This is a genomic window from Lactobacillus sp. B4026 (genome assembly GCF_026535825.1).
Taxonomy (GTDB): Bacteria; Bacillota; Bacilli; order Lactobacillales; family Lactobacillaceae; genus Lactobacillus; species Lactobacillus panisapium.
Window position 1 is genome coordinate 1 of sequence record NZ_JAFNPD010000007.1, and the last position, 57671, is coordinate 57671.

Here is a 57671-nt window from a genome sequence, read left to right on the forward strand (position 1 = left end):
TTTTTTAATATTCCGGCTTAGCTCAGTTGGTAGAGCGCTTGACTGTTAATCAAGATGTCGTCAGTTCGAGTCTGACAGCCGGAGCAAGTAAGAAAGAGGACTAATGATAGTCCTCTTTTTTTTGTGCGGTTTTTGATTCACTTATGATTAAAAGATTAGTCTTATTATATTAGAAAATTGTTAGGTGGCGTGACTTGAACGCACTTTCAATGTACAATAATGAAGGATACGTTTTATCTAAAGGAGGAAATCTCATGGTAGGAATTGTATTAGCCAGCCATGGTGGTTTTGCCGATGGCATTGCGCAGTCAGCGCAAATGTTATTTGGTGAACAAAGCAATTTTGCTCATGTAATTTTGACACCCGATGAGGGGCCGGATGATATTAAGGGCAAAATGGACAAGGCGATTGCTTCATTTGATGATCAAGCTGAAGTATTGCTACTAGTTGATCTATGGGGCGGTACACCGTTTAATCAGGCAAATGGCTTGCTTGAAAATCATCCCAACTGGGCTGTTGTAGCTGGTATGAATTTACCGATGGTTGTTGAAGCTTTAACGCAAAGAATGACTAATCCTGATGCTACAGCTCATGAAATTGCGACTGCAATTGTTGAACCAGCAAAAGATGGTATTAAAACAAAGCCAGCTGAATTAATGCCGAAGTCAGAGAGTAAGGTAGTTTCTGAAACTCAGGAAACTGGCAAAAAGAAGACTATTCCGGAAGGAACAGTTGTTGGTGACGGACACATTAAGTTTGTTTTAGCTCGAATTGATTCACGTCTATTACATGGTCAGGTTGCGACTGGTTGGATTCCAACGATGCACCCTGATCGGGTAATAGTTGTGTCTGACAGTGTTGCTAAAGACGAGATGCGTAAGAGCATGATTCGTGAAGCCGCACCTGCTGGTGTTAAGGCTCACACTGTACCAATTAAAAAGATGATTGAGATTGCTAAAGACCCACGCTTTGGCAATACTCATGCGCTGCTTTTATTTGAAAACCCTGAAGATGTTTTAACTGTTATTAAAGCAGGGGTTGATATTAAAACGGTTAATGTCGGTTCTATGTCTTATTCAGTTGGTGATGTTAATGCTAACAATGTTTTATCAATGAACCAAGAAGATGTAGACACTTTCCACGAACTTGCTAAATTAGGAGTTAAGTTTGACGTACGGAAAGTGCCAACTGACAAAGAGGGCAATATGGACGCTATTTTAAATAAGGCCCAGAGTTTGCTTGACGAGCAAAAGAAATAAGGAAGTAGGAGCAAAAAATGAATGCTATTCAAATGATTTTAGTTGTTCTAGTTGCCTTTCTTGCAGGTATGGAAGGTATCTTAGATCAATGGGAATTCCACCAACCCCTTGTTGCATGTACGTTGATTGGTTTAGTTACTGGTCACTTGGACTTGGGTGTTATTTTAGGTGGTCAATTACAAATGATTGCCTTAGGTTGGGCTAATATCGGTGCTGCCGTAGCTCCAGATGCTGCTTTAGCATCAGTTGCTTCAGCAATTATCCTGGTTGAGAGTGGACAAGGAACTAAAGGAATCGGTATGGCTACAGGTATTGCGATGCCATTAGCTGTTGCCGGACTATTTTTAACCATGATCGTTCGGACCATTTCAACTGCTATTGTGCACATCATGGATGCCGAAGCTAAAAAGGGCAACTGGCGCAAGATTAATATGTGGCAATGGATCGATGTCTGCTTACAGGGGCTGCGAATTGCTATTCCGGCAGCACTCTTATTAGCAATCCCAGCTTCAACGGTTAAGTATTGGCTAGGACTAATGCCAGCATGGCTGAGTGAAGGAATGTCACTTGGTGGTGCCATGGTCGTAGCCGTTGGTTATGCAATGGTTATTAACATGATGGCTAGTCGTGAAGTATGGCCATTCTTCGCAATTGGTTTTGCCTTGGCAGCAATCAAGGACTTAACTTTAATTGCCTTAGGTGCAATCGGTCTTGCTATGGCTCTGATGTACCTTGCTCTTGAATCAAAGGGTGGCAATGGCAAATCTAGTTCAGATGATGAAGGTACCGGCGATCCGCTCGGCGATATCATTGATGACTATTAAAGTGATATTTAAGAGGAGGATTTTATTATGGCTGATCAAAAAATCAAATTAACTAAAGCCGACCGCTTCAATGTTATGTGGCACTCACAATTCTTGCAGGCTTCATGGAACTACGAAAGAATGCAAAACGGTGGGTTCGCATACTCACTTATTCCGGCACTAAGAAAATTATATCCAAATAAAGATGATATGGCTGCTGCGCTTCAGCGTCACTTAGTATTCTTCAACGTCCACCCATACCTTGTTTCACCTATTTTAGGTGTTACTTTGGCTTTGGAAGAGGACAAGGCAAATGGTGCTAAAGTTGAAGATGAAGCTATTCAAGGTGTTAAGGTCGGAATGATGGGACCACTAGCTGGTGTTGGTGACCCTGTTTTCTGGTATACTGTGCGGCCAATTTTAGGTGCCCTCGGTGCATCAATGGCTATCCAAGGTAACCTCTTAGGGCCAATTCTATTCTTTGTTTTATGGAATGTAATTAGAATTGCCTTTATGTGGTACACCCAAGAATTTGGTTATAAAGCCGGTTCAGCAATTACTAATGATATGTCTGGTGGTCTTTTACAAAAGGTAACCCGTGGTGCGTCCATGATGGGGATGTTTGTTTTAGGATCATTAATTGAGCGTTGGGTAAACATCAAGTTTACGCCGATTGTTTCGAGAACACCGGTCCAAAAGGGTGGTTATATTGATTGGAACTCGCTTCCTGCTGGTGCCAAGGGAATTCAACAAGCTCTGCTAGGACAAGCAAATGGTTTATCCTTGACTAAGTTTAAGGTAACTACCTTGCAAAATAACTTGGATATGTTAATTCCAGGTTTAGCTGGTTTACTGCTAACATTCCTTTGCATGTGGCTTTTGAAGAAGAAAGTTTCACCAATTGTAATTATTATTGCTATCTTTATTGTTGGTGTATTATTACACGTTTTACATGTTATTTAGGATAAAATGGTTGAATCACAAAATACTAAAGTCGATTTAACAGCTGAAGCCACTTGGTTTCGTGCAGTTGCTGTATATGGTAAAACGATGGTGGGCGATAAGGCGTTTGAGTTTTACAATGAACGTAATTTATCTGATTACGTTCAGATACCGTGGAATGAAGTGACTTATGTTGTAGCTGATGTTCATTTTAAAGGACGCTATATACCACGTTTTGAAATCAGAACGCGGACTAGCGGAACATTTATTTTTACAACTAAGAACAATAAAAAAACGCTGCGAGCAATTCGCAAATATGTCCCTGCTGACCATATGCGACAAGCGCTGAGTCTGTGGCAAAATCTCAAAAGAAGATTTTTAAGTAAATAAACAAAAAGAAGTTTTAAGTATGAAATTATTTAAAGCTTCTTTTTTTACTATTTTGTAAATTCTTGAATAGTACCTTTAACACCTAACTTAGTGGCAATTATGTCTTGAAGTGCATTAATGGCAGTATTAGTTCTATCCTTTTGCTCCTCATTTACTGCTTCCATGATTAAGATTGCGTTAGTTGTGTCTTCAGTCAACATGGTTCTTTCACCATCACGCCAATTAAGTGAACGACACACCGCACCAGTTTGATCATAATAAATGATTTCATCAGTCCTAGGCGGTTCATTTTTAGTAGCACCGATAGGATAAAATTCTTCATTACCGCTGGCAAGGCCTAAATGCATGGTTCCAGCAATTTTAGCAAGATCTTCGCCACCGCAAGGAACGCCATATTCCAGTGAAACGCTGTTGTAGAGATCAACCAGTGGATTAATTGGGGTAAATGTTCTGCCCTGGGCTACGCGTTTGAGTAATGCTTCAATAGATGCACGAGCGCCCTTTTTCTTTTTAAATTGACTAAAAGCTTCCCGCCATTGGGCAATTACAGGATTATCTTTAAAGTCAGGTTCAGTTAAATATACTTGTGCTTTTTCTTCGGCTTGATTCAATATTTGTTGGTAGCTAGAGACATCGCTAGGGATGTGATTATCAATACCATTGACAACTAGCGTGAAAATTTTAGCTTCAGGAAAGATTTCCCAAAACTTTTGATCAACGACAAATGTTTCCATAATAGTTCCTCCTAAAAAAAGAGCACCTAGCAAACTCTACTAAGACCTAAAGAGTTCACTAAGTGCTATCGCCCGGTGGTGATTAAATATTTTAATTAACCTAAATTTTATTATAAAAATAATGGTAATTCAAGTTTCCCCTAAGGTTATTTTGCCCAGTTAGGCTGCTTCTTTGCGCCAGAATTTGGCAAGACTAAACAAAATAATGAATGTTAATAGGGCGGCAATCATTGAGATACGGTTGCTTGGGAGAATTAATAACAGAATAATCATGATAATGAAAAATGCTAAGGTTGCATAATCCCAGAATGGAAAGCCCGGCATTTTAAAATCTGTTAATTCAGCAGAATTAGTCTTTTTGCGGTAAGAGATATGGGTTAAAAGCATCAAGCACCAAATAATAAGAAACATACTTGTAGAGGTTGATGAAATAAAATTAAAGGCCTCTTTACCGATAAGAATAATAACAAAGGGGGCAAGTTCCATTAATCCTGCTGATAAAAGCAGCGCATTTTGAGGTAGTTGCCGTCTTAAATGGCCAAATGTCTGATTCCATTTTCCCTTGCCATTAAAAGTGACGGAAAACAGTAAACGTCCTGCGCTATACAAAATACTATTAGTTGAAGAGACGGCTGCGGAAATAACAACGAAGTTAATAATTGAACCAGCGTTGCGAATACCCGTAGCTGCAAGTGTTTGCACAAAAGGACTTGAATTGGTTGATACTTTATTCCATGGGATAACGATTAAAATAGCAATAATGGCCAAAACATAGAATAAAATAATTCGCATTGGTACCTCATTGATTGCCTTTTTAATCGTTACCTTAGGGTTCTGTGCCTCGGCTGCAGTTAAGCCAACAAGTTCAACACCGACAAAGCTGAAGATAACCATCTGAAAACCAGCGAAAAAGCCGTTGCTTCCCTGGGCAAAAAAGCCGCCATTGGTCGTTAAATTAGCTAGGGTGACAGGGCCAAAACTGGTTTTGCCCCCAGTTAACAATAAATAACCGACTAAAATGACGAAAGCAATCACAGTTACGATTTTAATAATGGCAAAACTAAACTCGAGGTTGCCGAAAAGGCGCGCTGACAGCAAATTGATGCAAAGCAAAACCGCGATCGTAACAAGTCCTGGCACCCATGTAGGCAGATGGGGAAACCAGTATTGAAAATAAATTCCAAGTGCCGTCATCTCGGCCATTCCTAAAGTGACCCAGCTAATCCAATAAAGATAGCCTGAGATGAAGCCGATATTTTTGCCAAGATATTTTTTAATAAAGTCAATATAAGTATGTTTGGATAAGTCTGAAACGATTAATTCACCCAAAGCACGCATTAATAAAAATAAGAAAATACCAACAATAATGTAAATCAAAATAACGCTTGGACCAGCTCGGCGGATACTGTTACCAACTCCTAGGAAAAGCCCGGTCCCAATGGTTCCACCCAGCGCAATCAGCTGAATATGGGCATTGGTTAGAGTTCGTTCATAACCCGAGCCTTTTTTTTCATCTTCATCGTTCATCAAATCACTCCAAATTCTATTTCTTTTTTTATATTACAATATTCGATTATAGCATTAGTATGAGAAGTTTGACTGCTAAAAGCTGAAAAAATTCTAAAATTTAATTTGTTTATTGCTAGTAAAAATGGCCGAATGCCTTGTTATTGTAGTATGATAAACTATATTAAATTATAATTAAGGAGGAATGCTGGATGTTTACTTGCTGTGAATTTGAGATTAATAGTTACGAAGTTAAATTGGCATTACCCGAAGTAAAGTATGCGGACAAGCTCTATGACATAATTGCTCATGATCGCGCTGAGCTAGCTCATTTTTTACCTTGGGCGGGAAAAATGTCAGCGGTTGAAGATGAGGTCGATTTTATCAGGGCTATGCGAAATGATTTCGCGCAATACCGTAAGTTACCGCTAGTCATCTTGGTCAATGAACAGCCAGCCGGGATGGTCGATTTACATACTATTAAGTGGAAGAATGAAAGTGCCGAAATTGGTTACTGGTTGTCTCAAGCTTATCAAAAAAAGGGTATCATGACTGAAGCAGTCAGGCGACTAGTTGCTTTTTCTTTTAACGAACTCGGATTACATCAAGTCAAGCTTCTAGCGGACCACAACAACCTTGCCAGTAGAGCAATTGCTGAAAGACTAAATTTTACGCATGTTGCGCTTTTAAAGGATGAAGTTAAGTATCACGGTAAGTTTTGCGATATGGATTTATACACCATGATTAAACAATAAGATGGTAAATAAAAAATTCACGACCAAACTAAGTTTAGTTGATCAGTGAATTTTTTTATTTATCTTCATAACCGTTTGGATGCTTTTGGTGCCATTGCCATGCGCTTGCAATCGTATCTTCAGCTGTTTCATGCTTAGGTTGCCAGTTTAAAATGGTTCTTGCCTTAGTCGAGTCAGCGACTAGGCTATCAGGATCGCCAGAACGCCTTGGTCCCATTGTGTAAGGGATGTCGATACCAGTAACTTGGCGTGCTGCTTGTAAAATCTCTAAATTGGAGTACCCGTGAGCAGTTCCGATATTAAATACATCAGATTGCTTGTTTTTAATTAAGTACTTTAAGGCCAAGATATGCGCATCGATCAGGTCATTAACCTCAACGTAATCACGGATATTAGTGCCATCTTTAGTATCATAGTCATTGCCAAAGATAGTAAACTTCCCGTCACCGGAAATGGCGCTGCGCAGAATATTAGGTACCAGATGGGTTTCAGGGTGATGATCCTCGCCAATTTCGCCTTTATTACCAGCACCAGCAACATTAAAGTAACGTAAAGCAATTGATTTGATGCCATCAGCCTGATCAGCCCAATGAATGATTTTTTCCATCATTACTTTAGTGTCGCCATATGGATTGATTGGGTTTAGGGGTGATTCTTCAGTAATCGGCAACTTTTCCGGAATACCATAAGTGGCTGCACTTGAAGAGAAAATCAGATACTTAACATCGGCATCAGTCATTGCCTCAAGCAGGGCAATCATTCCCGCAACATTATTATCATAGTACTTGAGGGGCTTTTTCACTGATTCAGGGACTAAAGAGTAAGCGGCAAAGTGCATTACTGCGTCAATTTTTTCATTACGTAAAATTTGGCTAACTAAGAACTTATCTTCAATATCGCCTTGATAAAATTTGGCTTGAGGGTCAACTGCTTTTCTGTGTCCGGTATATAAAGCATCAAGAACGACTACTTCATAGCCTTGTTTAACCAATTCACTGACTGCCACAGAGCCAATATAGCCAGCACCACCAATAACTAATATGCGCATAATTACCTCCATTGAATATATGTAGTTAACTTGATTTTAGCATAGAATAGGAGCGAATTTCAGTTTTTTCTAAATGAGTTAATTGACAGCAAAAAAAATTTGCAATAGACTTACTTTTAGTAAGATGAATAGAAAGAAGTAGGCAAATGATTCATAATTCAACAATTAATAAGCAAATTAATCATCGCTCGATCCGAAAATTTAAGGATAAAAGTTTAGATTCTGAGCAATTAACAACTTTATACACAGTTTTTCAACACACAGCAACTAGTATGTTTATGCAAAACGCTAGTTTACTGCATATTACTGATCAAGCTAAGCGGGAAAAGATTAGGGAACTTTGTGGTCAAAAATATGTTGGTGCTGAAGGTGATTTGTTTATTTTTATTGTTGACCTTTACCGAAACCAGCAAATTCGTCAACAGCTTAATAAGGACGATGGCCGCGTTCATACGACGGATATATTTTTCCAGGCAATGGAAGATACGCTGCTGGCTTGGCAAAATGTTGCTAATGCGGTTGAAAGCATGGAATTGGGTTATGTTCCGCTGGGGACAATTAATGATCATCCTCTTGAAATGCTTGCTGAACTTGACTTGCCACCGTTAACTTTTCCAGTCTTAGGGATGCAGGTCGGTATCCCAGATCAAGAACCGCAGTTAAAACCGCGTTTGCCTCTAGAATTTACTACTTTTGAGAACGAATATCCCCGGGACTTTAAAGTGGACAAATTGCGCGACTATGATCAAGTTGTCACCACTTATTATGATTTGCGTGATTCCAATAAGCGAATTGATTCGTTTACCAAGCAAATCACCGGTGCAAAATTAGATAATAAAACGACTGACCGGGACCAACTGCCGGAACTGCTTCATCAACAGGGCTTATGCCTAGATTGGAAGTAGGCAATTAAACCTATTGCTTGTATGCAGCAATAGGTTTTTTCTCTGGCAATATTAAAGAAAGTCTGACATTTAATTGCACGTTTTTTTTAGTTTTGGTATAATTTGAATGTTGCCAAAATTGCTGATTTAGCTCAGTTGGTAGAGCGTTTCCCTCGTAAAGAAAAGGTCGCCAGTTCGATTCTGGCAATCAGCATAAATTTATCGTTTAATATTTCAAATCCTTTCAAATGAATCCTATTAGGACAGCATTTGAAAGGTTTTTGTTTGTTTTGAAAAATCATGAAATAAGTTTGATTTTAAGTAAATAGGCACACCAATAGACGCGCGAAGGGTGAATATGTTTGTAGTGTGTTTAAGTAAGTGAGAGTATTCAAAATAGTATGATTAGCAGGATGCTATGGTCTGCTTTTTTAGTCTGCGGGTTAAACCTGTATTTTACATAGAATCTGAAAAAAGATAAAATTTAATTGAAATTGTATGAGGAGAAAAGGCTTATGCTGGGAGATATAATAACTAATCTTATTTGTGAAGATGAAGATGAGTATCACGATTTTAAAGAAGAATGGTACGTTCAAAATAAAAAAGATGAAATGATAAAAGACATATTTAGCTTCGTTAATACGGCTCACCATCATGATTGCTATTTAATAATGGGCGTTAAAAATGATCGTGACCATACTATAGTGGGCATTGAAAACGATAAAAATAGATATAATACGCAAAAATTAACAGATTATTTAGGGCATTTACCTATTGCTAATCACGAAACTCCTGTTGTAAGGGTGGAATCCTTACCGATAGAACAGCATACTATAGATGTGATTATTATAAAGGATTTTAATCAAGTACCAGTATATTTAACAAAACAATATCGTCCTAAAAAGTGTACAAATATAATTCAACCCGGACAGATTTTCTGTAGATTAAATGATACTAATACGGCAATAAATCAAACTGCCAAAGACTATCAGGTAGGAAAATTATGGAAAAAAAGGTTTAGATTAGATTTACCACCTAAAGAGCAATATAAATATAAACTTTCGGATATAACTAATTGGGAATACTCTGAGGATGGAGAAAAAAGGTTTTTATATGAATTTGATCCTGATTATTGCATTTATTTGGTGGATGATATTGATAAGGACTCGCGTCATAAAATACAGTCATATTCCTTATCACAAAACAGAGCCCGTGTAAACTGGGAAACACTAAATTTGATGTATAAAGACCGTTTGATAAAAAGTTTCACAGTAGTGTATTTAGATCAATATAGATTTCTCACTGTTTATCCACAAGAATCTTGCTTAGAATCAAGCTATACTTCTATGTTGGTTTATAGATTTATTCTGGCTGATTCAATTGATTTCTATGTAGAAAAATTTTTGTTAAACCAGAAGAATGTTTTTTCTCCTTCACCAGACAGTTTCCAAAAAGATAAGCTTCTAGAAAGTATTGTAGTTTTTAAGGATATCGAACAAAAAAATATTATTGATAAAGAGTTGAAAAAGGATATATCCGTAATTAGAAAAGAAGTAAAGCCAAAATCTAGTCAGCTGAATTCAATTCAGAAAAAAGTTAAACTAGAATTTAAATATGAAGATGAAGTGTCTATCAATGAGATAACTGCAGCATGCCAAGAATTTAATCTTGGAGTATATATAAATGATTCCAAATTTCCAAGATAAATGAAGTTAACTCAACTCTATAAATTGCTACATTTTCAGCAATAAAAAATAATATAAGAACGCTTTATGTAACTTCAAAAAAGATCATGAATCTAGAATTGTTCCAATGAAAGATAGAGAAATAGAGCTATAATACCAATTTAACGGATATGAATTTAAACTAACGTCTGGTCCGCATAATATATTGCATAGAGAAGTTTGCAGAAATTTGCAGGTAGCTCTAAATTACTTTGTATAGGTGACAGAGAATAGAAAGACTTAAAATTTGATAGGGCTTTAACACATATCTTGGGCTTTCCTATGAATATGTATGAATCAATACCAGATATTATCTTGTACCAAGAAGAGAAAAATTGGATATTTTTAATTGAGTGTGTTGCATCAACTGGACCTATGTCAGTAGATAGAGTTGAAAAATTAGAAAAGCAAAAGCATATAAAGTAAATTCAGGTTTAGTATTTGTTACAGCATTTCAGGATTGGAGAGAATATAAAAAATTTGTAGAAAGTATTACGTGAGAAATAGAAATATGGATAGCTGATTTTCTAGATCACATGATATATGAATGGGAATAAATTCATATACCGTACTATAGTAAGTAATTTTTATATTTATTTTAGGTATGAAACTATTTGGTAAATTCAACTTATCTGACTAATGTAAATGCCACAGAAAAATAAACATTAAGAATGAGAAGGTATGAGCGAAGAGTAAAGTCTAAATGTGAAGGGGCAAATTAACAGCTGTTTCGGAATGTGCAGCCTTATGAAGAAAAATGGGTTTTGTCGTGTAAGTTAAGCCCGAGGTAATAAATACATTTTAATTGATAATAAGAAATATAGAATAATTGTATTTATTAACAACATGGGAAGTAGAGATAGCATTTCAGAAAGAATAATCATTAATTATATGAAAAAGGCCGGAAGTCTCCGGCTTTTTTGCTATTAATTAAATCAAATTCATAAAATTGCGAATCATTATTGAATTGAGGTCTTTAAAAATAATTTTATTTGGATTTGATAGGTTCTGATATAGCTCAATTTTTAATTTATTTAATGTTTTTTCATTATTCATAGTCAGCATAATTAATTCCTGAGCATGAACCAAAAGCTGATTATGATAGTGATCATAGAGACTAATCAAGTTATTGTTTTTACAACTTCTGTATTTTGCATTGATATCTAAAATAAGTTGACTAATTAGAATTAGAGTTAGTGTCTTCAGTGAAGTTTTCTTATTGTATAGTCCTTGATACAAGTCATACTTAGTTTTTATACAGTGGTTGTTAACATGAGTGAACTTCAAAAAATTTTGCTTTGAATCGTATCTACTAATGATTTTTGGGATGGTAAACAACAAAGTGTCTAAAACACTTTGATTATTAGGAAAAAGCAATTTTTTCCAAGCTGCTGAGCTTCCATACTGTATCTTAGAAATTATTAATAATTCAATTCCTGTTGGCCTATAACCCTTTGCCAAATGCATGATTCTTAATTCATCTTCTTCATTTTTATCAATATTTCGGTATCTTTCCTCCTCTTTCAGTGAATTGATTATTTCAGCAAATTCTCTATACGTGATGTTTAGATGGCTTAGATATTGAATCAAACCATTTTGATTGGTGTGCTCCATGTATGGTTACAATGCGCATTGATATGTCCTCCTTTAATTTAATTGGTACCTATAATAACGATATATCCTTTTTGATTTTTTGGGGCTGTGGCTCTATATTATGAAAAATCCCATTTAATAGCTTTAATCATGCTTTTAATTTATAAAAATAAAAAAATGTCAATACCGATTTTTATTACTTCTATATAGGGATAGAAAAAGGTATTTTTTATTTGTTTCATTATTGATTAAATAAAAAGCAAGGTCATGACCGATTTGTAACCAATAATATTTAGGAGGACAAATTTTGGCAGAAATAAAAAATACTTCAAATAATAAGCTAATAATTGATAACCAGAAAGAGAGTACAAGCAAAATACATGACAAAAATGTTTCTACTCTTTCTGACAGTCATTTAAACAAAAACTCCCTAATTCAATCCTACATGGAAATGGAATTAGAGAGGGTAATGGGTAATTACTTCGTATTTGATAACCTTGAATACCAGGAAACTCCTGACTATAACGATAGTAACAAGATTAATAAGGCAACCATTTATGCAGTTAAGGTAATCAGTAAAAAAGCGGCGCTGCCGTTTGGTTCGATTATTAATGTAAAAGTAAAGGATACTGAACCACTTTTCACAGAACATGAAATTGAAAACATCACCGCAACTGCTTTCTACAAGGCATTAATAGATGTCAAGGAGGCTAGTTAATAATGATCAATAATAAATTAGAATATGATACGCAATATCCATGGGGTATTAGTCCAATGAGTTTTGGAATCGTAGCATTTCCGTGGATATTTTGTGTGATGGTTTTTTGGCTAATATCAAGTATGAATGGTGATAGCAACTTCGTGGTTGCATTATTGATTGCTATGATTCCCATATTCATATTATTAATATACGAATTCAATCGATTGAAGAACTTTGGCTGGCTGGTTACTGCAATTCAAAATGTAGTCAGTTCTGCTAGACTAATCAAGGAAGTAAATCCACCATATCGAACAATCTTTGGCTATAATAAAGTGCAAAAGGGGCCAATTTTTGAAATTGAACAAATTAATGAAAATAGGTATTCAGTAACGTACATCCCTAATGGGTGCCCCAATCAAACCACCGACTTATTGCCATTATTGCAGGCCGAGCTTCCACAATGTATAGTACTGTTGAATGACTGTCTACCAAAAAAGTACATTATTATAACTGGGGGTAGGAATTAACGTGTGAAGGAATGTGCACTTAACTATACTTTATTAGCAAAATTAAAGAGCGACAAAGAAGTTTAGAATATAATGTAAGTGTTTACACAAATCAGGGAAAGTGTTACTGTAACTACATAAAAGTTATTTCGTTAGAGTTAACAAGCTAGATAGGGGGCTTGAATGATGAAATGGCAAATCAAACCAGTTACAGTAGAGCAAAAATTACCTGCACTGTTTAATAAGAGGGGGCATTTTGCTAATTCAACATACTTGATTTCGTTGAAAAACGGTTTAACACTGGATGTAAGTAAATATCCTGAATTAAAAAAGTTGGGATATTGGATCGTACCTGGAGATTGCACCAATTTGCGTGTCTGGTCACCAAAGGCCCAGCCCGAATTAGCGGATAAGTTTTGTGAAATAACTGGACTAAAACAGTCGGATTTTGATATCGGATCAATTGCTGGTTTGTGGTATTTGTATTAAATAATTTGTAGATAATAAAGCCCATAATTAGAATTTCTAATTATGGGCTTTTTTGTTTTAAGAGAAAACTTAGTACAAAAAACACACAGCTTTAATCGCTATGTGTCAGATAACTTCTTAATAGTTTAGATTTTTTAACTTATTTACCAATAATATTGACTAAGGGATAAAAAGTTAAGCGTAATAGTCAATGATTGCTTTTAAAGTTTTGGCGGCGTCTTTTTTACCAGTGCCTTCTTCGTAATATCGCCTGAATCGCGCATCCCCTACATACATATTTGCCAGCCCCTTATGGGCTTTTGATGAGTATTGTCCCGTTGGCCACATGGCTAACAAATATTTTTGATGAAGATTAAAAAGATGTTGAGCAGCTGCTTTCGTAACATCCAGGTTCCCAACTAAAGGCCTTAACTCTATTAGTATTTGCTTCTTGATATCTTCTACATGATTGAAATCTTTTTCTGAAAATGAACAGAATTTTTCTTTACTAGCATCGATTGTTTCATCACCATAATTAGAGCGAATTTCTTTGCCGTACTTCTTTTCATTGTCAACAATTGCTTGAGCCTTAAGCGCTGTGAATTTTTCTACATCGTTCATTTGAGTTTTTCCTTTCATTACTGCAAGTGTTTTGTCTAAGGAAATAATCAGATCGCTCAACCGCTTTTGTTCATTAACAAGCTTTTGCCGCTGACTTTGCAGAGTCACGATTTGCTGTTTTTGTGAGCTTACCATTACTTGTTTAATTTGTGCTAACGGTAAATCAAACAATTTTAAGAACATTATCTTTTGTAGTTGATCAACTTCGGTTTCTTCATAATAACGATAATTGTTTTCTGGATCTCTTCGCGCTTTTAAAAGACCACACTTATCATAGTAACGTAATGTTCTGGTAGAAATACCTGCTAACTTGGCTAAGTCGTTTATTGAATATGACATGATTAAATCCCTCACTTGCAAACAAAGTATAATCTTTGACGTTACGTCAAGGTCAAGAAAAATCAAACTAATTTAATGCACATTAAAATGGCGCTAATAATAGGGTTTTACTGCATTTTCGGTTACTTAAAGTCTATTAGATATTTCCCGCAATAGTAAGGGTAACAGTAAAAAAAGCCATTTTTTTACAAAATAGCTTAACTAAAATAATTGCAAGATTTTTTGCTGAGCCTCACGGCCTTCTTTTATCCAAGTCTTAATCTTATCATTGTCGACGCGATAAACCGGGGCACTAATACTAAATGCTCCAAAAATATGATCGTTTTTTACCAAAGAAAAGCTAATACAATAGACGTTGTCCTGATTTTTAATTAGAGTAGAGAGCCAGCTAATTTTTTCTGTTACCTCAGAAAACATGTAATTCATTATTCATTTCTAACTTCATCTTTCGTTAACTATCCACTTTTTCTTGAATAGTGAATTTGGTTATTTGGGGTTTTAGATTAAGCAAAAAAATCGTGCGAAATTACCAATCAATATGATACAGATTGCATTCTGATATGTCATTGTAAGCGCTGTCAAAGACGCGTATAAATATATTTGTAAGGTTTGAAAGCGTGGTGATAGTAATTGGCAAAGACTTATGTAGCAGTTGACATCGGAGCTTCAAGCGGTCGACTGATGTTGAGTCAACTAACTGATGGCAAAATGTCACTTAAAGAAATGCATCGGTTTAAGAATGGTTTTACCCTAAAAAATGGCCATGATCGGTGGGATATTGATCATATTATTAAAGAGATTTTGTTAGGACTACAAAAAATAAAGAAAGCAGGCTATAACGAAATTTCTCTTGGAATAGATACCTGGGCGGTTGATTATGTTCTTGTCGGAAAAGACGGACGTAAGCTGGAAGATCCTATTAGTTATCGTGATGCGCGCACCACGAATGCAATTAAGGACTTAACCGCTAAAGTTTCAAAAGAACGGATTTATCAAAAAACGGGCATCCAATTTTTAAACTTCAATACACTCTATCAGTTATTCGAAGAAAACAGGGAGTTACTTTCTAAGACCGATAAAATCATGATGATTCCTGATTATATTGGTTTTGTGTTAACAAATAAGGCTGTCCTAGAAGTAACCAATGCATCAACTACTCAAATGTTGAGCTTAAGAGAAGGGTTGTTCGATCAAAATTTACTCAAAGAAGTAAATGTTAAACAGGAACAATTTCCGAAATTAGTTGATGCCGGTACACCGTTAGGTAAGCTAGATCGAAGTAAATTTTCCGATTATGATTTACCGGATACTGATGTGATTACGGTAGCGACTCATGATACGGCTTCGGCTGTAGTTGGTGCCCCCGGAATGGGACATCATTGGGCTTACCTTTCTTCGGGTACTTGGTCATTATTAGGGGCAGAACTTAATGTCCCTGAAAATGGTCCAGAGGCATTTAAAGAAAATTACACCAATGAGTGGGGTGCATATGGTACTTACCGGTTCCTGAAAAATATTATGGGATTGTGGATGGTTCAGTGCGTTAAGCGCGAATTGGATGACCAATATTCTTTTAGTGAACTCGCAGAGATGGCCAGCAAAGTTAAGCCATTTGAACAATTTATCAATATTAATGATGAGCGGTTTGTCAATCCTAAGAATATGATTGCGGAGATTCAAGCATATTGTCGTGAAACTGGTCAAAAAATTCCTAATACCCCTGGCGCAATTGTCATGGCAATCTATTCTAATCTAGCTTTGTTTTATGCTCATGAAATTGAAAAACTAAATCAGATACTTGGTTATCAGATTGATACGCTAAATATTGTTGGTGGTGGTTCAAATGTTAGTTTGCTTAATCAGCTAACGAGTACAGTTGCTGGTATTGCCGTTTATGCTGGTCCAAGTGAAGCCACGGCAATTGGCAATTTAGTTGTTCAAATGATTACTAGAAGTGATATTTTGAATGTTTATTTGGCCCGCAGAATTATTAGCGCTTCGTTTGCCATTAAAAAGTATGAACCCGAAAAGGGGAAATACGAGGGCATACTTGCCGATTATGTGAACTTTTTACATACAGCTAAAAGAGGTGAGGTGATATGACAGTGAGATTAGGACAAATAATGCATGTTAATCCGAATTATTTTTCTGAATATGAAAAGCGGCACCGAAGTCTTCCAACTAAGTTCCCCCAAATGAAGAAGGCCTTGAAGGAAGCAGGTGCTCATAATTACTCAATTTACTTGGATAAAAGAACTGGAACATTATTTGCTTATTTAGAGATAGATGATATTGCCAAGTACCGGGAAATTGCACAGACTCCGGGATGTAAAGAATGGTGGCATTACATGGCAAAATTAATGGATGTCAATCCGGATGAAAGCCCCGTTACGATAGATTTAGATGAAGTTTTCCATATGGATTAATTAAAGGAGAAAATTATGGTTAGCGATAAAGAAGTAGAATCAGCGTATAAAGTTGCTAAGGAACGTTATGCTGAAGTTGGCGTTGATACAGAAAAAGTTTTAAAGAAGCTGCAGAACATCAGAGTTTCTCTTCCTTGCTGGCAAGGCGATGATATTCATGGTTTCTTAACTCCAGATGAAGCACTGTCGGGTGGTATCGGGGTTTCGGGCAATTACCCAGGTATTGCTAAGACACCAGAAGAATTGACGATGGACTTGGAGGAAGCATTTAAATTGATTCCTGCCAAGCAAAGATTGCAATTGCACCAGATTTACGCCGTTACAAGTGGTAAGAAGAAAGATGTTTCCGAAGTTGGTCCTAAAGACTTTAAGTTCTGGGTTGACTGGGCAAAGGAAAATGGCATTTACTTAGACTTTAACCCAACATTTTTCTCAAGTCCTAAAGTTAAAGAAAATATGACTTTGGCTAGTCCAGAAAAAGGCGTTCGTGATTACTGGATTCAGGTTGGTAAAAATGCTCGTGCTATTTCTAATTATTTTGGTGAAGAGCAAGGTGCTCAATCTGTTGATAATTTCTGGATTATGGATGGAATGAAGGATGAGCCAATCAGCAGATTGGATCCTCGTGAACGTCTAATTGAATCTTTGGATGAAATCAACAAAGAAAAATATGATGAAAAGAACACAATAGAATCATATGAAGGTAAGCTGTTTGGTACGGGTGTTGAAAGCTATACTGTTGGTTCACACTTCTTCTATGACAACTACGCTTTGACTAGAAATAAGTTCTGGTGCATGGACATTGGACACTTCCACGAAGCTGAAGATCCATCAGATTACCTATCAGCATTCTTGGCATTTGGCAAAGGCATGTTCTTACACATTACACGTCCAGTTCACTGGGATAGTGACCATGTTCCAACATTGGAAGACAGAACGATTAGAATGATGTCAGCTTTGATAAGAGATAATTTATTGTCAAAGACTGTCATTGGCCTTGATTTCTTTGATGCATCAATTAATCGTGTAGCTGCTTGGGTAATTGGTACTCGTGCAACGCAAAAAGCCCTGCTTCTTGGTTTGTTAGCACCAATTGATAAATTGAAAGAGGTAGAAAACCAATATGACTTTACTCTTCGTTTTGCTGAAACTGAAGAATTGAAATCATTCCCATTTGGTGCAGTCTGGGATGAATTCTGCTTAAGAAATAATGTTCCTGTTGGCATGGATTGGTATAAAGAACTGAAGGATTACGAAAAGAACGTTCAGTTTAAGAGAAATTAATTAAGAAGTTATTCCCCTGGAGATTAAATAATGGCTAAATTTATTGATTCAACTTTTGTTAGAGATATGTGCAACATTACTCGTCAGAGTTATGATAATGGCTGGGATGAGCGTAATGGTGGCAATATGAGCATTCGGATTAAACCTGAAGAGCTCACTGATTATGATGATATTAAAACAGTTAAAAGAACATTTGACCTTGGCTTTGACGCCAGCGCATTGGCTGGACAATACTTTTTAGTTACGGGTACTGGCAGGTATTTTAGAAATGTTTTCAAAAATACTGAGCAAGACTTAGGCTTAGTTAAAATTAGTGCTGATGGTAAAAAGGGTGAAATTGTTTGGGGCTACACTGATGGTGCTATGCCTACAAGTGAATTTCCAACCCACTTGATGAACCATATTGCTCGGTTAAAGCTTGATTCAAACCAACGGGTAGTAATGCACTGTCATGTTACCAACTTAATTGCCATGTCGTTTACTCAACCGCTTAATGAAAAATACTTTAGTAAGATTATCTGGAAAATGCAAGCTGAATCAATGCCTGTTTTACCCGAAGGTCTAGGAATTATCCCCTATGAAACACCTGGGACTACAATTATTGGCGAGCATACTGCTGCTAAAGTTGCAGATGGCTTTAGAGTCGTTATGTGGCCTCATCATGGTATGTTTGCCGTGGGTGATACTCCAGATGAATGCTTTGGCTTAATCGAAACGGTTGAAAAAGCTGCTACTATTTTTACAGCTATTCAAGCACAAGGAGGAAATAGATTAGATGAAATCACCGATAAGCAATTAGTCGAAATTGCAAAGTACTTCCATGTATCCCCGAGAAAAGGATTTTTAGATTAACTAATTTCACATAAAAACCACCTAAATGGTGCTAAACAAAAAGTCGAAGTTGCTGCTTCGGCTTTTTTATTTGTCATTGTTATTTTTAAAACTTTTTTATCTAAAAATTTGCCCTAAAAAACATGATCATAGTCTAGATTTGTATAATAATACAATATGCTTATAGTACAATATATAGTATTGCTAATACACTTGGCTATGCTATATTTATTATAGTAAGAATATTATGAAGGCCGTGATTGCAATGTGCTAATAACTTTTTCAGGTATAACTTGTGTATTGAAAAGTGCTAATTTAACAGTAATATTAGCTGATTAATAATCATAATAAGCTTATTGCGAAAATTGCAATTGATTAGAAAAATATTTTTGTGCAATAAGCAGTAACAGCAATAATGTATTATTATAATATATTATATAGTATTAGCACTACTGCAACAGTATCTGAGCATCATTTAAATTTATATAATGTGCCATAAAACCAGGTAAATCAACTGGAAAGAATTAATAAAAGAGGTTTATACCCAATGAAACTAAGAAAAGTAATAGTTACATTCTTAATCGCAACTGGCCTATTGACGGGCTATGAAGTTACCAATAACAGTGCCACAACAGCAGTTTCAGCTCAAACGGAACAGCTTACGCAGACAAGTGAGTTGCATCTTGCTCCGAGTGCGGCGCAAGCCGAATTTATGAAACCTTGGGCTTACCAAGAAGAGCGGCAATTAAGCTTAATGGACTTAGACAGCTTAGGTCGAGGACAAGGCAGCCACATTCAAGTTAAAAAGTCACAACTGCCAACTGAGCCGCGTGCCCCGCGACTAACAGTTAATCCAAGTGGTTGGCATAACTATAAAATAGAAACGACCAAAAATGGTAAGCCATATACTGCTTGGGCATTTAATCGGGGACACTTGGTTGGTTACCAGTTTTCTGGTTTAAATAATGAATTGCGCAACTTAATAACTGAAACGGCATACCTCAACCAGGGTTCAACAACTGGAATGGATGATGATAATCCTAAGGCAATGCTCTACTACGAGAATCGTTTACGCCAATGGATTAATGACCATCCGCAAAGCAAGTTAGACTATGCCGTAATTCCGCTATATAATCAAAATGAATTAGTAGCGCGGCAAGTTTTACTTAGTTTTGTTGGGGTGACTCCGGCCAATCGGCAAACTAAAATAAAAATGCCAGTAAAAGGCTTGACCATGAAAGGAAAAGTCACTCAGGTAATCTTAAATAATGATTCACCGCTACTTGATATTAATTACTTAACTGGTGAAGCAACAGTTCTTAATAGTAAGAAATATCTCCGTCAAAAAGCAATTCAGGAAGAAGAATTGCGACGCGCTGAAAATTCAACAGACAATTCCGACAATTAAAAATAAAATTGAATTTAACCCTTTCAGGCATTAAAAAGCTTGGAAGGGTTTTATAGTACAAAGTATCATTTTTCTGTTAAAAGTTTTGTTTAATTATTTTTGTTGTTTCAATTAAAATCGTATAGAAAATATGCTATAATGAAATCGGTTACAAATAAGTTACAAAAAGCTATTAGTAAAGATTTTTAAGGTCACTTTGTTTTATAACAACCAGTTTATTTCTAAAATGGCTGTTTAGTTTATTAAATATTACGGTTAAAAGCCAGAAAGGCCGAAAAATGTTATGGATTGTTTTAATTTTGCTTTCGTTGTTAGCCTTAATTGAGTGTCAAGAAAAAGATTGTTTGAAATTAGTTAATAAATATTTATTGCCCGCTGCTTTAGTGATTATTGCTGGTCCCTTAATCGTACTCTATCTTACTAAGGTACCAGCTCTCAGTCTGATATTTTATATTGTTGGCATTATTCAGGCCGGGATGTTAGTTGGACTTTATTTCTTGATTGATAAATATGTTGTGTCACATAAAAAAGATAATGATGCTGTTTAGATTCGGTAATTCTTAATTTACGCATTAAAACTTTAATAAGTGAGATCACTACAGAGCGTCGAAATTTTCGACGCTTTTTCTGTGACCTACGAAATCCTACTGATATGCTAAATGATAATGGAAAACAAAAATGAAATTAAAAAAATATCTTCAATTTCCCCAATGTTCGCTCAATGAATTTTTGGCGTTACCTAAAAAAGAGGCCCTTCTTTTTGATTTCTTAACACAGGGAGAAGAAGCTGACCGTACTAAGCTGACAAATGAAATTTATTGCCAAATTTTCCCGTGGTTTGATAAGCAAACCATGGCTGGAGATACCTTAATTACCTACCGCATTCCAATTAAACAGTTTTATGGGAAATATTATCGGTACTTAGAAAGAGAAAAGCAGCTGGAAATTTTGCAAACTATTGAAAAATTTACTCCACATGGGGAGCAACAAATTTTTGAGTTTGAAATGGTCGATAAAAAGGGCCAGCCCTATATGCAACTCTGTAATAATTATCATTTAGGTAATTTTGGTATTTTACCTAAACACAATGGTATTAACCCAAAAAGGGCAGTAGGGCCATATTTTGACTACTTCGATTGTTTTATTAAGGTTCTAGATGATTTTTATAATCAAAGCATGATAGCAGATGATCAATTAAAAAAAGCGATTTTTCAACAAAAAGACTATTTTGAAGTATTTGGAAGTTTTCGCAATTTTATTAGTGCTAATTACCTACAAGCATTTATTGATGATAGTTATAATCAAAAGTTAGTTGCTAAAAATTTATCTGGTTGTTCCAGTTTTGAAGAATATGTTGCGGTAGCAACAAAGATAATTGGTCAACGCGGAAACCAGCTTTGGACTGCCTTACAAAAGGCAAAATAAACTATTCAAAGCTATTTTTGCATAGTTTTCATTATGAAAAACGGCATATTGGGTTGTTTTTTATGGGGTTAAATGCATAATAGTTAATGGAAAAATGGTCTCTACTCACAACAAATTTTATATTCGGAGGTTTATGGAAAAAAATAAACAGACAGATTTAATTGTATTTTTAGCAGATAAGTCAAAAAGAGATGTCAGCTTTAAAATCAATTATCGAGCAGAGGCGATACTTAATCTAATAATCATTACCGTTTATTCTATAGAGGATTTTTGGACAATCATCAAATTGTGTGTGTGCTGGAACGCTCACTTTCGTTTTTCTAAAATTAATAGAATGGAAAAATTGCACAATCTTGAAATTAGAATTGAAATAAAGGATTATGATTGCGATTTGCTCTCTATGACAGACGATGATGATTTTAAAGAAGGCATAGAATAAAGCAGGTTGGTCTAATAGCCAATTTGCGCTTATAGCCTTAGGTTCTTTATATAGGAGCCGGTTTCAAAACTTTATTTGAAGTCGACTCTTTTTTTGTAGCTAAAATTCAGGTTTTATTCTTCAAAGTAAGGATTAAGCGAAATACCCTCATTTTCATCCAACTGTCGGGGTAATAAAATGCGTTTCCGGTATTCTTGTGGAGAAAGATGAAGATAACTTTTAAAAAGGCGAAATAATGAGGATGGATTATCATAACCGACAAATGCAGTTATTTCATCAAGCGGCATTTTGGTAATCTGGATTAAGTTGCAAGCAATATTTAAGCGGCGCATTTGCAATAATTCTTTAAAGGTATGACCGGACGATTCTTTAATTTTGTTGCCGAGGTAGTTGGAATTATAGCCGAAATGATCTGCTAAGCTATTCAACGTGACAGTCTGATAATGGTTATTTAGGTATTCAATAATTTGCAAGTTTTTATCCTGTTTGACTTCGATAAAATTAATTACCTCCTTAACTATGTCACTATCTTCAACGCAAAGAATTAGCGCGCGCATCATCGCCTGAATTGGCTGAATATTTTTACCTTGTTGGTTAAGGCCCAGGGTAATAATATTTTCGATTAGTTGTTTTGCAACAAGATTATTATTCAAATCAAAGACTAAATAATTGTTGTGATTGAAGTTGTGTTTCGTGCTATTAGCAAGCAGCTTAACCATCGTGTTACATTCAAGGTCAATTTGATCTAGCAACAAACTTACTTCGTAATTATCCCGAATCAAGATATTCACTAAGATATCTTTTTTCCGGGCATAATTAATTCTTTGCTGGACATTACGATCCATAATTAGAAGCTGTCCGGGATTAAGAATTATTTTTTTATCATCGATATACTGCATGCTCTGACCCGAAATACAATAATTTAATTCAATAAATTTGTGTTTATGAGCAGGAATATAAGAAAAACGATTGGACTCAGTGACTGCTATTCGTCCATAGTCAAAAAAGTTCCAGTAGGGCATGATTTGAATTGGGCCAGTTTCTGGAATTGACTCTAAAGTAACATCTTCAATATTTTGACCGTGATTATCAATCTGGCGCTGTTCTATGGGCGTAATTTGTAAAAGCTCTTGTTCTATTTCTGGACTAAGCATAGCAATAATTTTCTCCTAAACTGTAATTTTGCAATCTATTTAAGATTATAGCACTATTGGAACCGTTTCCAATAAATAGCATAATTATTACTAAAATAAGGAGGAAATAGTGTAATGGATAATATTAATAGTGAGAATAATTTAACTAAAAAATACCAGCCATTAGCTGTTGCAGCAGGTTTTGGCTCTATTTTAGGATCCGGCATTATTGTCGGCATGTCGTCTACAATTACTGTTTGGCAAAATGGACTTAACCTAACTAATGGTCAAGTAGGTGTTATTTCTGGTGCCTTGACTTTTGCAATAGCAATCGGTGGTTTAATAACCGGATTGGTAACGAAGGCTTTTGGATTAGTACGGTCTTTTAACTGGATGAACTTTATTTACGCGCTTGGTGCCATAATTTGTGTCTTTGCGCCTAATTATCCGGTATTGCTAATAGGGGCAATTATTGCTGGACTTGCATCGGGACTAGATTTGCCAATTAGTTTAACCATGATTTCGCATGATGCACCAGATGATCAGACTTCCTCGAAGTTAGTAGCTTCGACTCAAATTTTCTGGCAGGTTGGTATCTTTGCCTCATATGGTGCTGCCTTCTTGGTTTCAAGACTAGCAGGGGCAACTGGAGCTAGGGTCGTATTTGCCTGTTTAGCAGTTGTTGCTTTAATCACTTGGGCATGGCGGACATTTTCTAGTAAATTTCGTAATTTTCATATCGAAGGTGATAAGCGGATGCGGGCCGCTGAAGCGAAGAATCATAGTTCGGACCAAGTCTCTGTTAAAAATGTTTTATTTGGTAAAAATAAAAAGAAGTATCTTTCAATGCTGTTATGCATTATGATTTTCTACATTTGCTGGAATTTATTGGCTAATACTTTTGGTCAGTTTCAGACTTTCATGCTTGTACAAGCCAAGGCTAGTCAAACATTCGCAACAGGTGCTGGTTTAGTTCTTAACATTATCGCTGTTTTTGCGACAATGGCTTTTGCTAAATTTTCAGGTGGTAAATACAGAAACATCTTTTTTGTTATCGGTATGATTTTACAATTCTTAGCAATGTTTTCGTTAGCAATTTTAAGCCACGATTTATGGCCAATTGTGGTTGCAATTGGTTGCTATAATATTGGTAATCAAGTTGCCGGAGAAGCAATTTATAAGGTCTGGACGCAAGAAGCTTTTCCTGTAGAAATTCGTTCATCATTGCAAGGATTTTTAAGTGGTTTATCAAGATTTATTTGTGGCTTGTTTGCATTCGTGACACCAATGTTAGTAGTTCAATCTGTCATTAAGACGACCATGTTTGGCTTTTCGGCTTTAATCATCGTTGCATTTATCTTCGGCTTTACCATGACAAGATTAGAGGACAAATATCATATTCGAAAGTAAAAAAGAGGTAAATAATGGTTTTCAAATTTCAAATAAATAAGGATGTTGAGTTTAACCACGATGACGACTTGCTAAAAAAGGCGGATCAATATCGTCCCAAGCTACTGACAAATAAGATTAGTGCCAAAAGATTGGTTGAATTGACTGATGATCCTTCTAAGCTTGAAAATACCGGTATAAAAGAAGTCGGTGATATTGAGCAGTTAGCACAATTAAAAATGACTAGAAATGATCACGTAATCATTGATTTTGGTCAACATTGTGTGGGAAAATTTGCCATTCATATTGAACATGTTGGTTCACCAATGGATGCACCCGTAGCTTTTAAAGTGAAATTTGCTGAGATGCCCAATGAATTTAGGTATAATTCACAAGATTATGATGGCTGGCTTAGTAAGTCCTGGATTCAAGAAGAGGTTATTCACCTTGATCGCTTACCAGCAGAATTGGAATTGCCACGAAGATATAGCTTTAGGTATGTCGAACTTAGTGTGATTGATACCTCGCCTAAGTGGTTTGCCGTTTTTTCTAAGCCAACTGCCACAATTCAAAGTGCTGTTTCAAGCACCAACCTTAGAAAGCCTGATTTTAAAGATGACAAGCTCAATGCAATTTATCAAGTTGGAATCAATACGCTGCAAGATTGTATGCAAGATGTCTTTGAAGATGGACCTAAGCGTGACCGCCGTTTATGGTTAGGCGATCTGCGACTGCAGGCACTAGCTAATTATGCTTCATTTGATAATACTGCTCTAGTTAAAAGATGCTTATATTTATTTGGCGCAATGACAGCTAAAGATGGCAGGATCTCGGCAAACGTGTTTACCAATCAGCCATATGTCCCCGACGATACCTTTATGTATGATTACAGCTTGTTTTTCATTTCAACTTTAGCCGATTTGGAAAAACACGAAAAAGATGAAGAGGTTTTGACTGATCTTTATCCAATTGCTAAAAAGCAGTGGGAATACACCCGCAGATTTATTCGGGATAATGGTGAAGTAGTACCAGATCAGCAGTATGTTACCTTTGTTGACTGGTCAAATGACTTTGACAAAACAACTGCTGGGCAAGCTATTACCATTTATGTCTTGCGGCAATTAATTGCTTTAGCAAAAATGATAGATGATCCTGAATTAGCTAAGTACGAACAAGAACTTGAGAATTTAAAAAACTTTGCGACAGATAATCAATTTGATCCACAGACCGGTTTATTTGTTTCTGGTAAAAAGCGTGAGGTTAATATTGCTAGTCAGGTTTGGATGGTTTTAGCCCATGTAATGGATGATGAAACCAATCATCAGATTATGACTAAGACCGTAAACAAATTATTCCCCGTGCGTGGAATTGCGACGCCTTACATGTATCATCATATTGATCAAGCCTTATTTGAAGCGGGAATGAAAGATGAAGCAATTAAATTGATGAAGGAATATTGGGGTAAAATGGTTGATCTTGGTGCTGATACCTTTTGGGAGGCCTTTGAACCTGAGAATCCGGCCTATTCTCCGTATGATAGTCCGATTGAAAATAGTTTTTGTCATGCATGGAGTTGTACGCCAATTTGGCTATTGAGTAAGTACATGTCAGATTAATAGTAGAATTAGTGTAGGAAGAAACTGGCTCTTTAAGCAAAAAAGAAGCAGACAAAACACCGAAAATGAGTATCCTAATTTTAGGATTCACCTCAAAAATCAGTGGTTTGTCTGCTTTTTATATTATTTACCAGTTTAATTAACCACATTAAGCTCTTTGCCTGCTAAAAAGGCCTTCAGGTTATCAATGGCGATTCCTAATAGCCGATCACGCGTTTCGCGCGGTGCCCAAGCAATGTGGGGTGTGATGTAGCAGTTCTTTGCCGTTAACAACGAACTGTCAGTAGAAATTGGCTCCTTGGTGGCAACATCAGTTGCCCCAATTTTGCCATTGTTCAAAGCGTCGGGGATTTCGACATATTTTTACCAGAATACGCTAGATTTTAAAGGTACCTTAAGTTCAGCAGGTTGGGGCGATGCCATCGTAATGGTGCCGTGGACTTTGTATCAAAGATATGGTCACAAGGAAGTTCTGAAAGAAAACTTTCAGGCAATGACTGTATGGTGATTGGATGTTTCCTAGTATGATGAAGTGGGATCCAAACCCAATGAAGTTAGCAGAAGTAACCCAAGACTTGGTTGCTACTGCGTTTTTAGCTGAACTGCTTGCTAAAATAAGTAGTGTTAGGTGAAGAAGATAAGGGATACGTTGAGTACGCTAATAAGGTGAAAACAGCTTTTGCAGAAAAGTTTGTTAAAGAAGGCAAATTAACCTGTGATTATCAGGGGTGCCATGTTCTTACACTAGCGTTTGAGAAGGCTGCTGACGAAAAAGTTAAAAAGCAATTGTTAACTAGATTGGTAGAACTAATTCATAATAACAATGATTACCTTGATACTGGATTTTTATCTGTTCTATTTTACTATTCCTAATGGATGTGTCACAACAGTATATCTTCCTAATTCTTCTCATTTCTTAAAAGATTATTCTGAAGCCCAAGTCAAAAATTCAGGAATTATCGTAAACTCGTGTACATATCACTAGCATTATTAAGTTTATAAAGTTTGTTTAGTAAAAACTTATAATGCTTCATGACAACATAAATAAACAAAGCAATAAAAAAATAGCAGGTTCGTTCCTGCTATTTTTGTTTCAAAATTAAAGTGAGTTAATTTATCAAGTATGAAAGTCCGAAATATAACAGCACAGTTTAATCATAAAAAAATATAACAACTGTATTGCAAAAAGTAATGCAAAATGTAAAATATAGGTAGTTAAAATAAAATTGCTATTTTTGGTAAATTCCATATTTTTGCGAGCATACTCACATAATTAGATAACAAGCAAAATATTGCATTGGGTTTCTTAAGAGATCGTTAGTTGCTGAATTTGCACTGCAAAAGAAGCTGTTTAAGTTATTTTGATTTGTTTGTAAAACAATGAAATTTATTTCCTGCGATTGTGCATTAAAAAAGCAATGTAAACTGCATTCGTTTTTTAAAAAGGCGATAGGAACTACATATCAAGGAGGAAGAATAACAAAATATAAACAATAAAAGTGAGGAGGCAAGATTTTGCAAACAAGAATCACTCAATTGATGGGATTGCTGAGCATGGTTACGTTATTTACCGGTTGCAGCTTGAGCCCGAATAAGACTTCAAAAAATAATGTGCCTGAAAAAACGGTTGTTAACAGAAAATTAACAAAGAAAAAACGGGTTCAAAAGTCTGAAAATGACCAAAAGCCAGTTAATCATAGTTTAAAAAAGCGGAGTAAAGTTCAAAAGCCGGTACAAAGAACTGTACCAGCAATGAATTTTGAGCAGATTAAAAACGGTGATTATACTAGCTTAATGGGTAAATGGAAGCTAGTTGCTAATGCATACAATACTTATCACGGGGAAGGAGTACAATGGCACAAATTAGAGGCTGAAGATAGGAGTCAGACTTTAGTTATTACTAAGAAAGAAATCAGGTTTAATCAAGACGTGGTTTTCCATGGAAAAACAATGAGAGAGCCAAATGATGGTAAAATCAAGCGAAAATTGAAGTTTCACAAGTTGAAGGGCTGTTTATCAGGAGATTCAGACGGAGCAATATTTTGGTCAATTGAGTTCTGGCCAAAGAATGTCCCGCTTGGAAATGTTAATGAGCTTCATGAAGACCATCCTGCTGCAATAGATGTTTCAAAGGATCGAATTTGGATTTTTACCAGTAATATGGGACACACTAGTGTCTTTCTGAGAGTCGATTAGTTAAATTTATTTACATAAAGATTAAGGAGAAAAAATGAGAATCAATTTTAAGAGTCATAAATTTGGAAAAAAATTATTAATCAGTTCAGCAGCTGTAATGATGCTTAGTGGTGTGACGACTACGATTGTTCCGAAGCAATCAGGTTTAATTCAAACTGTTCAAGCAAGTTCGAAAATGATTAAGTTGGGTAAATACTCTAAGGATAACCAATGCGTTTTAAAATTTGATCCCCGCACCAAGACTTTACATATTAAAGAAGGCGCAAACGATAACACTTTAGGATCGACGCCAATCTATCAGCTTATTCCAACGGCTAACAGGCATTTGTCAAAAAAGCGCAAGATTAAACTAACAGATATTAAGCATATTAGTATTGATAGTGAAATAGCTTTGCTCGGAAATTGTTATTGGTTATTTGGTAAATTGCCGAGTTTACAGGATATTCAAGGTCTAGATAAAATAGATTCAAGCAATGTTGATTCAGCTGAATCAATGTTTGCACATGACAAAAAACTCAAAAAATTAGACTTAAGTACTTGGGATTCTAGATCACTTGGTTTTGGTAATAAAGAAGGAATGTTTTATAAAGATTTAGCTTTAGAAGAAGTTAATGTAACTGGTTGGGATGTTAAATTGGGTGATTCGATTTTTAATGGTCTTGATACGACTAAGACAAGAATTATTGGAGTGAATAAATAAGCCTGACATTAAGTTGAAAACTGCTTGAGATGAAAAATAGTAAATGTAGAAAGGAATGTTCAAAATGGAAATTGATGTTGAAACTTACGCTAAGTATATTACAGACACATTAGCAAGCAATGATAATGAAGTATTTATAGTGGATAACGAAAATGATTCAAAAAGAATTAAAGATGTTAAAAAGATAACCGGCCATAATAGCTTTTGGAACTATAATACGCTTGAAATCGAATGGGGTGTTTTTTTCAGTTATATTCAAACTATTACTCCGAATGAAAGTACAGTAATAAATCACGTTCGCGCAGCTGACTTTCCAAAGTATTAAAAAATGGCTGTGCTTATTTCATTAGAGGTAAATAATATTGCAGATAACTAAAATTTTTAAAGCAAATTCGATCTTGATTGCCTTTTTGTCAGCAAGCTTGTTGGCAATTAGTGTATTGCCAGCTAATTATATTGTGCCTGAATTGAAAGTTGAAGCAGCTACGAAGTCAAGACACATTCGTAAGACCAGACGAAAGGCTAAACAGAAAAAAAGAGTTAAATATTCTGAAGCTAAAATCACTTTACCCGCTGGTTATACTAATGATGAACTTACTAAAGCTTATGATAATAAGCCAAGTGCTGAATTTATCAAAGCTTGTATGAGCGGCGTGAAGAACAATACCTTCAAACATTCTGAAAGTGCACATGATGATAAGACTAAAGTTGATCCGACTAAGCTGACTGAATCACAAAAAGACGAAATAGTTACTTACACACTTCGGTTGATTAATGAAGCTCGAAATTGTCTCAATTTAAAGCCATGGATTAAAAGTTCTGGTTCTCAAAATATTGCCGATGATATTGCCATAGAATATGCCAAAAATAAGAAATCCGTTTTTGATGAAGGTGGACATTATGTTGAAGGAATAGTACGTGCATGTCACAAAAACGGCTTGAATATCGATGACAATTATATTGAGGATATGACAGGTTTTTCTTATGATAGTAAGCTGATGACTATCACTGAACTAAAATCTGAAATTTATGACGGGTTAATAATAATGCTATTTGGTTATAATGGTGGGAACTATAACAGTGTAAAAAGTTACGATGAATGGCATCACGCAGGGGATTTGTTGAGTAATAGCGGTACAAGGCTTCTTGGCACAAATAATGCTGATAATCCTCAATATGACGACTATTTTGGTTTAAGTATCAGTCGAATAAAAGATGAGTACTCAATTCACTACATTCATGTTTCAAGTTATTATTTTACTGGTTTTAAGCAGGAGCGTCTAAATAGTACTTTTAAACCATAAAAATTTAGAGGAGACTATTAATGAAAAAATTTATAAAATCAATAATCCTAATTTGTTCAGCAGTTTTCCTGCTATGTGTAAACAATGTGTATTCTAGCGGCCATTTTGTGCAAGCGAAGGCAAATAGTAATTATACCCTTGCTTTTTATCCCGATTACCAAGTTATTCATGGTACTTATAAAGCAGATCATAATGATAAAAGAGATTTAGCGTATGTAAAATTTCTTGTGAAGCGACTAAGAAAGCGCGGTTATAAATTTAATCAAGATTTTTCCGAGGGTAAATGGCATAATCATAATCTTAGCTTAGATAAAAAGGAACGCAGCCGTGCACCTAAGCCTAAGATAGTCGAAGTTGCCAGTTTAGACCAAAAACAACAGCTAATTGGTAAGCGGGTAAAGACAGTCCCTCGAAGTATTCGTGGCGACTGGGGTGGCCCACAAAGTCTTCAATGGAGAATTACCAAAACGCGCGTCAAACTTTTGCCCAAAGCAAAATATATTTATAAGCAAAAAAAGCAGGTTTATAATATCCCAACTGGTAAGAATAGTGGCTTTAAGTTTTGGGTGAAAAAAGTTAAATTTCACGGCAAAAAGTGTAGAGTTGCTGTATACCAAGAATATAAATTTTATCAAGATGTAAAGACCAACCGCCTTTTATATCGTCTTAAACCTAAAGGATGCTATTTAGAAAAGGCTTTTACTGCATCATCTAATATTGATAAGCTATGGAACAAAAAGAAATATCCAAATTCTCAAATGATCTATGCAACAGTATTTCAATCAAATAGACATAAATTAGGTCTGAGTAAGAAAGATGCAATCAATATCTCGAGCAGCTGGATATTTTCATATTAAAAATTTTTAGTAAACTTGGAAATTAAGATATAAGAATTAAACTCCATAAAAGTATATAAAATTAACTTTTATGGAGTTTTTATGTTAAGAGTTTTTAGTTCATTATGACTGTCTTCCTTTTTCAGCTATATTAAGGTATCACTAGAAAAATGAGAGTTTATTTTAGTATGTAAAATACGTAAAAATGCTAAAAACGTATTAATCTAGGTATATTGCCTGCTTTTTTAATTACATTTTCTACTTTCGTATTGCTTTGATAGCTAATAAACTAAAACTATAGAGAAAATCTCTATAGTTTAAATTTTTAAAGTCCCTGTTGGTGGCCACCAAAAAGGACGGTTAGAACAAGAGTAGATGAAAATTTCACCTTTTAATGATACTAACCGTTTATTTGGTGTTCACAAAATTTGTTCTTTCCGGCCGTTGGGATGGAAAGGAATAAAATATGGGAAAAGTAGAAGAAAAACGTGCTAAAAAGCTGAAAAATGCTTTAGAAAAATTGAAAAAAGCGGATTTTGAAAAAAACATTACAGAAAGCAAACGATTAGAAAAATTAATTAATCACCTGCTTGATCAGGTGCAGGTAAATCAAGAGCGCAAAAACCGCAAGTATGGGCTCCTTAGTCTTGATTATCAATATAATGAAGAAAATAGTTTTATCAGCTCTGTTCCGAATAATTTATTGTCTCCTTTAGAACAAGTCATTGCAAGTGAAGAGGTAAAAATCATATTCGAAGCAGTTTTATCACTATCAGAAATCGACAGAACAATTGTGATAGAGCACTATTTATACAATGCTTCATATCGTCTGCTCTCTAAAAAACTCGGTATAAGTGATAAAACCGTGAAAAAACACTTGATTAAGGCAACTGAAGTGTTGAAATGCAAATTAAAAGAACTTATTTAAAAGTTCCGCATTTTTCGCTAAAAATCTCCTGATAAGTAAGGAATGTAATATGGTGAAAAACTACAGTTGTGAATGACAAATGAGCAGTTTTTAGCTATGAGAAAACTGAAACTTTTCGATTTAAAAAATCAATTAGTCAGCAAATTATAATGTCGAAACTGGAATCTACTAGACCTAAGAACAATGAACTATCCTAATAATGCATAAAAGTACGTTGTTAAATATTTTTATTGCAAATTATATTGCAATAAAAAATGCAAGTTGTAAAATAAAAATATGTAGTTAGTAGAAACATTATTTTTTCTTTGTTGTTTCTTCCATATTGTTAAGAGCATATTCGCACGCTTGAATTACAAAACCAGAAAAAGTTACATTTTTTCCTTTAATTGCTTGTTCGATTTTTTGAATAAGTTTAAGCGGAAATCGTATCGTTTTATTCTCTGACTCTTTACGATTTGATCTAATTATAAATGCCAAATTAACCACCTCCTGTCTATAATAATTGTATGGAGTTTTCAAATATAAATAAGCATTGCATAATTAATCTAAATTGTATTATAAAAAATATGATAAACAGAAGTATAAAAAATAATGCATTTTTATTTAGAATATAGGAAAAGGTGGGTTTTAATATGAAATTTAAAGAAGCACTGTTAGCGCTAGTAGCAAGTATTGGATTAGTAGCTCCGGTGGCAGCACTTAGCGCGGGTAAAGCGCAAGCGGCAAATGAAATACCAAAAATTACATATACTTTTAACTCTTCTACACCAAAAGTGTTAAGAGAAAAATGGTATTTTCCAGGTAAAGGAGAGACACCGCTTACAATTAAAAAAGACAGTAGAACCGCTTTATGGAGTGGATCACTTGTAGAGGAAAGTGTAACAGGCAAGTGGCAGAAATTGGGCAAAAGTAATTATCGTTTGTCGACTGTAGAGCATTATAAGGGTGGCGTAAAGAGTCCGGTTTCTGACCGATATTTCAAAGTAAAAAAGGTCGCTAATCATCATAAGAGGTGTTCAGTTTTAATTTATTATGAAAAGTATGGTGGCAAGCTGTATGAACCAAAAACTGCTTATTCTGCAAGATTTAATAAACCTTTATCCAAAAAGACAGCTTATTCTATTTTGAAAAAATGTCATTTGAGCAAGAAAGTCTCAAAGTCAGTCATAAAAAATATTAAAGAAAGGTAAAAATGCTTGCTAACTTAATACGATTTAATTTAGCAGAGATGAGAGTTTAAAATTATGAAAATTTTCCAAAAGTTAAAAATAGTAGTTGTAGCTAGCTTGATTTTATTGACACCAACTTTCTCGGCAAACCAAGTTATGGCCGCTGTGAAAGACCCAGATATGGTGCGCTCATTTAAAATAGATGACCTGACACAAAAGGTGAATAACTGTACTTATAGTCTAGAAAATAATCAAATAACAAAAAAAACCATTACACCAAAGCAAAAGAAAAAGCTTGATCAAAGACTAAAAAAGTTATATGAGGCAATAAAAATAACTTATCCTAAAATGAATAAGTATAGTATTGAAGCTCAAGCGATGATAAGGGATTCAATTGATGAATTTAAATATGATAAAAAATGGACTAAAACCTCTTCCTATTTAAAGGGACTAAAAGGATTCCAAGAAGAAGTGAAGCAATGCAGAAAAGAAATCCTGTCAGACCATTCACCTCGGGTACAATTTTTAAATGATGAGCCAGAATATTCTGCTAAAGTGAAAAAGGCAATTCAAAAGAGGGGAATGTACTTAACAGAGGATGATCTGAAACGCTTATCTATTCCAGAGGATGCTAAAATAATTGATTATACTGTAGACTATATAAATGGCGAGCTTTTTTGTGTAACATACAGCTTAACTAACAAGCAAAGTGTCAATAAATATCATGATAATTTGGATATTGATTATGGGGATGATTGATAGCAATTGCTCAGGAAGTATTTTATTTTAAAAAACATTTTACTAAGAATTGTATGCCAAGGTATTTAAAGATGGAACAAATAAAGAGAAAAAATTTTTTATTTATTTTACTTGCATTTTTAGGTTTGAGCACAGCTATCTGTACAACTTATACACAGACTGTCAAAGCGGGCTTTATCAGCACTTCCAAAGGGCTTTTATGGGATCCGACTACTGGTGTTAAAATGCCGACGTTGCCCAATCCTTTGAAGGGGAAATGGTACTATACTACGGGTGACTATAAGACCTATCCTCCAGTTAGTTTTAAGAAAAATTTTACTGTTCTTTCTTCTGAACGAGATGTTATTAAACATAATTGGAACATTATCAATCCAAAATGGAAAAAACTAGGTGAAAACAAGTATCGTCTTACCACAGTAGAGCGAGTGGGGAAAAAGGTCTTGTTAACAACTGGAAATTATTATCTTGTGAATAACGTTACCTACAAGGGCAAGAAATACCACATCATTATTCACTACGCTAAAGAGTTAAAGCCTAAAACAAAATGTAGGAATATTTATGACGTCTACTTTAATCATCGTATTTCTAAGGAAAATGTGGAAGAACTACTTAATAAATGCAATATAAGTCCTAAAATGGTAAAAACAATTTTTGAGAGTGGTTATCTTCAAAAATAAAGCTATTTCATGAAAGAGTAACTATTATGAAACTAAATAAAAAAATTGTTGTTTTAGCAGTGGCTGCATCTACTTCGATTGCACCACTAGTCGGACAAGTCGAACCTGCACTTGCTCGGCAAATAATTAGCAAAAAACCAAAATTACGGCGATCTTTTCCAAAATTGCTTAAGGGTCAAGCTGCTTATGTGACGTTGAAATGTAAGAGCTATATCTATAAAGCCAACGGCAAATTGGCAAAGAAAAAACCTTTGAAAAAAGGAAAGAGGCTTAAAGTTTTTGGCCAAAAAATTAGTAAAGGCAAACTTTATTATAAAATTAGCAAAAACAGTTACGTTAAGGGAATTGATACTGTTGGCCTTGAGATAACTGCTGATGATACCCTTAGACAACATGAATCTCAGCCAAAACCTTCCAAAAGTACTAACAGGCTAGAAGAACTTAAAAAGCAAAAGAATTTGGAATATGATCCCGAAATTAAAGCCTATTTTGATGACGATGGCACCATGTATGATGAGTATGGAAATGTAATCGGCGGTTCTCATTATAGTGGTTTGGAAGATAGCGGTTTATAGATTTAAAGCAAAATCAAACTACACTGCACTAATGAAACGAACCCAAAAAGTTAGACAACTTTTTGAGTTTTAAGACTAAATTATCTTTGTAAGATGAAGTTAAACTTTACTAAGAAAAGAAAATTAAGGAGCGTCCTGTTATAACTAACGTTTCACATAGCAAAACATAAGGCAGTACACAAGATGTGATCAAGACGGTTAAGGAGCAATTAACTGAGCAATTAGTTGAAACTAAGAAGCATTATGATGACTTTAAGGGTTATCAAATTGGGGCATATATTGATGTCAATCCAAGTAGCTCAACATATGGTGCATATAATATTTTGATTAAACCAGCTAACATGAAGATGGATATGAAACAAATTAGCTCGTTTAGTTTTAACCGTTAAAAATCAAGATAAAAGACATAGTCCAAAATAGGACTATGCCTTTTTCATATACTAGTAATTAAGTTCTTTACCAGTTTAATTAACCACATTAAGCTCTTTGCCTGCTAAAAAGGCCTTCAGGTTATCAATGGCGATTCCTAATAGCCGATCACGCGTTTCGCGCGGTGCCCAAGCAATATGGGGTGTGATGTAGCAGTTCTTTGCCGTTAATAACGGACTGTCAGTAGGAATTGGCTCCTTGGTGGCAACATCAACACCAGCTGCCCCAATTTTGCCATTATTCAAAGCGTCGGCAACATCTTGCTCGTTAATTAAGCCCCCGCGTGCTGTATTAAGTAATAGAACGCCATCCCTCATCTTGGTAATTGCTTCTCGGTCAATCATTTCGGTTGTTTCAGGTGCTTGTGGCACATGAAGACTAATAATGTCGGCTTGTTGATATAATTCATCTAGACTAACTTGTTTGACGTAGTCTGGAAGGTTTGTTTTTGGCCGATGATTATAAAAAATGACCTTCATTGAAAAGGCATGAGCAATTTCGGCAACTTTTTGTGCGATGCTACCAAAGCCAATTAGTCCCATTGTTTTACCTTGCAGTTCGATTAATGGTTTTGCCCAGAAAGTAAAATCAGGATTGCTGCTCCAGCGGCCCTCGTGAACCAGTTTATTGTGCAAACCAACTTGGCTAGTAATTTCAAGTAAAAGGGCGAAAGTGAACTGTGCTACTGCGTCCGTGCCGTAAGTTGGAATGTTAGTGACGGGGATGTTAGCTGCCCGTGCAGCTGCAGTATCAATCACATTGTACCCGGTAGCTGTGACGCCAATGTATTTAAGATTAGGTGCTTTGGTGATAACACTTCGATTTAATGGTGTTTTATTAGTTAACACTATTTCAGCATCACCGATTCTGTGCAAAATCTCGGCATCATCATCGACTGGTGTTCGATCATAAATGGTACATTCGCCCAACTGCTTAAGGGGTGTCCAATCAAGGTCACCGGGGTTTAAGGCATAACTATCCAAATTCACAATTTTCATTTTTAAACCTCATTTGTTCATTTTTAACCTCTAGTTTACTACAGTTTGAAAAAGTACCAACTATGAAACAGTTCAATATAGTCTAATACTAGAATTTGACAGTAAAAATAGATAATTTTACAATGAATTAGTGTTCTGCTTTTTTAGCTTTTTTTATATATAGTTTAGTTATTTGAGTAAAAGATAAAGTGGGAAGAAGAAGTTTTATTATCCAATACTGCTATTCCAGATTTTGGGAGCTGATGAAAGTAGTTAATAGACATATAATGTTGTTATAAATGTAAGGAGTAAGTAATGAAAAAGTGCCCTAATTGTGGTTCCCTAATGGAAAATGGGGTTAATTTTTGTACTAAATGCGGTAGTGATTTACGTTCAATTACGTTAGAAAAAGACCCGGAGCAGGCTACTACTGCAACTGAAAAAACTGCACCAGTTGTGGCTGAAGTTAATCAGCAGCATGTTAATTCTGGTAGCTATTTGCAAAATTATTGGGAATGGCTGGTTGAATCATGGAAACATCCCGCAGACAGCAATTTAACTGCTCAAAGCTGGTACGGCTGGTTAACAATTTTAATTGAAGATGTTTTATTTGTTACTGGATTATATTTCTTTGCCAAGTCAGTTATTACCGGTGCAATTGGCTTAGTCAATCATTTCGGAGTCGATACCAGAGGTTGGAGCAATTTTGATATTTCTTTCAGCATTGTCTTTCGGGTATTTTTAATCGTCCTGATTTTCCAAGTGATTGTGATTGCTAGTCACTTTGCGGCCTATAAATTTATTTATGATGAGCAAGTTCATCTACTAGATTTTGTCAACCGCGGGATTCATGCTAGTAACCTAAATTTGATTTTGACGGTCATTTTCTTTTTATTAATGGTTTTAGGACTTAATAGTATCAGATTTACTTTATTTTTAGTTTTACTATTATTTGTTTTATTCTTTATTGGTCAAGAAGTTGCCTTACTAGCAAATGATGGTGCTCGACGGGACAAAGCATATGGCGCTTTGCTTGCTTTTGGCATTATTTTTGTTTGTAGTTTGATTATGAACTCGCTTATTTATAATTCCGTTTTACGGTCAGTTTTTAATCAAATTATTTCAGGTTTTAATGGTTCAATGTAGATGGTGTAAAGATGAATAAAAATGAATTTTGTCCAAATTGTGGACGACGAGTTAACGAAAACGAGGAGTTTTGTTCCAACTGTGGTGCAAAGCTATCTAATAATAAGCAAAGCCGGCAAGAATACCGAACGGATCAGACTCACCGGCAAGCCGCTAACAATAATTCGCAAAACCAAGTACAGACTGTGAATAATCCGCGCCAGCCGATGAAAAAGAAAACTAAGGTAATCTTGAGCATTGTGGGCGTTTTAGTTGTTGCTTTCATTGCTTTTTATGCTTGGGGATCAAATCATTATCAACGGAAAAATCAAGTTGATCAGATTACTGCGTATTTAAAAAATCCGCGGGAAAACTTAGCAGATTATGTTACTTCGGATAATCCTAGTGTGCATATCACTAATGCGGCTTTGAAGCCAACGCAAAATTATTATTTTGATCATAGTAGCGATGCCGATAAGATGGCAGAAGCTTTTAAATATGGTGATACTTATGAAGACGTTTCGTTAGTACAGTCAGGACGGTATTTACTGCTTTTCCCTAAATATACGTTAAAATTTAAGACTTTTACGCCGCATATTAAGACCAATCATGCCAATTCGACAATTTATGTTAATGATGAAAAAATTGGCGGGGTTAATGGTAGTGGTGAAAGTTATTATAAACAGGTACAGCCGCTTTTTCCTGGAAAATACCATATTGTAGTTAAGTCAACTGCTGCTGGTCATAAGTTAACTGCTGATAAAAGCGCCAATATTTTTTCAAATAGTGCAATTAATATGAATATCAAGACCGTCAATTTTACGGTTAAAAGCTCTCCTGGTGCGGATGTTTATATTAACGAGAAAAAGGTTGGTACGCTAGATAAGAGCGGTGAAAAAGTATTTAAAGAATATCCTGCTACGGATGACATGAAGATTTATGTCATGATGAAAGTTGACGGCAAGGCAATCAGATCAAAGGTAATTGATTATGATGATTTAGGCTTTGATGATGACGATGATAGTAGTAGCAATGTCGTTAAGCCTGAATGGCCCGGCTTAATCAGCGAGGATGATGCCGAAAGTATCTTGGAAGACAATTTTGAAGATCCAGATGAAGATGCATTTGTTGGTGGCGCGGAGAATAAGGGTTACCAAGAACTGCATGAGCAGATCGGAAACTTTAATGATAATGACGAGATAATTTCTTATGATATGGATTGTAGCATTGTTTCCATTTCGCCTGCGCCAGATAATAGTAGTAATGTTGTCTATAAGATAACTTACACTTTTGAGCATGATGATTATGAGCATAAACAAGTAATGCTTTATTCTGGTTGCGTCTTCCACCAAAATGGTGATGACGATGATTCTTCACAAAAAATCAGATCAATCGGTAATGGAAAAATCATTAGCGATAAGAAGTATAATAACTAGACTAATAGGGCGCATCATGTGTGATGCGCCTTATTTAGTTTCAGATTACACTGATGATTAAATTAAGTAAAAAATGATATTCATTATTACTTAAGCCTAGGACTAGCACATATTTATTTAATAACAATTTGTCAAAATAGTTAGAGCTATCTAATTGGCCTAAATGGTGCTATGATAGCAACATAAAGTAAACTGACTAAGATAAAAATATCATCAGTCTGTTAAACTTCAAAATGCGAGGAGGACATAAAATGAATAAATTGCTTAAGAATTATCATGAAGAAAAGCAATTATCGTTCCATTCTTTTTTTAAAGGAAATTTTCTTTTTTGGAATACTGCATATATGTTTTCATTAAAAAATGGGCGAAAACTCGATCTTCAAGACTATCCTGAACTTAATAAATTAGGGTACTGGATTAAGGTGAATGACCAAACCAATTTACGGGTATGGTCTCGTTTAGGTCTTCCGCGTTTAACTGAAAAATTTTGTCAAATAACCGGGCTTCAGCCAGATGATTTTTACGTAAATTCAGTTTCCGGGTTAAATAGCATTTGGCCAACCAAACAATAACTGCACTTTCATAGTCAGTAATAAATATTTTTCACATAGTAGTAGATAACTTTGAACCAAAAGTTATCTACTATTTTTTTAATCCTTGTAATTCCTATTATGCTTAGATTTTGTCACTTTAATCTAAAGTGATAATTTATTTCTTTTAAGAAACCGCTTGCAAAACATCTTTTAAATGGTATAGTTAAATTAATAAATGGTATATATAAGAAACCAATTGGAGGTGCTTAGATGAAAATGCAAGACTATGTCCGATATTCAGCGACAAAGCTAAAGGAAAACTTTGACAATAGAAATGAATTAGTTGGTCCAATTACCCGGATTTTTAAAAATGGAAATTATCAAAGTTTTACTTTAATTGCTTCTGGCTCATCGTACAATTCTTTGTTGATGGTCAAAGATGCTTTACAGGAGTTATCTCGTCTTCCGGTTTATTTATACACTCCGGAGCATGTTGAAGAGTGTAATTGTGCTTTATGGTCAAATACATTTGTGATAATAGTTTCACAAAGTGGCTCGTCGACCAATATTATTAGTTGTCAGAAATATTTACTGCAAAGAAAAATTTCCTTTGTTTCTCTCACAGGAAATATTCATAGTCCAATGGCTGATTATTCAACAAATATTTTTGATTATGGTGTAGGTAATGAGTATGTCGACTATGTCACCATGGGTGTCCAAACCTTGGTTGAATACTTTTTACTTTTTGCCAATAACATTAGTACTTTATCGGAGAGTAGAAAATCTGCTTTTGGTGAACAACTGCTGAAAGTAATTGAGGATCAGCCTGGATTATTGAAGACTACTGAAGAATTTTTGAAACAGAATCATTTTGCGTTAGCGATGAATAATCCAACTTTTTTCTGTGGTAACGGCCCGAATTTAGGTGTAGCCAAAGAAGGAGCCTTGAAATTTCAAGAAACATTAAAGCGACCGGCTATGTACTATGAACTTGAAGAATTTCTTCATGGACCAGATATACAGCTGACGCCTAATTACACTGTTTTTTTAATTGATGATATGGTTCAAAAAAAGCACGTACGCTTTCATGAAGTATTCACTGCTTTAAAAGAGGTCACACCAAACGCATTTTTAATAACCAGTTCAAGTCAAATTGAACAAGACAGGCGTGTTGTCAAAACGAGCGCCGTTAATAATTGGATTCTAAGTTTGTATTATTCCTTACCAGTTATTCAGTTAGTTGCAGCTAAAATGGCTGATGAGTTAAATACTTGGCCGCCTCATTCATATTTCGACCGATTTGATAAGAAAATCGCTATCAAAACTGCCAATTATGACCAAGAATTGATTGAAATTAAGCAAAAATGGCAGCTTGAGAATCATAATAAAACAAATTAGGAGGTATCAAAATGATTAAGATGGTTCGTGTTGATTATCGGTTGTTACATGGACAAGTTGCATTTTCTTGGACACAAGCAATAGGAGCAGATGCATTATTGCTAGTAAGTGACACTGTCAAGAGTGATCCTTTAAGAATGAAGGCATTGCGCCTGGCCAAACCACAGGGAACAAAAGTTGTCATTAAATCTACTGACGAAGCTATTGAGCAAATACAAAGTGGGATAACAGACAAATATCATTTGTTTATTATTTGTGAAACTTTACCAATTGCAGCAAAGCTTGTTAAGGCAATTGGCGTTAAAGCGTTAAATCTAGGTAATATGCCGTTCGCAGAAGATAAAAAGCAGGTCTCTAAAAGCATATTTTTAGATCAAAAGGATGTAGCAATTTTGCAAGATTTATCTAATCTTGGAATTGATTTGTTTGTCCAAATGGTACCTAATGAAACTAAGATTGATGCCAAAAAGTTTTTAAAGGAGGCTTAATACCTTGCTCTTAAAAACAATATTAATCTTTTTGATTAATTTCTTAGGTTATTCAGAATGGCTTCTTGGAACTAGCTATCTTCAAAGACCCATTATTTTAGGTCCGCTTGTGGGATTAGTGCTAGGAGATTTGCAAGACGGAATTATTATGGGCGCAACACTGGAGTTAGCGATGATCGGTGCAGTTTCTGTTGGTGCCTATAATCCACCTGATTTAATTGCAGGAACCGTTTTAGGAATTTCTCTTGCAATTGAGTCCCATGCAAATGCCGCAGCTGCTCTAACATTGGGAATTCCTATTGCAACAGTAATGCTAGCCTTAAATACTGCGGTTGGGCAACCGGTAATGCTAATGTTGATTCATCGAATTGATCATAACGCTGATGAGGGTAATACTCATGCAATCACTAGAAATATGCTTTTGGCTGGTTGGGCCCAGAATTGGCCTGGCATAATTTTTAATCCCTTAGCATTTTATTTTGGGGCAGCTACGGTAGCTAAATTATTAAATATTATTCCACCTTTTGTGCAAGAGGGAATGAATGTCGCTGCAGGATTATTACCATTGCTTGGCTTTGCGATGTTGGCACAAATGATGATGAATAAGAAGGTAGCAGCGTTTTTCTTTCTCGGATTTTTCTTAGTGGCATACAGTGGGATTTCTACCACTGGAGTAGCAATATTTGCAGTAGTTATGGCTGCCATTATGTATGTTTTCTTTGAACATGACACCCAAAATAAAGTTGAAGAAAAAGAAACAACAGAACAGGAAGGTGACGGATTCGATGAATTTTAATTTAAAACCAACTTACAACAAAAAGATTAATAAGTCAGATTTAGTCAAGTTATTTTGGCGAAGCATACCGTATGAGCATTCATGGAATTACGAAAGAATGGGTAACGTTGGCTTTACTTGGGCATTAATGCCAATTTTACAAAAGCTTTATCCCGAGAAGAAAAAATTTACACACGCTTTAAAACGTAATTTGGAATTGTATAACATGACGCCCTACATTGTTACATTGCCGTTAGGCATATCTGCTGCAATGGAAGAAGCTAATGCGACAAATGATGATTTTGATGAAAGCTCAATTTCAGCGGTTAAGTTAGCATTGATGGGGCCACTGTCAGGGATAGGTGATTCATTTTTCTGGGGAACTCTTAGAGTGTTAGCAACTGGAATTGGTACTACTTTGGCACTAAAAGGCAGTATTTTAGGACCAATATTGTTTTTCCTAGTATTCAATATTCCCCATTATCTTATTCGGTATTACGGGACATTTTTAGGATATAGTTTGGGCTCTAACGTTATTAATAACGTGGAAAACTCGGGCGTAATGGACAAAATTACTAAATACGCTTCCATGATCGGCATGATGGTGGTGGGCGCAATGACTAAAGAAATGGTCAGTGTAAAGTTCATCACAAAAATCGGTATTGGGAAAAGTGCTTCAACCGTTCAATCGCTTCTTGATGGAATTTTCCCTGGCATAGCAACACTGGCATTATTTGGCATAACTTATTGGATGCTAAAAAAGAAGCTCAATCCGTTGCTGATTATGTTAATTATTCTAATTGTAAGCATTGCAGCAACATACTTTAAAGTTTTAGGAGCTTAAGTCAAAAATTAAGAGAGGTAAAAAAATGACAATATTAAAGAATTTCGATGTTGAAAAGTATTTACAAAATGGTCGTGATGTATATTCTCAAAGAAAGAATATTGAAAATCTGGCAGATAAATTAGCTAAAAATGATTATCAAAACATTGTGTTAATAGGTATCGGCGGTACTTGGATGGAATGGTATCCTGTAGCTGAATATTTACGCCATTTATCGAATTTTCCCGTTTATTTAGAAAATGCGGGAGAACTACTGGTTAAGAAGGATCTTGATTACTTGACCGATAAGTCTCTAGTGCTAACTTCTTCAGATTCTGGGGATACAAAGGAAATCTTAGATGCTGTTAAATATTGCAATCAACGTGGTATTTCAGTCTATGGCTTCACTAAAAATCCTGAGTCTTCATTGGGACTACTTCTTGAAGAATCAATTAATGGCTCTCTTAGCGAATGCGAGAATGCTTACTTAATGTACTTTATGTTGACACTGAGACTCTATCAGGATTGGGGTTATTATCAGGATTATAACCGTTGGGCAGATCAAATGCAGAATTTGTATCCAAACTTACTAAGATTTAGAGAGGAATTTGAAGAAAGAGCTAAATCCATAGCACGTAAATATTATAATGCACCGTTAACAATGACGGTTGGCTCAGGGATGTTGTGGGGAGAAACCTGTATGTTCTCAATGTGTATCTTAGAAGAAATGCAGTGGGTCAGAACTAGGCCAGTAACTTCAGCCGACTTTTTCCATGGTGCCTTAGAACTAGTTGATGATACTTTGCCAGTTTACTTAATTAAAGGAGAAGACGAATACAGAGCTCTAGATGAGAGAGTTGAACGCTTTTTACCAAAGCATACCAATAGCTTTGAAGTATTTGATACAAAAGATTATGTTTTTGAAGGAATTGATGATGATTTTCGGCAAATTTGTTCACCAATGATTATTACTTCACTCTTAACGGACAGATTAGCTTCGTGGTATCAGCAATACACTGGTCATGACCTTAATTTCCGTCGTTATTACCGTCAATTTGAGTATTAAAGTGTCCTCAAGAAATCGACAAGAATCAATACTACTCCTTCGCCTAAACTAATAAGTTTCTTTTTCGCCTAAAATACCATTGAGAGTGAATTGAAGATTGAGCTCGTCAGAGTCCAGATAGCTTTCGGTATACTCAACGGCTTTACTTTCTGCGTCAAAACCAAGATAAATAATGCTGTACAGCAAATTACCCTTTTTTACTTTTAATAAGCGAGCTTCTTTACTCAAAGCAGGTAAAACCTGAATAAATTGAGAAAAATAAATAGGTCGATGTCCAACAGAGTCCATATAGTCATATAAACTTACGTTTTTAAAATTGATTTTTTCGGCATTAGGAAATAAGTTGGCCGGAAGATAATTATATTCAACGGTAAAAGGCTTGTCTTTAATCTTTCTAATTCGATGAAGAGCAAAAACAGAATCATTATCGTCAAGTTGTAATTTCTGATTAAAAAATGAATTTCCAGCTAAAATTCCTTTGCCAACAACTTCATTAGTAAAGTTAATTCCATTTTTGGTTAAAAGTTCAGTAATACCGGAGTTTGAGTTTTTATCAGTAAACGACAGATTAAAGTATAAGTTGCTATTATCAATGTTTTTAGCAGTAACAAACGTACCGCTACCTTGTTTGCGAAACAAAAGACCTTTTTTCCTGAGAGCATCGATTGCTTTTTTTACAGTCATTCGATTGACGCCATATTGTTGGGCAAGATCACGTTCACTTGGTATTTTTGCTCCGGGAAGGAATTCCTTACTTAAAATTTTCTTTTCAAGCAAATCTTCAATTTGAATGTATAAAGGTGCATGAAAAAGATTACTCATTATTTTTATCCTTATCTACTTGCATTAACAAAACGTTTTCTGGAACTTTCTTTGAAACAAAATAAATAAAATTGTTATTAAGATTAACAATCGAAGTGCGTTGCAAAATTTTTGCTCTGACAGGAATAGCCAAAAGACTCGCTTCTTCAAAATTAACTGATTCAATTGACAGATTTTGATATTCCTTTATAGGTGTACCACGATAAGATTTAACCAATAAGTCCCAAAATGAATGCTCTAATAATTTATTTAACGGTAAATGTTCTACTAATTTCTCTGGCGCATAAATATAATCTAGTGAAAGAGTCTTAGCAGATTCTTGTTCATTAATAGTACGCTTATAAATTAGGTAATGAATTGGAGTTGCTAAAGGAACTTTTAACTTTTGAGCAATTTTCTTGTTTGCCTCTATGACAGTATTCTTAATTATATAGTTTTTAACGCGATGATTAGATTTTTTACCAAAAAATTCAAGCCAATCATAGTCTTCTTTAGGACTGTTTATATGATAACTATTTGATGCTAAAGAAATGATGCCTTTATTTTGTAATATTTCTAAAGCTTCTCTAATCGTATTACGTGATACATTGTATTTAACAGCTAATTTTCTTTCGGAGGGGATAGATTTAACGTATTCTTGTTGTGAAATCAAAAACTCAAGATCTTTTGCAATTAGTTCACTTTTATTAATGATATTGAACATTTTAATAGCTCTTCCTTGTCAATATTAATTAACTTAATCTTAGCTTAAGACTAGCGTGATAGCAATTGGAAGTGAGCTAATAATTCTAAAGACAAGTTACAAGGTAATAATTGAAATAGAGCTGAAATTTGTTTATGGAGGATAAAATGACAAAAATTGTAATAGCAACTCATGGATATCTAGCAAAAGGCTTAAAAATGTCGACCGAATTTATTTTAGGAAAGCAGAAGAATCTCTTTGCTATTTGTGCCTATACTTCAGAATGCCAGGATTTTCATAAAGTTGTTAAAGATTTGATTGCTAAATATGATCAAGAAGATATTATTTTTGGTACGGATATCGTTGGGGGCAGTGTTAATAACGATTTGCAAGAATTTGTGGCCGGAAATAATCGGTTGCACTTAGTTGCAGGCATCAATTTACCATTTTTAATTCAGTTTTTAACTTTAAATAATGATAATGTAGCTGACAATCTTGCCAAAAGTACTCAGGCTGCTAAAAGTGGGATTGTTAATTATGATGCCTTGGATGATACTATTCAAACCGATGAATTAGATGGCTTTGATAGTTTTTGATAAGTGTGAGGATAATGATTTTAAAAACATTTTTAATATTTTTAGTAGGACTTCTAGGCTATTCTGAATGGTTACTCGGCACAAGCTATCTACAACGCCCAATTATTCTGGGACCACTTGTTGGTTTAGTCTTGGGCGATATCCAAGACGGAATTATTATGGGAGCAACCTTGGAATTGGCAATGATTGGTGCTGTCTCAGTCGGAGCTTATGATCCTCCAGATTTAGTTTCTGGTTCAATCATTGGCATATCTTTGGCAATTCAAACTCATGCAGCACCTGGAGCAGCATTAACATTAGGTATACCAATTGCGGCTATTATGCAGGCATTAGGTTTGGCAACGGGTCAACCGTTAATGTTAGCTTTTATCCATAAATGTGATAGTGCTGCTGAAAAAGGAAATACGCATGCGTTAACGAGAAACATGTTAATAGCAGGTTATATCCAAGATTGGCCAGGTATTGTTTTTATTCCCTTGGCATTTTACTTTGGTTCATCAACTGTAGCCAGAGTGCTTAATATTATTCCTTCTTTTGTACAGGATGGAATGAATGTCGCGGCAGGATTACTACCATTATTAGGTTTTGCAATGTTAGCACAAATGATGATGAATAAAAAAGTTGCGGCTTTCTTTTTCTTAGGCTTTTTCCTAGTAGCCTACAGTGGAATTACCACAACAGGCGTAGCGATTTTTGCTGTAGTAATGGCAGCAATTATGTATGTCTTTTTTGAGCAATCGCCAGTTCATAAGAAGGTAAGCCATGTAGCAGAGCAAGAAGAAGACGGCTTTGATGAATTTTAAATAGCTCATACAAAAATAATGTTAAGAAGCATCCTATTTTGTGAAAATCAAATAGGATGCTTTTGCTTTGTCTTTTTATTCACATATTCTACTAGCTTGAATTTTCCGACAAATGCCATTCACTTTACTGGTAGAATTAGTCGTTTATATTCACTTGATTTCGCTTACATAAGTTACAAAAGGTTACATTAATTTACTATTATTATCAAAAATTGAAGTTAAAACTAAAATATATTGTGAAATATGTAATTAAGTAGGAGGAGAAAGATGAATATTGCGAAAGCGATTCAAGTGACATTTTCCAATGCTGCGATAGTTAGCTCAATAACGTCAACAATTTTTATTATTTTATTGGGCTTTTATTTACGTAAGCGTAATATCTTTACAGAAAAGTATGGTAAGCTTTTATCTAAGATTGTTTTAACAGTTGCGCTTCCGGCTTTGGCATTCAACTCATTTATGCAACCGATTAATGGCGAAACTTTTTCGCAAGGGATGAATGTGTTAATTTGGGGAATTGCAATTTATATTATTTTGATTTTGGTAACCCCAATTTCTTATGCCAAGTATCCTAAAGATAAACGAGATGTTCTAGCAATTTTAACCACTTTTGGTTCGACAACCTTTTTTGGGATTCCAATTGTTGGAGCGGTCTTTGGCACCAAGGGCATAATGTATAGCTCGATTTTTAATATTGGCTACCGGATCTTTTTATATTCTTATGCCTATATTAAGATGTCTGGCTTAAAAATGAAGGCAAGTAATATCAAAAAAATGTTTGTCAATCCGGTCGTAATTGCTACTTTTTTGGGACTGATTATGTGGCTAGTGCAAAATTACATGCCACAGGTAGCTGTAAGACAAGCTGTTAATGGCGTAATTAATCCTGGTGCACCAATAATTAAGGTTGCCTTTTACCGAATTGATCAGACTGCAATTTGGCTGTACAAGCCACTGCAATATCTGGCTAATCTAGCATCACCACTTGCTTGGCTATCAATCGGTGCTACCTTAGGTTCGACTTCATTTAAAAAAGCTGCGGAAAACAAGACTTCTTGGTACTACAGTTTTAATAAGGTTGTCTTGGTACCACTGCTTAACTTGGTAATATTGGTCATCTTAAATGTGACTAACATCTTACCGATTAGCTATGTTGCTTTAGGTACAATCATTATTATGATGGCTACGCCAACCGCTGCCGTTGCTTCGTCTTATGCAATTAGCTTTGATCGTGAAGCGGTCTTATCGTCCAATGCATCCTTTGTATCGACAATTTTAGCGGTAGTGGCAATGCCATTTTGGATCGCCTTTCTCGGTGTTCTTAGTCAAAGCGGATTATTTCATTAATTAGGAGGTTTTTATGTTTAAAATTGTTGCTTATGGCGTACGTGAAAATGAAGTAGATTACTTCAAGAAATTAAATAAATATCATTATGATGTGCAATTGGAATCTGAATTGTTAACTCACGATAATATTGAAACTGCTAAAGGTGCGGATGCTGTTTTGTTACGTGCCAATTGTAAGGCAGACGCACAAAACTTGGCAAAATTAAATGAGTGGGGCATTAAATATGTCTTTACTAGAACAGTCGGCTTTAACCATATTGATCTTAAGGCCGCAGCCAAATATGAAATGAAAGTTGCTCGCGTTCCGGCATATTCACCATACGCTGTAGCCGAATTGGCAATGACCCTAGGAATGATGCTCTTTAGACATACCGCCTTGGCAACCGATTTGACCAGGCAAGGAAACTTTAGTGTTTCGACCGCCACTTTTTCTGGGGAAGTTCATTCAAGTACTGTGGGAATTATCGGAACTGGTCGAATTGGTGCGACTGAAGCGCAGCTATATAGTGGAATGGGGACTAAGGTTTTGGGCTATGATCCTTACCCAAGCGATTTTGCTAAACAATATGTTGAATTTGTTGAGCAGGATGAATTGCTGGCAAAATCAGATATTGTTTCAATCCACGTGCCGTATTTCCCAGGTCAAAATGATCGTTTAATCGATGCGGACTTTTTAAAGAAAATGAAACCAACTGCTGTTTTGGTTAATACGGCGAGAACACAACTTGCTGATTATCCTGCTATTATTAAGGCAATCACGCAAAATCAAATCGCCGGTTTTGCTAGTGATGTTTTACCAGATGAAGTTGAAGTGCTGGGACATGATTTTAAGGGCAATATCACTAATGAACTGACTAAGCAGTTAGTTGATTTATATCCTAAGGTTCTACTAACTCCGCACATTGGTTCTTACACAAGTCCAGCTTTAACCGATATGATTGCTGTCAGCTATGAAAACTTCCACCAAGTCTTAGAGACAGGCAAGACCGATAATGACGTTAAGTTAGATTAAGTTAATACACAAAAAAGCGAGCTATCAGCTGATAGTTCGCTTTTATTTATTAGCTTTATAAAGTTTAATTGGTCGACCTACTTTTAGGTAATGTGTTTTGATTGTTAATTCATTAGTTTTTACTAAATAGTCTAAATACTTTTTCGTGGTAATCCGCGAGAGTTTAGACTTCCGAGCAATCTCCTGATTAGAAAAATAATCGGGTGTTTCTGCAATGACCGCCTTTATTTTGTTAAGGGAAAAATTTGATAGTCCTTTGGGCAAGGAGGTCATTTCTTTTTCTCCAGCAAAATCTTGCATAATGAAAACCTGATCGAGTTCAGTTTGCGATAATTGTCGATCCTGGTTTAATACCTCGTTATATTTTAGAAAATGCTCAATTGCCTTATGGAATCGCTCAAAAGAAAATGGTTTTACCAAGTAATCGAGTACGCCATAGTTTAACGCCTGGTTAACGCTTTGGCTATCTTTAGCAGCTGATAACATGATTACATTCGGATGGAGATTGTGTTCAATAAATAAGTGAAGAAGTTCAGTACCCGAAATTTTGGGTAAATAAATATCGAGTAGGACCAAATCAAGCTGCAATTTTTGCGCAAGTGCTAATGCCTTGTCTGCCCTATCTACCTGATAAAGCCTCATTTTTGCAGGCGGAATTATTTTCATTAGGTACTGTTTGTTAATTGAACTGACCATGGGGTCATCTTCCACAATGAGAATCTGTAACATTTTTACTCCTCGCTGTTAATCGGTAATTCAAGATAGAAATTGCTACCATGTGGGTTACAAGGTGTAATGTCAATATAGCCGTGATGATTATCGACAATCTGCTTAACCAGCATTAAGCCGTAACCATGATCTTTACCTTTAGTCGAATATTTTTGCTTAAAAAGTTGTTTTCGGACAGCGGGCGCAATACCACTACCGTTATCGGTCACTTCCATAATCAGGGTTGTACTCTCGGAATCATAATTAAGTTCGAGTTTAATGGTACCACTGGTATCAATGGCAGCTAAGGCATTGTCGATTAAGTTACCCAAAATCTTGATCAGATCAAGATTTAATTGGTCTGAAACAATTGCTTGTGGCAGATAGGAATCAGGAGTAAGTGTCAAAGTCACCTTTTGCTCTTTAGCCTGATTAATTTTACCGGTTAAAAAACCGACTAAAGCTGGTGATTCAATCTGCTGGTTTAGCTGGCCAAACTCTTGCTGGTAATTGGCGTTAACTTTGCCAATAAAATTAGTAACATTATCATATTGCTTTAATTCAATCATACCGTAAATTGCCTGTAATTTATTGCGAAATTCATGCGATTGCGCTCTAAGCGCTTGAATGTATTGCTCACTTCCAGCTAATTGTTCAGACAGTTTTTGGTATTTGGATTGATCTTGTAGTAGAGCAATTTGGCCATAAGTTTTGTCATGATAAACTAGCCTACTAGTGGATACAATGTATTCTTTAGCGTTAATTAAGAGCGGAACATTGGTCTTATTTTGTGAATGATTATGATTAAAAATTAGTTTAGCTAAATTGGAATCTAGTGCAGTACCCACTTTCACTGCTGGAAATGTTTTTTTAGCTAAATAATTGGTTGTAATTACGATGTTTTGTTCATTAACAGCAATTAAGATTTCATCAATACTATCAATAATAGCGTGTAGTTCCGTCAGCTTGGTAGCAATTTCATCTGGTTCCATATTAAAAAGAGATTTTTTAATCCTTTGCGCTAAAAAAAGTGCCAAAATTATGCCAGCACATAAAGCAAATAATGAACCAAGAATAACCGCTTTTTGAGCAGATAAAATTGCCCGGTTAATTGAGCTATCGGTTAGGCCAACGCAAACAATGCCAACTTGCTGTTTGTTCTTGAAAACAGGAACAAAGATGCGGTAACCCGTTCCTAAAATACCTTTGCGATGTGAATAATGGCTTTTACCAGTGCTTGATTTTTTAGCATCTTGCGGTGAACTAAATTTTTTACCGATCCGACTAGTATCAGGGTGGGAGTAGCGCATTAAATTCCGGTCTAGAATTACAACGAAATCAACCCGAGATGCCTGTGTGATTTGATTGGCATATTTTTGCAATGAATTATTTTTGGTGGGCTGGGGATGCCTTTTTAGGGTCTCCTTAACGGTTGTATCCTGAGCAGCAATTCTAGCAACTCCAGCGATTTCCTCTTTGATTATTTGCTTTTGATTCTGTTTGACGTGGTATGAAGCGATGCTGCCAGCAGTAATAACAAAAATAACTGTTGTTAAAAAAACTAGTAAAACAGATTTAGTTCTTAAGCTAAAGCGTGATTTTTGTGGCATGTTTTTCCTTTTATATCGTTACAACTTATTACTACTAGTATAAACTACTAATTCAGAAAAAAAGCTTAACCTAAAGGAAGATTTTATCAACTGCTTGAATAAATAACTAAAATATCTTTTAAATTAAAAATAGCAGTCATAACTGATAGTTATCGGCTATACTTAAAGTTAATTGATGTCAAAAATTGCAGCTTGAGCTAATAGGAGTGTTTAAAGGTGACTAATGTAAATAATCTTGGGTTACTAAACTCACTAAGTGAATTAATCAATTCTCATTATGATAGTGGCAATCACGCAATTGCTTCTTACTTAGTGGAAAATATCTCCCGGTTAGACCAGGTGACTGTTAATGAGATTATCGATCATGCTTATGTTTCGCGATCTGCTGTCAGACGCTTTTGCGAAAAATTAGGCTATTCAAGTTTGATTGATTTGAAATCATCGTTTTCTAAAATAATTTTTCCCAGTGATATTCGCCATCGGTCTAAGGAAGACTATCACATCAACAACTTACAGTTAACGGAATTAATCAAAAAGATGCTAGATGATATTAATACTGTTTTTACTAGCTCAGTACTTGATCAAATTGTTTATCAAATCAATCGCCATAATGAAGTCATTTTATTATGTGCTAACAATACAAGTAACACGTTAATTAAATTTCAACAGGAAATGATTTATGCCAATAAGGTGATTGTTGTACTAGACCAAAAGTATCGTTCTAACAAGTACTTAAAAGCATTGAAACCTAATGCCTTGTTGATTACTGTTTCTACTTCTGGAAAATACGCTGAAATTTTAAATGATTTTTTACGCGAATTACCAGGAGACAAAATGATGATTACGGGAAACCGAAATGAAAACTTAGCGAAATCCTACGACCAAGTTTTCTATATTAGCAACAGCAGTTTTACTGAAGATTATTTGGGGATCTATGGTAAATATGGCATAACATACTTATTTGACCAAATCTTTTTAAGGTATGTGGCATTATTTAAGTAAAGTAAGAGTCAGCCGCTAGAGTGCGTGGTTCAATTTTTGAACCACGTGCTCTTTTTTTTATTGCTAAGATAGCAATGTAGATAGCGCTATCAAGAAAAAATTATATGGCAGAAAGGATTGCTAATGAGAAAATTTGCAGATATTTTTAAGGATAAAGATTTTTTATGGGGAGCAGGGACAGCTGCTTACCAATGTGAAGGCGCTTGGAATGAAGATCAAAAGGGTCTTGGTGAATGGGATTACTTTAATCACAATAGTAAATTGAATATTAACCACACGGACGGTGACGTTGCATCAGACTTTTATCATCGCTATCGAGAATATATTGATTTATTAGCGGAGGGGCATCAAAATACAATTCGCTTTTCAATATCTTGGGCACGTATTTTGCCTAAGGGAACGGGGCAAGTCAATCAAAAAGGAATTGATTTTTATAATCGGGTGATTGATTACGCCATTGAAAAGAATCTTGAACCGAATATTTCCCTTTTTCATTATGATTTACCCTATGAACTTGCCGTCGATGGCGGATGGTTAAATCGCAAAATAGTGGATTATTTTGCCAATTATGCCAAGATTTGTTTTGAAAATTTTGGCGATCGGGTAAAAATTTGGGCAACTATTAATGAACCACGTTATTACAGCTATTGTGTTAATGTTGTTGGCAATTATCCACCTAATCGTCATTTAGATTTTCAATCATACTTTCAGTATCAATATAATTTAATGCTTGCTAGTGCAAAGTCAATTAAAATTTATCATGATTTAGGGCTTGATGGCATCATCGGGGTCGTGCACGATAATGGCAATGTTGAATTAGCGCCAGAAACTAAAAATAAAAAGAATGTTCAATTAATTGGGGATTTCTTTTATAACAGACAAATATTATGTCCAGCCTTATTAGGCAAAATGCCTGAGGAAACGGATGAAGTTTTAGCTGCATTTAATTGCTTACTATACCGTGAAAAAGATGATGATGAACTCTTAGCAGCAGGTAAAGCTGACTATTTAGGACTTAATTTATACAATCGGCAATATCTGACTGATGGAACTAAAGATGTCACAAAGGTTTTTCACAATAATCAAGGGAGTCGTAGCAAGGCAAAAGAGGGAATTCAGATTCATAATCTTTTTAAATCGGCATTTGATCCTAAGGTGAAACGTAATCAATGGGGACGAGAAGAATTGCCTCAGGTAATGTATACAGCATTATGTGAAGTACAAAGAAAATATCAGCCTAAATTAATTATGATTACAGAGAATGGTCATGGTGGCTATGAACAAGCAGATGAGACTGGTTTTGTTAATGATGAACAGCGTATTAAGTTGACCGCTGAGTTTTTAAAATATTTGCTAAAGGCCAAGTCTGAGGGCGTAAAGGTGCATGGTTACTATCATTGGTCTGCCATGGATCTGTATAGCTGGATTAATGGCTATGAAAAGCGCTATGGCTTAATCAGGGTTGATTTTGCTCATCAGTTGGCTTTGACTCCCAAAAAGAGCTACTACTGGTACCGTAATTTTATTGATCAATATTTTTCTGGGAGCTTAAAAAATGACTGAAAAACAAGACTTTAATCAAATTGCAACTGTGTTGTTGCGTGCAATTGGTGGAAAAAGTAATATTACTGACGTATATCATTGTGCAACTCGACTAAGAATTACTGTTATCGATCCCTTGAAAGCTGATAAACAAGCACTAGAACAAGTGCCAGGTATTAAGGGCGTTGTAATCAAGGGCAATGAAGTTCAGAACTTTATTGGTACAAAAGTTGATGATTACTATAATCAGCTACTGCCCGAGCTACAATTAGGCGGACAAAATAATCAAAAAAAGGAAGAAAAGCTAACTGTTAAAAGTCTATTTTCTAAGATACTGGATTTCATTAGTGGAGTTGTTTTGCCCATTATGCCTGTAATCGTAGCAGCTGGCTTTTTACTAGCAATTCTTAACTTATGTAAGACCTTTTTCGGCTTAAATCCCAAGAGTGGTACGGCCATAGTTTTAACAAGTATTGCTTCAGCCGGCTTTTATTACATCCCTATTTTTGTTGGTTTTCAAACTGCTTTAAAATTAAAAATTCCCGCTGCAATGGGAGCTTTTTTAGGGGCGATATTAACTTTTGGTGATATTAACAATGTTGCTGGCTTGAATTTTTTAGGTATTAATTTACCTAAAATGCAGTATAACGGTACTTTATTGACTTCAATCTTAGGAGTATTATTACTGGCATTTATCTATAAGTTGATTGATAAGATTATGCCCAAAGAAATTACCTACTTTTTTACACCTTTGCTAGCAATTTTATTGGCAGCTCCTATAACACTCGTGATTATCGGACCAATTAGCAATTCAATTAGCTTTGCAATAGCGGGTTGCTTTAACTGGCTTAGTGCGAAGGCAAACTGGCTTGCATTTACCTTATATAGTGCTCTTAATCCTATTTTGGTAATGTTTGGAATTGACAAAGGATTTGTGCCAATTGCAATGAACAATGTGGCAGAATTTGGCTATGATACGTTGATTTATCCTGCGGCATTGCCAAGTAATGCTGCAATGGGGGCAGCTGCTTTAGCCATTGCAGTATTTAGCAAAAAGAAAATTACTAAGGGTGAAGGCTTTTCGGCAGGTTTTACTGGCTTAATGGGAATTACGGAACCTTCTATTTTTGGCTTTTTGCTTCCATACCGAAAAGCTTTAATTGGTGCGATTGCTGGTGGAGCTATCGGCGGATTAGTTGGTGGCTTGCTTCACATTAAACAGGGGGCTTTGATGGCACCAGGCTTTATTGCTCTCATTTCATATTTTGTTGGACAAAACCCAACTTTAAACTTTATTTGTGGAATTATTACCTGGTTAACGGGAATTATTGCTAGTTTTGTTATTACTACGATTTTGCTAAAAACGGATCGGAAAAGACAACAAAATGTTCTATTTCAAACCGAGCAAACGACTTCTAAGCCCAAACCAAATATAGGTGAAAAAGTCACACAGCCTAATATTGAGGAAATAGCAGCACCAGTTAACGGCAAAGTTATTCCGCTAGATCAGGTTAATGATGATTTAATCGCGCAAAAAAAGTTGGGTGACGGTTTTGCCATAATTCCGGCGGATGGCAAAGTCTGTTCACCAATTAATGGTACTGTAATCAGCATTTTTAAAACCAAGCATGCAATTGGCATAAGAAATGCTGCTGGACTGGAAATATTATTACATTTAGGCCTTGATACAGTTGAATTAGCTGGGAAACCTTTTGCCTTAATGGTAAAAGAAAACGAGAATGTTAAAAAAGGACAATTACTTGTTAAAATGGATATTGAACAAATTAAGGCTGCTGGGAAAGATCCAATTGTCATAACCTTAGTTACCACAAATAATTGGTTAACCAAACCAATTAAGTCTCTTGAAGAAAAGGTAACAAAAGGTGACGTAGTAGCAATGGTAAAAGCAAATTAGAATATGAACAAAATGAAGTTTATGGCTTGCTGTAAACTTCATTTTTGTTAAAAAGAAGAAATAGTTGGTTAAACCTTAATTTTGCTGTTTATTTGTGAAGAAGAAATTGATTTAATAATTTTTGAACAACATGATCTAGAATAGATTTAGGAAGAAGAAATAACTTGCAGCTAATTACTCTTAATTCGTTTATCAAACATATTCAAACATTGACAAACAAAAAAGAACACTTATACTAAAGGTGAACTAAGTTAGTTGCTTAATCTAGTTTAAAAAGTAGGTAACCAATGCTAAAAAGTGAAAGATTAAAAAATATCTTGCAAATAGTTAACACGCAAAAATTTGTTACGGTTGACGAACTAGCACAAGCGCTAAAAGTTTCTGACATGACAATTAGACGTGACCTCAATGAATTGCATAAAGCAAACAAAATTTTGCGAGTTCATGGCGGAGCCCAGCAGTTAACAGACCAAAGTAGAATTGAGAAGAGCTATCAGCAAAAGCGTGAAATCCATATTAAGGAAAAAATCGAAGTTGCAAAGCGTGCCTGTAATTTGATTCATGAAAATGATTCTATTTATGTAGGACCAGGGACGACTTTGGAATTGATGGTTGCTAATTTAAAGGTCAAGCATCTGCGGATTGTTACAAATTCGCTGCCTGTTTTTGAAGCAGCCAAAAATAATCTGAATGATTATGACTTAATTATGGTTGGCGGCTCATACCGCCGAATTAGTGGTGCTTTTTTGGGCGCTCTAGCTAATAGTGAACTGGAGACGATGTCATTTTCTGTTGGCTTTGTAGGAGTTAATGGCATTAAAGATGCTTCTATGACAACAGCTAACTTAGAAGAGGGCCAAACCGAAGAAGTTGGGCTAGATCGTTCACAAATAAAATTTGTGGTAGCTGATTATACTAAGCTTGATCACAGTGATTTTCATGAATTTTATGATTTGCGCAAGGTCGACGGTCTGATTACCAACCATGGAATTGAGCCTGAATTGGAAAAACATTACAGTCAATTTACAACTATTTATAAGTAGTTGTTAGGGAAAGGAGACTTAGCGATGAAGGTGGTCATTGGCAGTGATAAAGGTGGCTTTGATTTAAAAGAAAAGGTTAAAAAGTATCTTGAAAGTCATGACTATGAAGTTTTGGACGTAACGAAAAAGCCAGCAGAGGACTTTGTTGATTCGAGCTTAAAAGTTACGCATG

At 35.4% G+C, this 57671-nt stretch carries 63 protein-coding genes, 2 tRNA genes and 2 pseudogenes (1 of these 67 running past the window's edge); 53 read left to right on the forward strand and 14 right to left on the reverse strand.

Annotation, left to right across the window (positions count from 1 at the left end; translation table 11 throughout):
- The first annotated feature begins 11 nt into the window (after positions 1–11).
- The 5 genes from J3U69_RS06635 to J3U69_RS06655 all read left to right on the forward strand — a co-directional run bounded on the left by J3U69_RS06635 (position 12) and on the right by J3U69_RS06655 (position 3394).
- Positions 12–84, forward strand: a tRNA-Asn gene (locus J3U69_RS06635).
- Positions 85–254: 170 nt separating this feature from the next.
- Positions 255–1259, forward strand: coding sequence for a mannose/fructose/sorbose PTS transporter subunit IIA (locus J3U69_RS06640; RefSeq protein WP_220235135.1), 1005 nt, complete (start codon positions 255–257; stop codon positions 1257–1259).
- A 17-nt stretch (positions 1260–1276) separates the two neighbouring features.
- The gene (locus tag J3U69_RS06645) at positions 1277–2083 is read left to right on the forward strand and encodes a PTS mannose/fructose/sorbose transporter subunit IIC (RefSeq protein WP_220235136.1); all 807 of its coding nucleotides are present in this window, start codon (positions 1277–1279) and stop codon (positions 2081–2083) included.
- Positions 2084–2110: 27 nt separating this feature from the next.
- Positions 2111–3025 (forward strand): PTS system mannose/fructose/sorbose family transporter subunit IID, encoded by a 915-nt coding sequence (locus J3U69_RS06650; RefSeq protein ID WP_267413474.1) that lies wholly within the window; start codon positions 2111–2113, stop codon positions 3023–3025.
- A gap of 6 nt (positions 3026–3031) precedes the next feature.
- On the forward strand, positions 3032–3394 hold the full coding sequence (locus J3U69_RS06655) for a DUF956 family protein (RefSeq protein WP_267413475.1): 363 nt from the start codon (positions 3032–3034) through the stop codon (positions 3392–3394).
- 47 nt (positions 3395–3441) lie between these two features.
- Here the strand turns inward: J3U69_RS06655 and J3U69_RS06660 are convergent, their stop codons facing one another.
- A complete protein-coding gene (locus J3U69_RS06660) occupies positions 3442–4128 on the reverse strand; it encodes a B3/4 domain-containing protein (protein WP_267413476.1) in 687 nt (228 codons plus the stop codon).
- A 159-nt stretch (positions 4129–4287) separates the two neighbouring features.
- Positions 4288–5655, reverse strand: a complete 1368-nt coding sequence (locus J3U69_RS06665; protein ID WP_220220727.1) for an amino acid permease — start codon at positions 5653–5655, stop codon at positions 4288–4290.
- Between the two features lie 191 nt (positions 5656–5846).
- Between J3U69_RS06665 and J3U69_RS06670 the strand changes: the two genes are divergently transcribed.
- Positions 5847–6389, forward strand: coding sequence for a GNAT family N-acetyltransferase (locus J3U69_RS06670; protein ID WP_267413477.1), 543 nt, complete (start codon positions 5847–5849; stop codon positions 6387–6389).
- Positions 6390–6444: 55 nt separating this feature from the next.
- On the opposite strand, the gene galE is transcribed toward J3U69_RS06670, so the two are convergent.
- A complete protein-coding gene (gene galE, locus J3U69_RS06675) occupies positions 6445–7437 on the reverse strand; it encodes a UDP-glucose 4-epimerase GalE (RefSeq protein WP_267413478.1) in 993 nt (330 codons plus the stop codon).
- Positions 7438–7583: 146 nt separating this feature from the next.
- Between galE and J3U69_RS06680 the strand changes: the two genes are divergently transcribed.
- From J3U69_RS06680 to J3U69_RS10435, 4 genes and pseudogenes are all read left to right on the forward strand, one after another.
- A complete protein-coding gene (locus J3U69_RS06680; RefSeq protein WP_220220730.1) occupies positions 7584–8342 on the forward strand; it encodes an NADPH-dependent oxidoreductase in 759 nt (252 codons plus the stop codon).
- 120 nt (positions 8343–8462) lie between these two features.
- Positions 8463–8535: transfer RNA gene (locus tag J3U69_RS06685), tRNA-Thr, on the forward strand.
- A gap of 301 nt (positions 8536–8836) precedes the next feature.
- Positions 8837–10027 (forward strand): ATP-binding protein, encoded by a 1191-nt coding sequence (locus tag J3U69_RS06690; protein WP_267413479.1) that lies wholly within the window; start codon positions 8837–8839, stop codon positions 10025–10027.
- A 270-nt stretch (positions 10028–10297) separates the two neighbouring features.
- A pseudogene (locus J3U69_RS10435) lies at positions 10298–10471 on the forward strand (BsuBI/PstI family type II restriction endonuclease); the annotation flags it as partial.
- A gap of 504 nt (positions 10472–10975) precedes the next feature.
- Here J3U69_RS10435 and J3U69_RS06695 read toward each other — a convergent pair.
- Complete coding sequence (locus tag J3U69_RS06695; protein ID WP_267413480.1) at positions 10976–11659, reverse strand: hypothetical protein; 684 nt, start codon at positions 11657–11659, stop codon at positions 10976–10978.
- A gap of 286 nt (positions 11660–11945) precedes the next feature.
- Here J3U69_RS06695 and J3U69_RS06700 point away from each other — a divergent pair, with 286 nt between their 5' ends.
- The 3 genes from J3U69_RS06700 (at position 11946) to J3U69_RS06710 (ending at position 13333) form a co-directional block, all read left to right on the forward strand.
- Complete coding sequence (locus J3U69_RS06700; protein ID WP_267413481.1) at positions 11946–12356, forward strand: hypothetical protein; 411 nt, start codon at positions 11946–11948, stop codon at positions 12354–12356.
- 2 nt (positions 12357–12358) lie between these two features.
- Positions 12359–12865, forward strand: a complete 507-nt coding sequence (locus tag J3U69_RS06705; RefSeq protein ID WP_267385744.1) for a hypothetical protein — start codon at positions 12359–12361, stop codon at positions 12863–12865.
- Between the two features lie 162 nt (positions 12866–13027).
- Positions 13028–13333 carry a hypothetical protein gene (locus J3U69_RS06710; RefSeq protein WP_103753115.1) on the forward strand — a complete coding sequence of 102 codons (306 nt, stop codon included), beginning with the start codon at positions 13028–13030 and terminating at the stop codon, positions 13331–13333.
- Between the two features lie 174 nt (positions 13334–13507).
- Here the strand turns inward: J3U69_RS06710 and J3U69_RS06715 are convergent, their stop codons facing one another.
- Together J3U69_RS06715 and J3U69_RS06720 are read right to left on the reverse strand one after the other, a co-directional pair.
- Positions 13508–14272 carry a MerR family transcriptional regulator gene (locus J3U69_RS06715; RefSeq protein ID WP_267413482.1) on the reverse strand — a complete coding sequence of 255 codons (765 nt, stop codon included), beginning with the start codon at positions 14270–14272 and terminating at the stop codon, positions 13508–13510.
- Between the two features lie 201 nt (positions 14273–14473).
- Positions 14474–14698: a hypothetical protein gene (locus J3U69_RS06720; protein ID WP_267413483.1), complete on the reverse strand. Its 225-nt coding sequence runs from the start codon at positions 14696–14698 to the stop codon at positions 14474–14476.
- 204 nt (positions 14699–14902) lie between these two features.
- Here J3U69_RS06720 and rhaB point away from each other — a divergent pair, with 204 nt between their 5' ends.
- The 8 genes from rhaB to J3U69_RS06760 all read left to right on the forward strand — a co-directional run bounded on the left by rhaB (position 14903) and on the right by J3U69_RS06760 (position 22085).
- Positions 14903–16375 carry a rhamnulokinase gene (gene rhaB / locus J3U69_RS06725; protein ID WP_267413486.1) on the forward strand — a complete coding sequence of 491 codons (1473 nt, stop codon included), beginning with the start codon at positions 14903–14905 and terminating at the stop codon, positions 16373–16375.
- Positions 16372–16698, forward strand: coding sequence for an L-rhamnose mutarotase (gene rhaM, locus J3U69_RS06730; protein ID WP_267413488.1), 327 nt, complete (start codon positions 16372–16374; stop codon positions 16696–16698). Before rhaB ends, rhaM begins: the two co-directional genes overlap by 4 nt.
- 15 nt (positions 16699–16713) lie before the next feature.
- The gene (locus tag J3U69_RS06735; RefSeq protein ID WP_267413490.1) at positions 16714–17982 is read left to right on the forward strand and encodes an L-rhamnose isomerase; all 1269 of its coding nucleotides are present in this window, start codon (positions 16714–16716) and stop codon (positions 17980–17982) included.
- 30 nt (positions 17983–18012) lie between these two features.
- Complete coding sequence (rhaD, locus tag J3U69_RS06740) at positions 18013–18834, forward strand: rhamnulose-1-phosphate aldolase (protein ID WP_267413492.1); 822 nt, start codon at positions 18013–18015, stop codon at positions 18832–18834.
- 526 nt (positions 18835–19360) lie between these two features.
- On the forward strand, positions 19361–20221 hold the full coding sequence (locus J3U69_RS06745; protein ID WP_267413493.1) for a DNA/RNA non-specific endonuclease: 861 nt from the start codon (positions 19361–19363) through the stop codon (positions 20219–20221).
- Positions 20222–20499: 278 nt separating this feature from the next.
- A complete protein-coding gene (locus J3U69_RS06750) occupies positions 20500–20769 on the forward strand; it encodes a hypothetical protein (protein WP_267413494.1) in 270 nt (89 codons plus the stop codon).
- 130 nt (positions 20770–20899) lie between these two features.
- Positions 20900–21646 (forward strand): DUF6994 family protein, encoded by a 747-nt coding sequence (locus J3U69_RS06755; protein WP_267413495.1) that lies wholly within the window; start codon positions 20900–20902, stop codon positions 21644–21646.
- A 133-nt stretch (positions 21647–21779) separates the two neighbouring features.
- Positions 21780–22085 carry a hypothetical protein gene (locus tag J3U69_RS06760; protein ID WP_220220741.1) on the forward strand — a complete coding sequence of 102 codons (306 nt, stop codon included), beginning with the start codon at positions 21780–21782 and terminating at the stop codon, positions 22083–22085.
- Between the two features lie 113 nt (positions 22086–22198).
- Here the strand turns inward: J3U69_RS06760 and J3U69_RS06765 are convergent, their stop codons facing one another.
- A complete protein-coding gene (locus tag J3U69_RS06765) occupies positions 22199–23239 on the reverse strand; it encodes an AraC family transcriptional regulator (RefSeq protein ID WP_267413497.1) in 1041 nt (346 codons plus the stop codon).
- 114 nt (positions 23240–23353) lie between these two features.
- Here J3U69_RS06765 and J3U69_RS06770 point away from each other — a divergent pair, with 114 nt between their 5' ends.
- Positions 23354–24628, forward strand: a complete 1275-nt coding sequence (locus J3U69_RS06770) for an MFS transporter (protein ID WP_220220743.1) — start codon at positions 23354–23356, stop codon at positions 24626–24628.
- A gap of 14 nt (positions 24629–24642) precedes the next feature.
- Positions 24643–26223, forward strand: coding sequence for an alpha-rhamnosidase (locus J3U69_RS06775; protein WP_267413500.1), 1581 nt, complete (start codon positions 24643–24645; stop codon positions 26221–26223).
- Positions 26224–26358: 135 nt separating this feature from the next.
- Here the strand turns inward: J3U69_RS06775 and J3U69_RS06780 are convergent.
- Positions 26359–26577 (reverse strand): annotated as a pseudogene (locus tag J3U69_RS06780) (NAD(P)-dependent oxidoreductase); the annotation flags it as partial.
- Between the two features lie 73 nt (positions 26578–26650).
- Here J3U69_RS06780 and J3U69_RS06785 point away from each other — a divergent pair.
- The 8 genes from J3U69_RS06785 (at position 26651) to J3U69_RS06820 (ending at position 32187) form a co-directional block, all read left to right on the forward strand.
- Positions 26651–26731, forward strand: a complete 81-nt coding sequence (locus tag J3U69_RS06785) for a hypothetical protein (RefSeq protein WP_267413560.1) — start codon at positions 26651–26653, stop codon at positions 26729–26731.
- A gap of 158 nt (positions 26732–26889) precedes the next feature.
- Entirely contained in the window at positions 26890–27096 is a 207-nt protein-coding gene (locus J3U69_RS06790) for a hypothetical protein (protein ID WP_267413501.1), read from the forward strand.
- 642 nt (positions 27097–27738) lie between these two features.
- Positions 27739–28419 carry a DUF6287 domain-containing protein gene (locus J3U69_RS06795; protein WP_267413502.1) on the forward strand — a complete coding sequence of 227 codons (681 nt, stop codon included), beginning with the start codon at positions 27739–27741 and terminating at the stop codon, positions 28417–28419.
- Between the two features lie 34 nt (positions 28420–28453).
- Positions 28454–29119, forward strand: coding sequence for a BspA family leucine-rich repeat surface protein (locus J3U69_RS06800; RefSeq protein WP_267413503.1), 666 nt, complete (start codon positions 28454–28456; stop codon positions 29117–29119).
- A gap of 64 nt (positions 29120–29183) precedes the next feature.
- Positions 29184–29444: a hypothetical protein gene (locus J3U69_RS06805; RefSeq protein ID WP_267413504.1), complete on the forward strand. Its 261-nt coding sequence runs from the start codon at positions 29184–29186 to the stop codon at positions 29442–29444.
- A gap of 37 nt (positions 29445–29481) precedes the next feature.
- Entirely contained in the window at positions 29482–30423 is a 942-nt protein-coding gene (locus J3U69_RS06810) for an SEC10/PgrA surface exclusion domain-containing protein (protein ID WP_267413505.1), read from the forward strand.
- Positions 30424–30443: 20 nt separating this feature from the next.
- Positions 30444–31280, forward strand: a complete 837-nt coding sequence (locus J3U69_RS06815; protein WP_267413506.1) for a hypothetical protein — start codon at positions 30444–30446, stop codon at positions 31278–31280.
- Between the two features lie 445 nt (positions 31281–31725).
- Complete coding sequence (locus J3U69_RS06820) at positions 31726–32187, forward strand: RNA polymerase sigma factor (protein WP_267413507.1); 462 nt, start codon at positions 31726–31728, stop codon at positions 32185–32187.
- A 294-nt stretch (positions 32188–32481) separates the two neighbouring features.
- On the opposite strand, the gene J3U69_RS06825 is transcribed toward J3U69_RS06820, so the two are convergent.
- A complete protein-coding gene (locus J3U69_RS06825; RefSeq protein WP_267413509.1) occupies positions 32482–32664 on the reverse strand; it encodes a YlcI/YnfO family protein in 183 nt (60 codons plus the stop codon).
- A gap of 155 nt (positions 32665–32819) precedes the next feature.
- Between J3U69_RS06825 and J3U69_RS06830 the strand changes: the two genes are divergently transcribed.
- From J3U69_RS06830 to J3U69_RS06850, 5 genes are all read left to right on the forward strand, one after another.
- Complete coding sequence (locus J3U69_RS06830) at positions 32820–33377, forward strand: hypothetical protein (RefSeq protein ID WP_267413510.1); 558 nt, start codon at positions 32820–32822, stop codon at positions 33375–33377.
- A gap of 54 nt (positions 33378–33431) precedes the next feature.
- Complete coding sequence (locus tag J3U69_RS06835) at positions 33432–34115, forward strand: hypothetical protein (protein ID WP_267413511.1); 684 nt, start codon at positions 33432–33434, stop codon at positions 34113–34115.
- Positions 34112–34792 (forward strand): hypothetical protein, encoded by a 681-nt coding sequence (locus tag J3U69_RS06840; protein WP_267413512.1) that lies wholly within the window; start codon positions 34112–34114, stop codon positions 34790–34792. Before J3U69_RS06835 ends, J3U69_RS06840 begins: the two co-directional genes overlap by 4 nt.
- 26 nt (positions 34793–34818) lie before the next feature.
- Entirely contained in the window at positions 34819–35367 is a 549-nt protein-coding gene (locus J3U69_RS06845) for an SLAP domain-containing protein (protein WP_267413513.1), read from the forward strand.
- Positions 35368–35552: 185 nt separating this feature from the next.
- Complete coding sequence (locus J3U69_RS06850) at positions 35553–35756, forward strand: hypothetical protein (RefSeq protein WP_267413514.1); 204 nt, start codon at positions 35553–35555, stop codon at positions 35754–35756.
- Positions 35757–35831: 75 nt separating this feature from the next.
- Here J3U69_RS06850 and J3U69_RS06855 read toward each other — a convergent pair whose 3' ends face one another.
- Positions 35832–36794 carry a D-2-hydroxyacid dehydrogenase gene (locus J3U69_RS06855; RefSeq protein WP_267413515.1) on the reverse strand — a complete coding sequence of 321 codons (963 nt, stop codon included), beginning with the start codon at positions 36792–36794 and terminating at the stop codon, positions 35832–35834.
- A 294-nt stretch (positions 36795–37088) separates the two neighbouring features.
- Between J3U69_RS06855 and J3U69_RS06860 the strand changes: the two genes are divergently transcribed.
- From J3U69_RS06860 to J3U69_RS06895, 8 genes are all read left to right on the forward strand, one after another.
- Positions 37089–37919 (forward strand): DUF6574 domain-containing protein, encoded by an 831-nt coding sequence (locus J3U69_RS06860; protein ID WP_267413516.1) that lies wholly within the window; start codon positions 37089–37091, stop codon positions 37917–37919.
- Positions 37920–37930: 11 nt separating this feature from the next.
- Positions 37931–39334 carry a zinc ribbon domain-containing protein gene (locus J3U69_RS06865; protein ID WP_267413517.1) on the forward strand — a complete coding sequence of 468 codons (1404 nt, stop codon included), beginning with the start codon at positions 37931–37933 and terminating at the stop codon, positions 39332–39334.
- A 251-nt stretch (positions 39335–39585) separates the two neighbouring features.
- The gene (locus J3U69_RS06870; protein ID WP_220235155.1) at positions 39586–39906 is read left to right on the forward strand and encodes a hypothetical protein; all 321 of its coding nucleotides are present in this window, start codon (positions 39586–39588) and stop codon (positions 39904–39906) included.
- Between the two features lie 231 nt (positions 39907–40137).
- Positions 40138–41265, forward strand: a complete 1128-nt coding sequence (locus J3U69_RS06875; RefSeq protein WP_267413518.1) for an SIS domain-containing protein — start codon at positions 40138–40140, stop codon at positions 41263–41265.
- Positions 41266–41276: 11 nt separating this feature from the next.
- Positions 41277–41753, forward strand: coding sequence for a PTS sugar transporter subunit IIB (locus J3U69_RS06880; RefSeq protein WP_267413519.1), 477 nt, complete (start codon positions 41277–41279; stop codon positions 41751–41753).
- A 4-nt stretch (positions 41754–41757) separates the two neighbouring features.
- Positions 41758–42549 carry a PTS mannose/fructose/sorbose/N-acetylgalactosamine transporter subunit IIC gene (locus J3U69_RS06885; RefSeq protein WP_267413520.1) on the forward strand — a complete coding sequence of 264 codons (792 nt, stop codon included), beginning with the start codon at positions 41758–41760 and terminating at the stop codon, positions 42547–42549.
- The gene (locus tag J3U69_RS06890; RefSeq protein ID WP_267413521.1) at positions 42539–43372 is read left to right on the forward strand and encodes a PTS system mannose/fructose/sorbose family transporter subunit IID; all 834 of its coding nucleotides are present in this window, start codon (positions 42539–42541) and stop codon (positions 43370–43372) included. The genes J3U69_RS06885 and J3U69_RS06890 overlap by 11 nt, the downstream gene beginning before the upstream one ends.
- 25 nt (positions 43373–43397) lie before the next feature.
- Positions 43398–44417 carry an SIS domain-containing protein gene (locus J3U69_RS06895; protein ID WP_220269188.1) on the forward strand — a complete coding sequence of 340 codons (1020 nt, stop codon included), beginning with the start codon at positions 43398–43400 and terminating at the stop codon, positions 44415–44417.
- Between the two features lie 48 nt (positions 44418–44465).
- On the opposite strand, the gene J3U69_RS06900 is transcribed toward J3U69_RS06895, so the two are convergent.
- Positions 44466–45239, reverse strand: a complete 774-nt coding sequence (locus J3U69_RS06900; protein ID WP_267413522.1) for a GntR family transcriptional regulator — start codon at positions 45237–45239, stop codon at positions 44466–44468.
- Positions 45232–45942 carry a GntR family transcriptional regulator gene (locus J3U69_RS06905; protein WP_267413523.1) on the reverse strand — a complete coding sequence of 237 codons (711 nt, stop codon included), beginning with the start codon at positions 45940–45942 and terminating at the stop codon, positions 45232–45234. The genes J3U69_RS06900 and J3U69_RS06905 overlap by 8 nt, the downstream gene beginning before the upstream one ends.
- A 146-nt stretch (positions 45943–46088) precedes the next feature.
- Between J3U69_RS06905 and J3U69_RS06910 the strand changes: the two genes are divergently transcribed.
- The 4 genes from J3U69_RS06910 (at position 46089) to J3U69_RS06925 (ending at position 49679) form a co-directional block, all read left to right on the forward strand.
- Complete coding sequence (locus J3U69_RS06910; RefSeq protein WP_267413524.1) at positions 46089–46517, forward strand: PTS sugar transporter subunit IIA; 429 nt, start codon at positions 46089–46091, stop codon at positions 46515–46517.
- A 14-nt stretch (positions 46518–46531) separates the two neighbouring features.
- On the forward strand, positions 46532–47320 hold the full coding sequence (locus tag J3U69_RS06915) for a PTS mannose/fructose/sorbose/N-acetylgalactosamine transporter subunit IIC (protein ID WP_267410374.1): 789 nt from the start codon (positions 46532–46534) through the stop codon (positions 47318–47320).
- Positions 47321–47587: 267 nt separating this feature from the next.
- Complete coding sequence (locus J3U69_RS06920) at positions 47588–48667, forward strand: AEC family transporter (protein ID WP_220220750.1); 1080 nt, start codon at positions 47588–47590, stop codon at positions 48665–48667.
- Positions 48668–48680: 13 nt separating this feature from the next.
- Positions 48681–49679 (forward strand): NAD(P)-dependent oxidoreductase, encoded by a 999-nt coding sequence (locus J3U69_RS06925; RefSeq protein ID WP_220220751.1) that lies wholly within the window; start codon positions 48681–48683, stop codon positions 49677–49679.
- 42 nt (positions 49680–49721) lie between these two features.
- Here J3U69_RS06925 and J3U69_RS06930 read toward each other — a convergent pair whose 3' ends face one another.
- The gene (locus tag J3U69_RS06930; protein ID WP_267413525.1) at positions 49722–50408 is read right to left on the reverse strand and encodes a response regulator; all 687 of its coding nucleotides are present in this window, start codon (positions 50406–50408) and stop codon (positions 49722–49724) included.
- Between the two features lie 2 nt (positions 50409–50410).
- A complete protein-coding gene (locus J3U69_RS06935; protein ID WP_267413526.1) occupies positions 50411–51997 on the reverse strand; it encodes an ATP-binding protein in 1587 nt (528 codons plus the stop codon).
- A 216-nt stretch (positions 51998–52213) separates the two neighbouring features.
- Here J3U69_RS06935 and J3U69_RS06940 point away from each other — a divergent pair, with 216 nt between their 5' ends.
- The 5 genes from J3U69_RS06940 to lacA form a co-directional block, all read left to right on the forward strand.
- Positions 52214–52999, forward strand: coding sequence for a MurR/RpiR family transcriptional regulator (locus J3U69_RS06940; RefSeq protein ID WP_220220754.1), 786 nt, complete (start codon positions 52214–52216; stop codon positions 52997–52999).
- Positions 53000–53122: 123 nt separating this feature from the next.
- Positions 53123–54562, forward strand: a complete 1440-nt coding sequence (locus tag J3U69_RS06945; RefSeq protein ID WP_267413527.1) for a glycoside hydrolase family 1 protein — start codon at positions 53123–53125, stop codon at positions 54560–54562.
- Positions 54555–56456 carry a glucose PTS transporter subunit IIA gene (locus J3U69_RS06950; RefSeq protein WP_267413528.1) on the forward strand — a complete coding sequence of 634 codons (1902 nt, stop codon included), beginning with the start codon at positions 54555–54557 and terminating at the stop codon, positions 56454–56456. Before J3U69_RS06945 ends, J3U69_RS06950 begins: the two co-directional genes overlap by 8 nt.
- 287 nt (positions 56457–56743) lie before the next feature.
- Entirely contained in the window at positions 56744–57499 is a 756-nt protein-coding gene (locus J3U69_RS06955; protein WP_220220757.1) for a DeoR/GlpR family DNA-binding transcription regulator, read from the forward strand.
- Between the two features lie 24 nt (positions 57500–57523).
- Positions 57524–57671, forward strand: the beginning of a protein-coding gene (gene lacA, locus J3U69_RS06960) for a galactose-6-phosphate isomerase subunit LacA (protein ID WP_267413529.1). It continues 281 nt past the right edge of the window; 148 of the gene's 429 nt are visible here — the first part of the coding sequence; the start codon lies at positions 57524–57526; its stop codon lies off the right edge, out of view.

Bases quoted from the DNA above. Each gene is read 5' to 3' on its own strand.
- J3U69_RS06765 (WP_267413497.1), bottom strand. From the start codon at position 23,239: ATGCTTAGTCCAGAAATAGAACAAGAGCTTTTACAAATTACGCCCATA.
- J3U69_RS06715 (WP_267413482.1), bottom strand. From the start codon at position 14,272: ATGTCATATTCAATAAACGACTTAGCCAAGTTAGCAGGTATTTCTACC.
- J3U69_RS06875 (WP_267413518.1), top strand. From the start codon at position 40,138: ATGAAAATGCAAGACTATGTCCGATATTCAGCGACAAAGCTAAAGGAA.
- J3U69_RS06665 (WP_220220727.1), bottom strand. From the start codon at position 5,655: ATGAACGATGAAGATGAAAAAAAAGGCTCGGGTTATGAACGAACTCTA.
- J3U69_RS06745 (WP_267413493.1), top strand. From the start codon at position 19,361: ATGAAACTAAGAAAAGTAATAGTTACATTCTTAATCGCAACTGGCCTA.
- J3U69_RS06830 (WP_267413510.1), top strand. From the start codon at position 32,820: ATGAAATTTAAAGAAGCACTGTTAGCGCTAGTAGCAAGTATTGGATTA.
- J3U69_RS06865 (WP_267413517.1), top strand. From the start codon at position 37,931: ATGAATAAAAATGAATTTTGTCCAAATTGTGGACGACGAGTTAACGAA.
- J3U69_RS06890 (WP_267413521.1), top strand. From the start codon at position 42,539: ATGAATTTTAATTTAAAACCAACTTACAACAAAAAGATTAATAAGTCA.
- J3U69_RS06705 (WP_267385744.1), top strand. From the start codon at position 12,359: ATGATCAATAATAAATTAGAATATGATACGCAATATCCATGGGGTATT.
- J3U69_RS06750 (WP_267413494.1), top strand. From the start codon at position 20,500: ATGTTATGGATTGTTTTAATTTTGCTTTCGTTGTTAGCCTTAATTGAG.
- J3U69_RS06645 (WP_220235136.1), top strand. From the start codon at position 1,277: ATGAATGCTATTCAAATGATTTTAGTTGTTCTAGTTGCCTTTCTTGCA.
- J3U69_RS06900 (WP_267413522.1), bottom strand. From the start codon at position 45,239: ATGAGTAATCTTTTTCATGCACCTTTATACATTCAAATTGAAGATTTG.
- J3U69_RS06855 (WP_267413515.1), bottom strand. From the start codon at position 36,794: ATGAAAATTGTGAATTTGGATAGTTATGCCTTAAACCCCGGTGACCTT.
- J3U69_RS06650 (WP_267413474.1), top strand. From the start codon at position 2,111: ATGGCTGATCAAAAAATCAAATTAACTAAAGCCGACCGCTTCAATGTT.
- J3U69_RS06760 (WP_220220741.1), top strand. From the start codon at position 21,780: ATGGAAAAAAATAAACAGACAGATTTAATTGTATTTTTAGCAGATAAG.
- J3U69_RS06950 (WP_267413528.1), top strand. From the start codon at position 54,555: ATGACTGAAAAACAAGACTTTAATCAAATTGCAACTGTGTTGTTGCGT.
- J3U69_RS06955 (WP_220220757.1), top strand. From the start codon at position 56,744: ATGCTAAAAAGTGAAAGATTAAAAAATATCTTGCAAATAGTTAACACG.
- J3U69_RS06895 (WP_220269188.1), top strand. From the start codon at position 43,398: ATGACAATATTAAAGAATTTCGATGTTGAAAAGTATTTACAAAATGGT.
- J3U69_RS06710 (WP_103753115.1), top strand. From the start codon at position 13,028: ATGATGAAATGGCAAATCAAACCAGTTACAGTAGAGCAAAAATTACCT.
- J3U69_RS06845 (WP_267413513.1), top strand. From the start codon at position 34,819: ATGAAACTAAATAAAAAAATTGTTGTTTTAGCAGTGGCTGCATCTACT.
- J3U69_RS06770 (WP_220220743.1), top strand. From the start codon at position 23,354: ATGGATAATATTAATAGTGAGAATAATTTAACTAAAAAATACCAGCCA.
- rhaM (WP_267413488.1), top strand. From the start codon at position 16,372: ATGACAGTGAGATTAGGACAAATAATGCATGTTAATCCGAATTATTTT.
- J3U69_RS06880 (WP_267413519.1), top strand. From the start codon at position 41,277: ATGATTAAGATGGTTCGTGTTGATTATCGGTTGTTACATGGACAAGTT.
- J3U69_RS06785 (WP_267413560.1), top strand. From the start codon at position 26,651: ATGGTGCCGTGGACTTTGTATCAAAGATATGGTCACAAGGAAGTTCTG.
- J3U69_RS06680 (WP_220220730.1), top strand. From the start codon at position 7,584: ATGATTCATAATTCAACAATTAATAAGCAAATTAATCATCGCTCGATC.
- J3U69_RS06815 (WP_267413506.1), top strand. From the start codon at position 30,444: ATGAAAAAATTTATAAAATCAATAATCCTAATTTGTTCAGCAGTTTTC.
- J3U69_RS06905 (WP_267413523.1), bottom strand. From the start codon at position 45,942: ATGTTCAATATCATTAATAAAAGTGAACTAATTGCAAAAGATCTTGAG.
- J3U69_RS06695 (WP_267413480.1), bottom strand. From the start codon at position 11,659: ATGGAGCACACCAATCAAAATGGTTTGATTCAATATCTAAGCCATCTA.
- J3U69_RS06735 (WP_267413490.1), top strand. From the start codon at position 16,714: ATGGTTAGCGATAAAGAAGTAGAATCAGCGTATAAAGTTGCTAAGGAA.
- galE (WP_267413478.1), bottom strand. From the start codon at position 7,437: ATGCGCATATTAGTTATTGGTGGTGCTGGCTATATTGGCTCTGTGGCA.
- J3U69_RS06775 (WP_267413500.1), top strand. From the start codon at position 24,643: ATGGTTTTCAAATTTCAAATAAATAAGGATGTTGAGTTTAACCACGAT.
- J3U69_RS06800 (WP_267413503.1), top strand. From the start codon at position 28,454: ATGAGAATCAATTTTAAGAGTCATAAATTTGGAAAAAAATTATTAATC.
- J3U69_RS06755 (WP_267413495.1), top strand. From the start codon at position 20,900: ATGAAATTAAAAAAATATCTTCAATTTCCCCAATGTTCGCTCAATGAA.
- J3U69_RS06910 (WP_267413524.1), top strand. From the start codon at position 46,089: ATGACAAAAATTGTAATAGCAACTCATGGATATCTAGCAAAAGGCTTA.
- J3U69_RS06935 (WP_267413526.1), bottom strand. From the start codon at position 51,997: ATGCCACAAAAATCACGCTTTAGCTTAAGAACTAAATCTGTTTTACTA.
- J3U69_RS06870 (WP_220235155.1), top strand. From the start codon at position 39,586: ATGAATAAATTGCTTAAGAATTATCATGAAGAAAAGCAATTATCGTTC.
- J3U69_RS06860 (WP_267413516.1), top strand. From the start codon at position 37,089: ATGAAAAAGTGCCCTAATTGTGGTTCCCTAATGGAAAATGGGGTTAAT.
- J3U69_RS06690 (WP_267413479.1), top strand. From the start codon at position 8,837: ATGCTGGGAGATATAATAACTAATCTTATTTGTGAAGATGAAGATGAG.
- J3U69_RS06835 (WP_267413511.1), top strand. From the start codon at position 33,432: ATGAAAATTTTCCAAAAGTTAAAAATAGTAGTTGTAGCTAGCTTGATT.
- J3U69_RS06820 (WP_267413507.1), top strand. From the start codon at position 31,726: ATGGGAAAAGTAGAAGAAAAACGTGCTAAAAAGCTGAAAAATGCTTTA.
- J3U69_RS06805 (WP_267413504.1), top strand. From the start codon at position 29,184: ATGGAAATTGATGTTGAAACTTACGCTAAGTATATTACAGACACATTA.
- J3U69_RS06920 (WP_220220750.1), top strand. From the start codon at position 47,588: ATGAATATTGCGAAAGCGATTCAAGTGACATTTTCCAATGCTGCGATA.
- J3U69_RS06640 (WP_220235135.1), top strand. From the start codon at position 255: ATGGTAGGAATTGTATTAGCCAGCCATGGTGGTTTTGCCGATGGCATT.
- J3U69_RS06655 (WP_267413475.1), top strand. From the start codon at position 3,032: ATGGTTGAATCACAAAATACTAAAGTCGATTTAACAGCTGAAGCCACT.
- J3U69_RS06945 (WP_267413527.1), top strand. From the start codon at position 53,123: ATGAGAAAATTTGCAGATATTTTTAAGGATAAAGATTTTTTATGGGGA.
- rhaD (WP_267413492.1), top strand. From the start codon at position 18,013: ATGGCTAAATTTATTGATTCAACTTTTGTTAGAGATATGTGCAACATT.
- J3U69_RS06915 (WP_267410374.1), top strand. From the start codon at position 46,532: ATGATTTTAAAAACATTTTTAATATTTTTAGTAGGACTTCTAGGCTAT.
- J3U69_RS06925 (WP_220220751.1), top strand. From the start codon at position 48,681: ATGTTTAAAATTGTTGCTTATGGCGTACGTGAAAATGAAGTAGATTAC.
- J3U69_RS06930 (WP_267413525.1), bottom strand. From the start codon at position 50,408: ATGTTACAGATTCTCATTGTGGAAGATGACCCCATGGTCAGTTCAATT.
- J3U69_RS06670 (WP_267413477.1), top strand. From the start codon at position 5,847: ATGTTTACTTGCTGTGAATTTGAGATTAATAGTTACGAAGTTAAATTG.
- J3U69_RS06660 (WP_267413476.1), bottom strand. From the start codon at position 4,128: ATGGAAACATTTGTCGTTGATCAAAAGTTTTGGGAAATCTTTCCTGAA.
- J3U69_RS06720 (WP_267413483.1), bottom strand. From the start codon at position 14,698: ATGAATTACATGTTTTCTGAGGTAACAGAAAAAATTAGCTGGCTCTCT.